The organism is Bradyrhizobium sp. UNPF46 (genome assembly GCF_006658625.1).
Classification (GTDB): domain Bacteria; phylum Pseudomonadota; class Alphaproteobacteria; order Rhizobiales; family Xanthobacteraceae; genus Bradyrhizobium; species Bradyrhizobium nitroreducens.
Window position 1 is genome coordinate 1 of sequence record NZ_LFJB01000071.1, and the last position, 49516, is coordinate 49516.

Genomic DNA, 49516 nt, shown 5'->3' on the forward strand with positions numbered 1-49516 from the left:
ACACCGGTTCGCGTGAAGAAAACGCGTCAAAACAAGAATCTAGAGCTTCGGTTCTGATTCAATCAGAACCGAAAATGCTCTAGGCGGCCTGCGCCGCCGCGCCATGGGCGTGCTTGTCGATGGCGCCGATGATCTCCGGCCAGAAGCGCATCGGCAGCGCATGGCCCATGCCTTCGATCATCAACAGTCTTGCGTTCGGAATTGAAGCCGCCGTGTCCTTACCGCCTTCGGGGCGGACCAGCGGATCGACGGTGCCGTGGATGACCAGTGTGGGAGCCTTCACGGCGTGCAGCCGCTCCTTGCGGCTGCCGGAGGCCAGCACGGCGCGAAGCTGGCGGCCGACGCCGGCCGGATTGAGCCCACGCGCGAACACGCGCTCGGCGCGCTCAGGATCGAGCGCTTCCTCTTCCGGGAAATGTCCGGCGCGCAACACTTTCCAGGTCTGGCCGTAACGTAGGATGAACTCTTCCTTGCTGCGCGGCGGCGGTGCCATCAGCATCGCCGCGGCCTCGCGGCTCGGCGGCGGCACGCGCGGATTACCCGTCGTCGACATGATCGATGTCAGCGAGCGGACACGATGCGGAAACGACAGCGTCACCTCCTGCGCGATCATGCCGCCCATGGACGCCCCGACCAGATGCGCCGATCTGATGCCGAGCGCATCCATCAGCCCGACCGTATCTTTCGCCATGTCGATCAGTTTGTAAGTTGCGGCGACAGGAATTCTGAGGAAGCGCAGTTTCAGCAGTTCGAGCGGCGTCAGGCGCTTGCCGCCGGTGAGATGACTGGACTTGCCGATGTCGCGGTTGTCGAAGCGGATCACGCGGAAGCCGCGTGCGGCAAGCTGCTCGCAGAACGCATCGTCCCAGTGGATCATCTGCGCCCCGAGCCCCATGATCAGCAGCAGCGGCTCGGCGTTGTCGTTGCCAAAGATCTCGTAGCAGATGTCGATGCCGTTGGCGCGGACGGTCTGGGGCGACTGATGGGTGGTCACGGGCATTCCCTTCGCTCTTGATCAGTCGTGTATCGCACGGTTTCACGCCGCAAAGAAGCCATGTGCGCCGCACTGGCCGACCTGCCGGTTGACCGGCACCGCGCAACGGTGTGGTATGGCGAAAAAGAAGGGCATCGCAGCTCTCGATTTCAGGAGGACGCCGATGACCGACAAGACCAATGACCCCGTTGCCATGTGGCAGAAGATGGTCGGCGAGATGGAGAAGGGGTTCAACTCTTTCGCCAACCAGGCTATGTCGTCGCCCGAGTTTTCACAGGCGGTGAACCGCGCGGGCGGAGTTGCTGCAGGTGCTCAGAAGCAGCTCGGCGAGCTCATGGAGAAATATCTCGTCTCGATGAACCTGCCGAGCCGGGAGCAGGTCACGGGTCTTGCCGAGCGGCTCCAGTCCGTCGAAGCCCAGATCGGCGAGATCAAGTCGATGCTGAGCCAGATGGCGGCGAATTCCGGCATCTCGCAAGGCTCCGACGGGCCGCCGCGGCCGCCGCGGACCAAGCGTCCGCCGTCCGAGGGCGGAGACCAGGCATGAACGCGCCGCCAGGACTCGATTTCGCATCCATCCCCGAGCGCATCCAGTCCGAGGTGCAGCGCGCCATCCAGCGCAGCATCAAGGGCGTCGAGTATTTCTCGACCTCCGGCCCTTCGCTTGGATCGACGCCGAAGGACGTGCTGCATACGCGTGGCACCATGAATCTCTATCACTACCGGCCGATGTCGGACGAGATCTACCGCGTGCCGGTGCTGATCGTGATGGCGACCACCAATCGCGGCTACATTCTCGATCTCGTCCCCGGCCAGAGCTTCATCGAGTTCCTGCTCAAGCGCGGCTATGACGTCTACATGCTCGACTGGAGCGCGCCGCGGCCGGAGGAAAAGAGCCTGCGGATGGAGGACTACGTCCTCGACTTCATCCCGGATTGCGTTCGCCGCGTACAGGCCGATTCCGGCGAGCAGGATGTCTCCGTGATCGGTTATTGCTTCGGCGGCGTGCTGTCGCTGCTCTATGGCTCGATCCACGCGGACGGGCCGATGAAGAACCTGATCTGCTTCACCACGCCGATCGACTTCCGCGAGATGAAGCTGTTCTCGAACTTCTCCGACCGTCGCTATTTCGACGTCGACCATCTCGTCGACAGCGTCGGCAACGTGCCGCCGGAGATGATCCTGTCCTCGTTCGAGATGTTACGCCCGGCCTCGCGCACGGTGAGCCAGATCCAGCTCTGGGAAAACATCTGGAACGACGAGTTCGTGAAGTCCTACCGCATGTTCGACCGCTGGGCGACCGATACGCTGCCGCTCGCGGGCGAGTATTTCCGCACCATCACCAAGGACCTGATGTGGGACAACAAGCTGTTCAACGACACCATGTCGGTGGGCGGCCGGGCGGCGAAGCTCGAGAACATCAAGGTGCCGATCCTGCACGCCGTCGCCGAGCACGACCACATCGTGCCGTATGAGGCCGCCAAGCACCTGATCGCGAAGATCGGATCTGCGGACAAGGAAGAGGTGATGCTGAAAGGCGGTCACGTCTCGCTCGTCGCGGGCGCCAATGCCGTGAAGCGGCTGTGGCCGAAACTGGATTCCTGGCTGGGGAAGAGATCGACATGAGCGAGCAGCGTTCCTATCCGCGTCACGTCAAGACCGAGGCCGGCGATATCGAGATTCGTCTGATGGCACCTGCGGACGAGGCCGCGGTGCTCGCGTTCGGCAAGGGGCTGCCGACCCACGACCTCTTGTTCCTGCCGCGCAATATCAGCGAGCCGAAGGTGCTGTCAGCCTGGGTCAAGGAGATCGAGCGCGGCGCGATCACGAGCCTGCTCGCGGTCAGGGACGGCAAGGTCGTCGGCTGCGGCACTCTGGTGCGTGATCCCCACTCCTGGTCGCCCCATGTCGGTGAGATCCGCATGGTGGTCTCGCTCGATGTCCGCGGGAAGGGGGTGGGGCGGGCGTTGTCACAGGAAACCTTCGCGCTCGCGCTCGGCGCCGGCCTCGAGAAGCTTTCGGTGCAGATGACGGTCGACCAGCAGTCGGCGATCGCCCTGTTCGAGAGCCTCGGTTTCAAGGCCGAGGCGCTGCTGCGGGACCACGTCCGGGACGTCGACGGCAAGACCCATGACATCGTCGTGCTCGGTCATAACATCGCACAGGTCCAGGCCCAGATGGAGGCTTATGGGCTGCCGGGCGCCGTCCAGCACTAAAAAATCGAATTCAACCCCATGCACAGTAGGCAAGGGGCCAGAAAGGCAGCAGATTGCCTCTCATTAAGGCTATTCACGAATTCGTGATACCGCAGTGCAATACGAATGTTGCATCGCACCATTAACTATGCCATATAGGTCGTGCCCCGGGCCAACGAGGACGGGGTGAGCCCATAGCTCAACCTAATGAGGATGGAGAGAACCCCATGACCACCGAAACCAACACCGCTTTCGAGGGCTTCAAAGACGCTTTCAAGAACATCCAGAATCTGGAAGTTCCCGAGGCCGCCCGCGAATTCGTCAAGAAGTCTGCCAACACCGCCAAGGACCGTGCTGCCGAGGTGTTCGCTGGCTCCGAGCGCGTGACCGCCGCCGTCGAGAACGCGGTGACCGAGTCCGTCACCGAAGCCGGCAAGATCAGCCGCAACATCCAGCAGGCGATCTATGAAGACGCCGAGGCGTTCTTCTCGGGCATCGACAAGCTCGCGTCCGCTAAGTCGTTCAGCGAAGCCGTTGAGATCCAGTCGGGTCTGCTCCGTGCCCGCGGCGAGGCGTTCGTCTCGCGCGCCAAGGCGACCACCGACTATCTCGGCAAGCTCGCCGCCAACGGTGCGAAGTCCGCTCAGGACAACTTTGCCAAGGTCTACAACAAGACCGCCTGATCCGGCGGCCTGAGCACAAACTGAATTTGAGGCCCGCTTCGGCGGGCCTTTTGTTTTTGCGCCACGCCGCCTCGGCCGTCATTCCGAGGCGATGCGAAGCATCGAACCCGGAATCTCGAGATTCCGGGTTCGGTCCTGCGGACCGCCCCGGAATGACGTACTCTGAGATCGTCATGACTCCCCTCGCCACCTTCTCCTTCGACACCCCCGGCGACGCCGAACGCGCGGCCGAGCTGCGCCGCGTGAAGGCGCTGGCGACGCTGGTGCTGGCGTCCACGCTTGCGCTCTTCATCGTCGCAAAGTGGCTGCTGCCGATCCATCCCGTGTTCGGCTTCGTCGCGGCCTTCGCGGAGGCCGCGACCATCGGCGGCCTCGCCGACTGGTATGCCGTGGTCGCGCTGTTCAAGCGGCCGCTCGGCCTGCCGATCCCGCACACCGCGATCATCCAGAGCAACCAGGCCCGCATCGCCGACAAGCTCGGCGAGTTCATCCAGGTGCATTTCCTCGAGGCCGGTCCTGTCGAGGCCAAGCTGAACGAGATCGATTTCGGCTCCTTCGTCGCCGACTGGCTGCGCGACCGCAAGCGCAGCGACGATCTCGCTCGCTTCGCGCTGCGCCTGCTGCCGGAGGCAGTCTCGGCGACGGAGAGCTCGGGCTTGATGACCTTCATCATCCGCCGCATGTCCTCGCAGCTTCAGGCGATCGACCTGGCGCCGCTCGCGGCCGGCACGCTGCGCGGCTTCGTGGCGGAGGGGCGTCACCAGATCCTGTTCGACGATCTCCTGCGCGTGATGCACGAGACGCTGAACCAGACGGAGACGATGGTGATGATCCGCGAGAAGGTGCGCGCGGAGTTGCCGACCCTGCTCAGGCTCTACCGCGCCGATAAGTTCCTGGTGAACAAGATCGTCGCCTCCGCCACCGCTTTCTTCAACGAGGTGCGCAGCGATCCCAAGCACCCGTTCCGCGGCGAGTTCGATCGCATGGTGCTGAGCTTCGTTGACCGGCTCGGCACCGACCAGGCCTATATCGATCGCATCGACGGCTTGAAGCGCGATCTCTTGGCCCGGCCCGAGCTTGCCGATCTCGCCCGCACGGTTTGGGCCAACACCCGCTCCTTCATCGAGCGCAGCGCTGCCGGCGAGACGCAGGTGCTGCAGCATCATCTCGCCGGCATGTTCGTCTCTGCGGGTGACGCGCTCGCCGGCGATGCCGAGTTGCGCGGCGAGATCAACAAGGGCCTGGTGACCGTGCTGCGCAGCTTTGTCGCCGACCAGAAGAGCGGCGTCTCGACCTTCATCTCCGACCAGGTCAAGGCGTGGGATATGGCGCAGCTGATTTCGCTGATCGAAATCAACATCGGCCGCGACCTGCAATACATCCGTTTCAACGGCTCGCTGATCGGCGGGCTCGCCGGGCTTGCGCTCTACTCCGTAGAATCCCTGCTCCGATTGTTGTGACTTTTGCGTCACGGCCGTTAGCATTAACACGTGGGCCTATTGTGGCCCCGCGCCTGTCCGGCTTGAATGTCGGGAACCGGCCGCCTAGCTGATTCATGTTGCGCTGCGGAACGTTCAAGAAGCCGGCGTATTGGAATTCATGCCCATTTGCCGGCATCGCAGCCGGCGCCTCCCAAGGGATCCATTGATGACCGCTACTGCCCAGACGCTGCGTCCGCCGTCCCGTACCCTGATGTTTCTGGAAGGGCGCGCGATCCACGAGTTCGGCGCATTCCTCGGCGCGCTGCCGCTGCTGAGCCTGGCGCCGCGCGGCGATGGGCATCCGGTGCTGGTGCTGCCCGGCCTTGTGGCCTCGGACGCGTCCACGCGGGCGCTGCGCAGCTTCCTGTCCGGCAAGGGCTACGCGGTGAGCGGCTGGCGCCAGGGCCGTAACTACGGCCTGCGTCCGGGTGTGCAGCATGCGATGGTCGATCTGGTCCAGGAGCTTAGCGACACGCACGGCCGCAAGATCAGCCTGGTTGGCTGGAGCCTCGGCGGCCTCTACGCGCGCCAGCTCGCCAAGATGATGCCCGAGCGCGTGCGTCAGGTGATCACCCTCGGCAGCCCCTTTGCCGGCGACCCGCGCTCCACCAATGCCTGGCGCGTCTATGAATGGGCGAGCGGGCAGAAGGCCGATCAGGTCGATCCGCGCTTCGGCGGCGAGCTCGCCGTGCCGCCTCCGGTGCCGACCACCGCCATCTTCAGCCGCACCGACGGCGTCTGCGCCTGGCAGGGCTGCGTGGAGAAGAGCGGCGCGCAGACCGAGAGCGTCGAGATCGAGAGCAGCCATTGCGGCATGGGCCATCACCCCGCCGCGGTCTATGCCGTGGCCGACCGGCTTGCGCAGAAGGAGGGCCAGTGGAAGCCCTTCGACCGCAGCGGCTGGCGTAGCCTTGCCTATCCCGATCCGCACCGGTGATTTCTTTCTTCGCCTCTCCCCGCACGCGGGGAGAGGCCGACACGCGAAGCGTGGCGGGTGAGGGGGACTCTCCGCGAGTCCATCTGTCACTGAGCTTGCGGATACAGCCCCTCACCCCAACCCTCTCCCCGTAAGAACGGGGAGAGGGAGCAGCAAGAGCGTCGCTTCCATCCATTGTCGCGCCCGCACCAAACGCGCTATGCCTCGCACATGGCGCATCCGCTCTCCCGCATCATCGACCAGCTCAAGCGCGAACCCTCGCGTACCGGCTCCATCGTCATCACCGTGTTCGGCGACGCCATCGTGCCGCGCGGCGGTGTGGTGTGGCTCGGCACGCTGCTGGAGTTCTTCGAGAGTCTGGACATCGACAGCGGCGTCGTTCGCACCGCGATGTCGCGTCTTGCCGCCGATGGCTGGCTGACGCGCGAGAAGGTCGGCCGCAACAGCTTCTATCGGCTGGCCGACAAGGGGCGCCAAACCTTCGAGGCCGCGACGCGCCACATCTACGATCCGCCGCCGTCGGACTGGACCGGGCGCTTCGAGCTGCTCCTGATCGGCAATGGCGAGGACCGCGATGCCTCGCGCGAGGCGCTGCGCAATGCCGGCTTCGGCAGTCCGCTGCCGGGCGTCTGGGTCGCGCCATCAGGCGTGCCGGTGCCGGATGAAGCTGCGGGTGCGATCCGTCTCGAAGTCTCCGCCGAGGACGACAGCGGCCGTCGCCTGCTCAGCGCGAGTTGGCCGCTGCAGCGCACTGCGGATGCCTATCTCAAGTTCATGAAGACGTTCGAGCCGCTGCGCGCCGCGATTGGGCGCGGCAGGGATCTGTCCGAGGCCGACGCCTTCACCGCGCGCATCCTCCTGATCCACCACTACCGTCGCGTCGTGCTGCGCGATCCGCTGCTGCCTGAAAGCCTGTTGCCGGCGGACTGGCCGGGCAGGGCGGCCCGTGAGCTCTGCGGCGAAATCTATCGCGCGCTGCTCGCTCCATCCGAGCAATGGCTCGACGATCATGCAAGCAACGAAAAGGGGCCGTTGCCGCCCGCGCGAAAGCTGCTGGAACGGAGGTTCGGCGCCTGATCTTTATGTTACAGAAATATCTTGCATGAAGTCATTTTTGTTATATATTGCCTCCCAACAAATCGGGAGGATGCGCATGTATACCCAGGCGCTGAACACGGCCGAGACCGACGACCGCGGTCTGGAGGACGCCGCCAAGGCTGCGCAGTTCCAGGCGCGTATCGATGCCGAGGAGCGCATCGAGCCGAACGAGTGGATGCCGGCGGCCTATCGCAAGACGCTGACCCGACAGATCTCCCAGCATGCCCATTCCGAGATCGTCGGCATGCTGCCCGAAGGCAACTGGATCACGCGCGCGCCGACCTTGCGCCGCAAGGCCGCGTTGCTCGCCAAGGTGCAGGACGAGTGCGGCCACGGGCTCTATCTGTATGCCGCCGCCGAAACGCTCGGCAGCTCTCGCGAAGAGCTGGTCGACGCCATGCTTGCCGGCAAGGCCAAATATTCCTCGATCTTCAACTATCCGACGCTGACCTGGGCCGACATCGGCACGATCGGCTGGCTGGTCGATGGCGCGGCGATCATGAACCAGATCCCGCTGTGCCGTTGCTCCTATGGTCCCTATGCGCGCGCGATGATCCGGGTCTGCAAGGAGGAGTCGTTCCACCAGCGCCAGGGCTATGAGATCATGCTGACGCTGTGCCGCGGCTCGGACGAGCAGAAGGCGATGGCGCAGGATGCGCTAGATCGATGGTGGTGGCCGGTGCTGATGATGTTCGGCCCGCCCGATGCCACCAGCCAGCACAGCGACACCTCCACGAAATGGAAGATCAAGCGCTTCTCCAATGACGAGCTGCGCCAGAAGTTCGTCGATGCCACTGTGCCGCAGGCGCAATATCTCGGCCTCACCATTCCCGATCCGGGCATGACACAGGATGCCGACGGGCATTGGCGCTACAGCGAAATCGACTGGACCGAATTCAAGCAGGTGCTCGCCGGCAACGGCCCGTGCAACCGCGATCGCATGGCGGCGCGCCGCAAGGCGCACGCGGAGGGCGCCTGGGTGCGCGAGGCGGCGGCTGCCTATGCCGCCAAGCGCGCGCAACGTCGGACCGCGCAAGCCGCCGAATAGGGGAGATCGTTATGTCCACGCCGAACACGCCGCTGTGGGAAGTCTTCATTCGCAGCCGCAACGGGCTCGCGCACAAGCACGTGGGATCCCTGCATGCGAGCGACGCCACCATGGCGTTGCAAGCCGCCCGCGACATCTACACCCGCCGCGGCGAGGGCCTGTCGATCTGGGTGGTGCCGTCGAGCGCGATCACCGCAAGCGATCCCGCCGAGAAGGGCATGATGTTCGAGCCGGCGGAATCGAAGATCTACCGGCATCCGACGTTCTACGAGGTGCCCGAGGAAGTGGGGCACATGTGATGGCGACCGCCAACATCGAGGTCTCCGAAACACCGCTGGTGCTCTACACAATGCGCCGTGCCGACGATGCGCTGATCCTCGGCCACCGGCTGTCGGAATGGTGCGGGCATGCCCCGATGCTGGAAGAGGACATGGCGCTCTCCAACATCGCGCTCGACCTGATCGGTCAGGCTCGCGAGCTCTATGGCTATGCCGCCAAGGCCGAGGGCCGGGATAACGACGAGGACAAGCTCGCTTATCTGCGCGACGTCAGGCAGTACCGCAATCTGCTGCTGGTCGAACAGCCCAATGGCGACTTTGCGCAGACGCTGGTGCGGCAGTTCTTCTATTCCGCCTTCGCCGACATCTACTGGCGCGCGATGATGGCTTCGCGCGACACGACGCTGGCCGCGATTGCCGCCAAGTCGGAGAAGGAGAGCGCCTATCATCTGCGCCACGCCTCGGAATGGCTCATCCGGCTCGGCGACGGCACCGATGAGAGTCATGCCCGTGCGCAAGCGGCGATCGATCACCTCTGGGCCTTCACCGGCGAGATGTTTGCCGTCGATGACGGCGAGCGCGCGCTGATCCATGCCGGCATCGCCGTCGATCCCGGGCCCTTGCGCGGTCGCTGGCTGCAGACGTTGTCCAATGTTGCACACGAGGCCACGCTGATCCTGCCGCAAAACGACTGGATGCAGCAGGGCGGCCGCGCGGGTCGACACAGCGAGCATCTCGGCCATCTTCTGTCCGAGCTGCAATCGATGCAGCGCACCTTCCCGGGGCTGACATGGTGACGGTGCTCGATCGCGACAACGAACTGCGTCAGCGCGCCTGGGATGCCGCGGCGAGCGTGGTCGACCCTGAGATTCCGGTCTTGACCATCGCCGATCTCGGCGTGCTCCGTGACGTTGCCGTGGCCGGCGACCATGTCGAGGTCGCGATCACGCCGACATATTCCGGCTGCCCGGCAATGAACATGATCGCGCTCGAGATCGAGCTGGCGCTGGAGCGCGCCGGCTTTACCCGTCCAAGAATCCGCACCGTGCTGTCGCCGGCCTGGACCACCGACTGGATGAGCGAGGAGGGCCGCCAAAAGCTGCGCGCCTACGGCATCGCGCCGCCGCAGGCGTCAAGCTCCCGCCGCGCGCTGTTCGGCGAACAAGCCGTGGCGTGCCCGCAATGCGGCTCTGAAGACACCGAGCTTCTCTCCGAATTCGGCTCGACCTCCTGCAAGGCGCTGTGGCGCTGCAAGTCCTGCCGCGAACCCTTCGATTATTTCAAGTGTCATTGACCATGTCAGCAGCCGCACCCCGCTTCCATCGCCTGGCCGTCAACGATCTTCGCCGCGAGGCGGCCGACGCCGTCTCGATGACCTTCGCCATTCCCGGCGAACTCGCGCGCGACTACGCCTTCACGCCCGGCCAATATCTCACGCTCCGCACGACGCTGGACGGAGAGGAGGTGCGCCGCTCCTATTCGATCTGTTCCGGCCCTGACGACGGCGAGATCCGCATCGCCGTGAAGAAGGTCGATGGCGGCGCGTTTTCGAGCTGGGCCGCCGAAGACCTCAAATGCGGCGACGAGCTCGACGTGATGACGCCGACCGGCCGCTTCGGCGCGGTTCCGCCAGCCGATCGCGCGCGCGTTCATGTCGGCTTTGCTGCGGGCTCCGGCATCACCCCGATCCTGTCGATCGTGAAGGGCGTGCTCGCGCGCGAGCCGGACAGCCGCTTCTTCCTGTTCTACGGCAACCGCACCACCGACAACATCATGTTCCTCGAAGCGCTCGAGGAGCTCAAGGACCGCTTCATCGATCGCCTCTCGATCTTCCACGTCATCTCCGGCGAGGACCAGGACATCCCGATCCTGCATGGCCGGCTCGACGGCGACAAGGTGGGGGTGCTGCTGCGCTCGCTGGTGCCGGCGGGAAGCGTCGATCATGTCTACATCTGTGGTCCCCTCGGCATGAGCGAGGACATCGAGACGACCTGCCGCAGGCTCGGCATCGCGGAAGACCGCATCCATGTCGAGCGCTTCGTCTCCGAATTTGGCGGCAAGCCGCGGCTTAGGAAGGCCGTTGCACCCGACGCGCCGCCGAAAGCGATCGCCTCGCTGATCATCGACGGCAAGCGCCGTGACGTGCCCGTGGCCGAGGACGAGGCGATCCTCGATGCCGCGCTGCGCGCCGGCGTCGATCTGCCGTTCGCCTGCAAGGGCGGCATGTGCTCGACCTGCCGCGCCAAGCTGGTCGAAGGCGAGGCGCCGATGGACATCAACTATTCGCTGGAGCCGTGGGAGCTGAAGGCGGGCTTCGTCCTGACCTGCCAGGCCAAGCCGTCCTCGGAGCGCGTCGTGGTCGATTATGACCATGTCTGATCGGGCGTATCAGGGCCTGACGATGCAAATGCGTCGCATTATTTGACAGTTTTGGCCAACCAGCAGAACATCATGGGTAAACAATTGGCCGGGAGAAGCGCGTGAACGTCAAAGCCGCCCTGTCGCCTGAGGACATCGCCCGCGCCTGCGCCGACGCAATGTGGGCCGAGGATGATGCCTCCAAGGGCCTCGGCATGGAGATCATCGAGATTGGCCCCGGCTACGCGACGCTGGCGATGACAGTGCGGCCGGACATGGTCAACGGCCAGCGCATAGCCCATGGCGGCTTCATCTTCACGCTCGCCGATTCAGCCTTCGCCTTTGCGTGCAACTCGCACAACGAGCGCGTGGTCGCAGCGCAAGGGCAGGTCACCTTCATCAAGCCCGGCAGGCTCGGCGATCGACTCGTTGCGGCGGCGCGGGAGATCACCCGCGGCGGCCGCTCCGGCATCTACGACGTGCGTGTCACTTCGGGCGACACCGTCATCGCGGAGTTCCGCGGACACTCGCGCGTCATTCCCGGCACGTGGCTGCCGGCGCAAGATCAATAAGACCAAATAAAAAGAACGAACCAATGTGGGGAAACGAGCATGGCTCTGACAAGGCTCAAGGAAGGCGGCCGCACTTATAGCGCCGAGATGGACTTGCATGAGTGCGCCTCGCGCGACGAGATCATGGCGCTGCAGAAGCAGCGGCTGGCCTGGTCGCTGAAGCACGCCTATGACAATGTCGCGCATTATCGCAAAGCGTTCGACAAGGCCGGTGTGCATCCGTCCGATTTTCGCGACTTGCCTGATCTTGCGAAATTTCCGTTCACGGTGAAGACGGACCTGCGCGACAACTATCCCTTCAACATGTTCGCCGTGCCGCGCGAAAAGCTGGTGCGCGTGCATGCCTCCTCCGGCACGACCGGAAAGCCGATTGTGGTCGGCTACACGCAGCGCGACATCGACACCTGGTCCGATGTGATGGCCCGCTCGATCCGCGCCGCCGGCGGCCGCACCGGCATGATCATCCACAACGCCTATGGCTATGGTCTCTTCACCGGCGGACTTGGCGTGCATTACGGCGCCGAAAAGCTCGGCTGCACCGTGGTGCCGATCTCGGGCGGCATGACCGAGCGGCAAGTCCAGCTCATCAACGACTTCCGGCCCGACATCATCACGGTGACGCCGAGCTACATGCTGGCGATCCTCGACGAGTTCAAGCGCCAGCGGCTCGACCCACGCCAGTGCTCGCTCAAGGTCGGCATCTTCGGCGCCGAGCCCTGGACCAATGCGATGCGCGGCGAAATCGAGGACGCCTTCGACATGGACGCGACCGACGTCTACGGCCTGTCGGAGGTGATCGGTCCCGGCGTCGCCCAGGAATGCATCGAGACCAAGGACGGCCTGCACATCTGGGAAGATCACTTCTACCCCGAGGTGATTGACCCCGAGACCGGCGCGGTGCTGCCTGATGGTGAGAAGGGCGAGCTGGTCTTCACCTCGCTGACGAAGGAAGCCTTTCCGGTGATCCGCTATCGCACCCGCGACCTGACGCGGCTCCTCCCCGGGACGGCACGCCCCGGTATGCGGCGCATGGAAAAGGTGACCGGTCGCTCTGACGACATGATCATCCTGCGCGGCGTCAACCTGTTCCCGACCCAGATCGAGGAAGTATTGCTCGCGACCGACTGGTGCGGCGGCCACTTCATCCTGGAGCTGACCCGGGAAGGCCGCATGGACGAGCTGACCATCATCGCCGAGGCACGGTCGGAAAGCTGGGACGGGAGAGGCCTCGTCGACCACGCCGACCGGATCTCGACCCACATCAAGAACACCATCGGGATCAGCTCGAAGGTTCAGATCGTGCCCCCTGACACGCTGGAACGCTCGCTCGGCAAGGCCAGGCGGCTCTACGACAAGCGGCCCAAGGACTGAGTTGACGGATTGACTTGACCGGCCCCAGAGGCGACAAGGCCCGCGAGAAATCGCGGGTCTTTCATGTCGCCAGCTGATGCCAAATCCGTCGAAGCGCGCTGCGTACGCCTCAATGCCAAGGCCGAGAACGCCGCCGCGCTTGCGCCGGTGGTCGAGCGCCACACGCTGACACGCAGTCCGAACGATCTCCTGATCGAGGTGAAGGCTGCGGCCGTCAACCCTTCCGACGTGAAGGCCGCGACCGGGCTGATGCCCTATGCCGTGTTCCCCCGCACCCCGGGCCGCGATTATGCCGGCGTTGTCATCGACGGACCGGCCGGCACGTTTGGCCGCGAGGTGTTCGGCTCCTCCGGCGATCTCGGCATCCGCCGCGACGGCACCCATGCCAGCCATCTCGTGGTCGAGGCCGATGCTGTGGTGGAGAAGCCGAAGACGGTGTCGTGGGAGGAGGCTGCCGGGATCGGCGTGCCCTTCGTCACCGCGATGGAAGGCTTTCGCCGTGCAGGCTTGCCGAAGACCGGCGACACCGTGCTGGTGTTCGGCGTCAACGGCAAGGTCGGCCAGGCCGCGGTGCAGATCGCGACATGGCAGGGCGCAAGCGTCATCGGCGTGGTGCGCAAAGCGGAGGCCTACGAAGGCCACAGCAACGCGCCGATCGAGGTGATCGACGCCTCCGCGACGGACGTTGCCGCGCGCGTGCGCGAAGTGACCGGCGGCAAGGGCGCCGACATCGTCTTCAACACGGTCGGCGATCCCTATTTCCAAGCCGCGCACAAGTCGCTCGCCTTGCGTGGCCGCCAGATCCTGATTGCCGCGATCGACCGTATCGTGCAGTTCAACATCCTCGAATTCTACCGGGGACAGCACACCTATGTCGGGATCGATACGCTCGGCCTGTCCTCGACCGCAACAGGCGCGGTGCTGCGCGACCTCGGTCCGGGCTTTGCGAGCGGCCAGCTGAAGCCGTTCCCGATCAAGGCGAATGCCGTTTATCCGCTCGAGAGTGCCAAGGCGGCCTATGTCGCTGTCGCCGGCTCTTCGCGGGATCGCGTGATCCTCAAGCCATAATCATGGAATCGTCCGTACAATTCGTCATCCTGGCAGGCCTCGTCATTGGCTTGATCTATGGCGCCGTCGGCCTGCTCAGCGGCTTCTGCCTGATGAGCAGCATGCGCGGCTGGCTGGTCGAGGGAGACGGGCGGCTGGTGCGGACCTATGCGCTGGCGATCGCGATTGCGATCGCCGCGAGCCAATTTCTCGCCGGCAGCGGCATGGTCGACCTCGGCAAGACGATCTATCTGCAGCCGTCATTCTCGGTGCCGGTGCTGTTCCTCGGCGGCCTGCTGTTCGGTTACGGCATGGTGCTGTCGAACGGTTGCGGCTCGCGCGCGCTGGTGCTGCTCGGCCGCGGCAATCTCCGCTCCTTCGTCGTCGTGACCGTGCTCGCCATCGCCGCGCAGATGACGCTCAAGGGCCTGATCGCGCCGGCGCGCATCGCGTTGGTCCAGGCTTCGCAAACGACGGTCAAGGCGAACTCGCTGCCGTCATTGCTGGCGACGCTCGGTCTCGCCGAACCTCTCGCGCGCGCGCTGGCGGCGGCCATCATCGTCGTCGCGTTGACCCTGTTCGCCTTTGCCCACCCGGTGTTCCGTCGCTCGCCGGGCCAAATCGCGGCGGGAATCATCGTCGGCCTCCTCGTCGCTGCCGGCTGGTTCGTCACCGGTTATCTCGGCGCCGACGACTTCAATCCGGTTCCGGTGACCTCGCTCACCTTCATCGCGCCGATCGCGGATGCCCTGCAATACGCCATGCTCTCGACCGGCCTGACGCTGAACTTCGGCATCGCGACGGTTGCCGGCGTCTTCGCCGGCAGCCTGCTCACCGCACTCGCCACGGGCCGCTTCAAGCTCGAAGGCTATTCCTCGCCGCGCCACATGCTGCGCTCGGGCGGCGGTGCCGCGCTGATGGGGATCGGCGGCGTGATGGCATTCGGCTGCTCGATCGGGCAGGGCCTCACGGGCATGTCGACACTCGCGCTGGGCTCGTTCGTCGCGCTTGCCGGCATTCTGCTCGGCACGACGGCAGGCCTGCGCGGTGCACTACGGGTTCAGCCTCTCGCTGTGGCCTGACTTCGCAGGAGCCGGTCGCCCAAGGTCGCAAGACCGATGCCGCTGACGATCAGTCCGGCCGCGACGGCGAGACTCACCTCGATGGGCTCACCGAGCAGGATCGCCGCGCTGGCAATGCCGACGAGCGGCGTTCCCGTGGTGCCGAGCGCCGTCGTCAGGGCCGAGATGCTCTTGTTGACCATCGACATCGCCCAATAGGCCAGCGCCGTCCCGATCAGGCCGGAATACAGGAGCAGCAGGACGAGCTTCCACGACCATTCCGCATGGGGGACGCCGTCCGTAACCACCGCCGACCCCGTCAGCACGACCGTCGCAACGAGCACCTGCCAGATCAGAAGCTGCAGCGGCGAGGCGATCCAGCGATGCGCGCGGATATAGATGATGTTCGCCGCCCAGGAGATCGCGGCCAGAATGACCATGCCGGCGCCAAGCACGACGTTGGTGTTGGTCCAATCGATCGAGGTGGGGTTCAGGATCACGGCAAGCCCGACCAGCCCGAGCAGGGCGCCGGCAAGCTTTGGTGCGGTCAGCGTCTCCTTCCCGACCAGCGGCGCGGCGATCGCGACCCAGAGCGGCGTGGTGTAGCCGAGCACGATGGCCTTGCTCGCGGGCAGGAAGCGCACGCCGGCCGCGACCAGGACCGAGAATATCGTCATGTGCAGCAGCGCGACGCTCAGCACCACGGGTATGTCGCGCCGCTCGGGAATGACCAGATTGTTGCTGAGGCCGAGGATCACGAACAGGCCGCCCAGCGCGATCCAGCTCCGGATCGCCGAGGTCCAGAGCGGGGGAAGGAATTGCACGAGCTGCTTCGTCACCGACCAATTTACCCCCCAGGCCAGCACGACGATCAGGAACAGGCCGATGGCCGCGCGAGGGGAGAGGGCGTTCATCGCAAAATCCTTGAAGCAGTCCAGGCCGCCGGATAGCATCCCGACTGGTACTTGAAAAAGTGCCAGATTTGAAAGGAATATAGTGCCAGTTTCGGATAGCATGATCTCGGCCCTGATCGAGCTGAAGCGGGCCGACGACGCCGGGCTGGTAGCGCAGTTGACTGGCCAGCTCCGAAACCTGATCGCGACCGGCCGCCTCGGCAAAGGCCGCGCACTGCCGTCGAGCCGCCGGCTCGCGGACGATCTCGGCGTCTCGCGCAACACCGTCACCTATGCCTTCGAGCAGCTCGCGGCCGAGGGGTATCTCGCGGCATCGCACGGCCGCCGCCCGGTGGTGACGGCCGACGGCGGCGCGCCCGGTGACGGCGTGGGAGCGGACGTATCCGGCGCGCGTCCTGCAAAGCCGCATCTCTCACCCTGGGCCTCGAAGCTCAAGCAGACTGACTGGCCGATGTCGTATCAGGCGCCGCTCAAGCCGCTGCGTCCGGGGCATGGCGATGCAAGGGAGTTTCCGAATGAAATCTGGGCGCGCTGCCTGCGTCGCAGCGCGGTGCATGCGGCCAGGCGCGAGCTCGGTCCGGTCAACCGCACGCGCCTCTGCGAGGTGCTGGCGCACTATCTCGCAACCAGCCGCGGCGTTCGTGCCACGGAGGGGCAGATCCTGATCCTGCCCAGCGCACAGGCCGCGCTGACCTTGATCGCGGCCGTGCTCATCACGCCCGGCGACGACGTTTGGGTTGAGGACCCCGGCTATCCCGGCGCGGCGGCCGCGTTCCGTGCGTCCGGCGCGCGCGTGACGGGCATGAGGCTGGACGAGCAGGGGATGCAGCGGATGCCCGGACTGACCGCGCCAAAACTCATCTTCATGACGCCGTCGCATCAGCACCCGACCGGGCGGTTGATGTCGCTGGCGCGCCGCACCGAGTTTCTCCGGGCAAGCCGGCCAGGCAAGACCTGGATCGTCGAGGACGACTACGACGGCGAGTTTCACTATGACAGCCGGCCGGTGCCGGCCTTGCAGGGCTTGGACGCCCATGGCCGCGTGTTCTATGTCGGGACGTTCTCGAAGGCGATGACGTCAGATATCCGGCTCGGTTATCTCGTCGTGCCGCCGGCGCTGGTCAACACGTTTGAGATCGCACAGCGGCATATCGGGCTGATCGCATCAAGTCATGTTCAGGAAGCGCTGGCCGAGTTCATTGCCGATGGCCATTTCCTGGCTCATTTGCGCCGGATGCGGCGGCTCTATCACGCGCGCCGCGATCATCTCGTCGGGGAATTGGAGCGCCTTCTCGGCGAGATATTCTCGGTGGAGGTTCCCTCGGGAGGCATCCAGCTCGTCGCGCGCCTCAAGCGCGGTCGTGGTGATCAGGCGGCGGTCAGGCGGCTGGCCGAGGCAGGCGTCGTGACGCGAGCCGTGTCCAGCCTGTCGCTCGGAAAGCCGCGCGATCACGGTCTGCTGCTCGGCTTTGCGGCGTGGCGCGAGAGCGAGATCAGCGCGGCATTGCGGACGATGGCGTCGTGCTTATAGCTCGGTCTCGCTACTCCACGGCCCTGGTTGCGATGCGGATCTCGGACGTGAGTGTCCGGTGCACCGGGCACTTGTCGGCGATCTCCATCAGCTTCCTGCGCTGCTCGGCATCGAGTGCGCCTTCGATCGAGATGTCGCGTTCGATCTGGTCGAGCATGCCCTCGCGCGTCTCGCATTCCGCGCAGTCCTTGGCGTAGATCTTGGAGTGCTTCAGCGTGACGGTGACGCGGTCGAGCGGCAGCGACTTGCGGTCGGCATAGAGGCGCATGGTCATGGAGGTGCAGGCCCCGAGGCCGGCGAGCAGGAAATCGTAGGGCCCGGGGCCGGCGTCCTCGCCACCGGCAGCGATCGGCTCGTCCGCGACGAGCCGATGCGGGCCGACGGTGATCATCTGGTTGAACTTGCTCTTGCGGGTCTCCTGCACCACCACCTGCCGCGGCGCCTCGGGAAGGTCCATCGACTTCGCAGGTTTGGCGGTGTCGATGTAGCGGCTCGCCCAGGCCGCGATCAGGTCGGCCGTGTAGAGCGCATCGGCCGGCTTGGTCAGCAGATGATCGGCATGATCGAGCGAGACGAAGCTCTTGGGGTGCTTGGCGGCTACGAAGATCTTCGTCGCATTGTCGATGCCGACGGTGTCGTCGACAGGCGAGTGCATCACCAGCAGCGCCTTGTGCAGGCCGGAGATGTCAGCCATCAGCTCGTGCTCGGCGATGTCCTCGATGAATTCGCGCTTGATCCGGAAGGGCCGTCCCGCAAGCGAGACCTCGACCTCGCCCTGCGTGCGGATATTGTCGAGGTGCTCCTTGAAGAGGCCGGTGACGTGAGCGGGATCGGAGGGCGCGGCGATGGTGACGACGGCTCGGGCTTCCGGGATCTTTCCCGCGGCGGCAAGGATCGCGGCGCCGCCGAGGCTGTGCCCGATCAGGATCGACGGCGCCTTGCGGACGCTGCGCAGATGATCGGCAGCGCGCACGAGATCGGCGACGTTGGAGGAGAATGTCGAATTGGCAAAATCGCCCTCGCTGGAGCCGAGGCCGGTGAAGTCGAAGCGCAGCACCGCGATGCCCTTGGCGGCAAGCGCAACCGCAATGCGCTTGGCCGCCAGCGTGTCCTTGCCACAGGTGAAGCAGTGCGCGAACAGCGCGTAGGCCGCGGGCTCGCCGTCCGGCATTTCCAGCGCGGCCGCAAGCTGATGGCCGCCTTCGCCGGTGAACTGAAAGCGCTCCGTTGGCATGGGCTTCCCCCGTTTCCTGCTTGAATTCTAATCGCTTGAATAACGTTGCTCGGCCCAGGGATCGCCGCGGTTATGGTAACCGCGAACTTCCCAGAAGCCGGGCGCATCCGCGGTCAGGAATTCGATGGCCTGGAGCCATTTGGCGCTCTTCCAGAAATAAAGATGTGGCACGACCAAGCGCACCGGGCCGCCGTGCTCTTCCGTCAGCGGCTGGCCGGACCAGCTGTGGGCGAGCAGCGCATCCTCGGCGGCAAAGTCCTCCAGCGCGAGGTTGGTGGTGTAGCCGTCATAGGAATGCAGCGTGACGAAGCGCGCATCCTCGCGCGGCTGGCAGGCCGCCAGCAGCTCGCGCGTGGCGAGCCCTTCCCATTCGTTGTCGTAACGCGACCAGGTCGTCACGCAGTGGATGTCGGAGGTGAAGCGGGCCTGCTTCTGCGCGGTGAATTCGGCAAAGGTCCAGAACACCGGGGTCTCGACCGCGCCGTAGACGTCGAGCCGCCAGCGCTCGCGCGAGATCGGCGGCACGACCCCGAGATCGAGCACAGGCCAGTCCTTGGTGAGGTGCTGGCCGGGCGGAAGCCGTTGGTCTTCCGGCCGCGTGATCTTGCCGGTGAGAAAACGGCCCTCGCGTGCCCATTTCTCCTTGGTGCGGGTCAGCTTGCTGTCGGGCGGCTCTTTGTCGTCGGACATGGGCTACTCGTGGCGGTGCATGGCGGAGGCGTGCTTGGTGTCGCGCATGGTGGAATAGATGATCAGCGACAGACAGATGATACCGCTAAGATAGAAGTAGAACCAGTCTTCGTGCCCGATGCTCTTGAAATAGAGCGCGATCGCCGGCGCCGTGCCACCGAAGATCGAGACCGTGATCGCATAGGGCAGGCCGACGCCGAGCGCGCGGACATTGGTCGGGAACAGCTCCGCCTTCACCACCGCGTTGATCGACGTGTAGCCGGCGACGAACAGCCAGGCGGCACAGATGAGGATGAAGGCGATGAAGGGCGATTTGGTCTCTTTCAGCGTCATCAACAGCGGCACGGTCGCGAGCGTGCCGGCGACGCCGAAGAAGATCAGAAGCGGCTTGCGTCCGATCTTGTCGGAGATGGCGCCATAGATCGGCTGCAGGATGGTCGCGAAGATCAAGGTGCCGAAGATCACCAGGGTGGTCTGGTCCTCGGTCAAGCCGACCGAAAGCTTGACGAAGGTCTGCATGTAGGTGGTGAAGGTGTAGAACGCCGCGGTGCCGCCCGCGGTGAGGCCGACCACCAGCAGTAGCTCACGCGGATAGCGCAGCAGATTGGTGATCGAGCCGGTGGGCTTCACCACCTTCTTGGCTTCCTCGAACGCTTCTGTCTCGTGCAAGCCACGCCGCATCACTGCAGCCACGATCGCGAGCATCGCACCGATTGCGAACGGGATGCGCCACCCCCAGGCTTTCAGCTCTTCCGGGGTGAGGAAGACCTTTTGCAGGAGCAGCAGCACGATGATCGCGGTGAGCTGGCCGCCGATCAAGGTGACGTATTGGAAGCTGGAATAGAAGCCACGATGCTTGGGATCGGCGACCTCGCTGAGATAGGTGGCGCTGGCGCCATATTCGCCGCCAAGGCTGAGGCCCTCGATGATGCGGGCGAGCGCCAGGATCACCGGCGCGGCGAATCCGATCGTGGCATAGGTCGGCGTCAGCGCGATGATCAGCGAGCCGAAGCACATGAAGACGACCGACAGGGTCAGCGAGATGCGTCGGCCGAAATGGTCGGCGAGATAGCCGAAGAACCAGCCGCCCAGGGGCCGCATCAGGAAGGTCGCCGCGAACACGACGGCGACGTTCAGTTGCTGGACGACGGGGTCGTTGCCGGGGAAGAAGGCGGGGGCGAAATAGAGCGCGAAGGCCGTGTAGGCGTAGAAGTCGTACCACTCGACGAGATTGCCGACCGATCCGATGAAGATCGCCTTGATCCGCCGCTTGGCGTCCGCGAGGTCTATGTGATCAGAGGCCGGATGGGTTGCTTGCTCTGTCACGTCCGGCCTCTCCGCTGTCTGGAGAGGCCTACATCGCCTTTCCGAGCACAATTGGCAACTGGCGGGGGCCCCGCACTGTGCCCTGCGACCAGGTCACCGTGCTTGCCGGATCCAGGCGGAAATCAGGGATCCGCTTCAGCCATTCCTCCAGCGCAACCTGCATCTCCATGCGGGCCAGATTGGAACCGACGCAGCGGTGAATGCCGAGGCCGAAGGCGGCGTGGCGATTTTCGCGGCGGTCGATCACGACTTTGTCAGCATCCGGAAACATCTTGGGATCGCGATTGGCGGCCGGGAAGGACAACAGCACCATGTTGCCCGCCTTGACCGGGCAGCCCGAGACCGAGGTGTCCTTGACCACCTCGCGGGCCATGGTCACCGGCGAATAGGCGCGCAGCAGTTCCTCCACCGCTGTCGGCATCAGGGCCGGCTCGGCGATCAGCCGTTCACGGTCGGCCGGCGTTTTCGCGAGATGCCAGAGCGAGGAGCCGATCGCGCTCCAGGTGGTGTCGATGCCGGCGATCAGGAGCAGGCGCAGCGAGCCCAGCACGTGGGACTCTTCCAGCGGCTGGCCTTCCTTGTCTCTGGCATTCATCAGATAGGAGATCAGATCGTCGGTCGGCTTCGATTTGCGCTCCTCGATATGCGTCCTGAAATAGGCGCTCATCTCCTGCACGGCCTGGAGCAGCTTGCTCTCGTCCTTGATGCCGAGTTCCAGGATCATGTGGATCCAATTGATGAAGAGATCGCTGTCGCTCTCGGGGATGCCGAGCATGTGAGCGATGGCCCGAACCGGAATATACTTGGCGTAGCGTGCGGCAGCGTCGACCTTGCCGTCGGCAATGAAGCCGTCGATCAGCTCGTTGCAGATCGCGCGCATCCGCGGCTCCAGCTTCTTCATCGCGTCCGGAGTGAACGGCGGCAACAGGAGCTGCTTGGCCGGCTTGTGCTCGGGCGGGTCGGAGGTGATCGGCGGCGCGGCGTTCCTCGCCAGCTCGGGCCGCACGTCGCGCACGATGATGCGGCGCGAGGAGAAATGCTCGGTGTCGTTCGCGATCTCGCGCACCGCTTCGTATGTCGTCGGCATGTAGCAGCCGAGGAAGCGCTCGGTGTGCACGACCGGGCTTGCGGCGCGCAGCTCATCCCAGATCGGGAACGGGTCTTCCGTCCACTGCGGATCGGTGTGATCGAAATCGTTGACCCAGTCGGTGACGGGCGGATGGGCGACAGGCTGGCTGACGTCGGACATGTCAGGGAATCCCTTGGCTCGTGTTCGCTGATAGGACGGGGAGCGGCGGAGGCCGCGCTACTCCTCGATCACATCGATTGCGATTTCCGGGCAGTTGGATTTGGCAAGCCAGGCCTTGTCTTCGAGCCCGGGCGGGACCGTGCCGTCGCCGGCCTCGTGCGCGTTGCCAAACTCGTCGAGCTCGAAAAGCTCCGGCGCGAGCGCTTTGCAGCGCGCGTGGCCCTGGCATTTGTCGGGATCGACGTGAACCCTCAGTCGCTCGGTCATGGCGGCATCCTCGGTCGTGTGCGCGCAGAGCCCACGGGGCGGCGCGTTCCTCATGTCAATTTTATCTGCGGCATTTGCCACAGGTCTTAAGTTATATGCTATTACATTCGCGCCGGCCTTCCCCTGTCAAGGGCAAACTTGTAGGCTCGACCGCAACATGCGCTCACAACTCGCCCGCAAGCCCGCGAACACCTACCATCATGGCGATCTTCGCGATGCTCTGATCAAGGCCGCATTGCGGGAGGCGGAGCAGGGCGGCGCCGAGGCGATCAGCATCAAGGCGCTGGCGAAGCAGCTCGGCGTGTCGCAGCCGGCGCCTTACCGGCATTTCGCCGACCGTGAGGCATTGCTCGCGGCGGTGACGGCCGAGGCATTCCGGCAGCTCAGCGCGATCTTTCGGGAGGCGATGGCGAAACCGTCAAAGCAATCGAAACTGTCGCTTCTGGCGCAGGCCATGCTCGAATTCGGATTGCGCCGGAACGGCATCTACCGCCTGATGTTCGCGTCCCGCACCGTGTCATGCGCCACCAAGGGCAGCGAGCTGCATGAGGCTACGCGCGAGACATTTGCGCTCGTGATCGAGGCGCTGGAGGTGCCTGCGGTCGGCTATTTGCGCGAACGGCAAGCGCTCAAGATCTGGGCGGCGCTGCATGGCGTCGTGATGCTGGCCGAGCAGGGCCTGTTCACCGGCGAGGCCGCCCATACCACGCGCGAAGATCTGGTCGAGGATTTCGTCAGCGAAACGAAAGCCGCGCTCGCGAACGCGATCAAGGACGCGCGGCGACGAAAAGCGAAAGGTAGCTAAGCCTTCACTCCCAACAGCGTCATCAGCTTGTCGACGGCGCTGTCAGGCGTGGTCACGACGGGACGGCCGGTGGCCTCCGCGACCAGCGGTGCCGTCGCCGCGATGCTGAACTGCGCCAGCGCGATCACATCGCAATCGCGCAGGTCCTTTGACGCTTCGACGATCAGCCGGTCGTGCGTGGAGCGGTCGCCGCGGTCGAGCGCCGCCAGCGCGCCCTCGGCAAGCTTGGGCACGACCTGGACCGAGGCGGGAAACTCCGGCGGCATCGAAGCGAGCGTCGGCGGGAAGGTCGAGAGCAGGCCGATGCGCTTGCCCATCGTCACTGCGCGCTCGATCATGGCCTCGTTGGGCTTCAGCACCGGCATCGGCGCATGCGCGCGTGCGACCGCCTCGATACAGGGGCCGAAGGCCGAGCAGGTGAACAGAATTCCATCCGCGCCTGTCGCCGCAGCATAATCGCCGAGCGCCAGGAAGCGCTCGGTCATGGCGTCGTTGAGCGCGCCGTCGCGGGCGAGATCCGCCGAGAGGCTGTCGTCGAGCAGGTTCATCAGCCGCGCGTGGGGCCAGGCGTTCGCAAACGCCGCCTCGATCGGAGCGATGGAATGCTTGAGGGCGTGGATCAGGGCGATGCGAGGGGGCGTCGTCATTGAAACTGACTACCTGACAGGTCTCGTGCCCCGGACGCAGCGCAATGCGAAGTATTGCGCTGCAGAGCCGGGGCCCATTGTGGCTGCTGGGTCCCGGCTCTGCGCAGCAGCGTTGCACGCTGCCGCGCGTCCGGGACACAGAAGACGTTTACTTGAACGGCACGGCGTACATCAAGCCGCCCTTGCTCCAGAGGCCGTTGAGGCCGCGATCGAGCTTGAGCGGGCTCGCCTTGCCGACATTGCGCTCGTAGATCTCGCCGTAATTGCCGGTGGCCTTGATCGCAGTCACCAGCCATTTGTTGTCGAGCCCGAGCCGCGAGCCGAGGTCGCCGGAGGTCCCTAACAGGCGTTGGATCGCGGGCGTCTGCGACTTCGTCATCTCCTCAACATTGCCTTGCGTGACGCCGAGCTCCTCGGCCTCGATCAGGCCGTAATGCAGCCAGGTGATGATGTCGCTCCAGACCTCGTCGCCATTGCGGGTGAAGGGCCCGAGCGGCTCCTTGCTGATGGTCTGCGGCAGCACGACATAGTCGGCCGGGTTCGGTGCCGCGGTGGTCACGGCGCCGGCGAGCGCGGAGGCGTCCTGGGTCATGGCATCGCAGCGGCCGCCGAAGAAGGTCTGGTACATGGTGTCGACGCGGTCGAACACCAGCGGCTTCCAGTCGATGCCGTTGGCGCGGCCGTAATCACCGAGCGTAACTTCGTGTGTCGTGCCCTGCGCGACGCAGACAGTGGCGCCCTTGAGATCCTTGATCTCCTTCACGCCGAGGTCCTTCTTCACGACAAAACCCTGGCCGTCGTAGAAGTTGATCGGACCCTGGCGCAGACCGAGCGTCACGCCGCGCAGATACGTCTGCGTCGAGTTGCGGTAGAGCACGTCGATCTCGCCCGATTGCAGGGCCGTGAAGCGGTTCTGCGCGGTCAAAGAGACGTAACGTACCTTGCTGGCATCGCCCAGCACGCCGGCCGCGAGCGCGCGGCAATAATCGACGTCGAGGCCCTTGTAGTTGCCTTGCGAGTCCGGTGCGGAGAAGCCGGCAAAGCCGGCGCTGACGCCGCACACCAGCGTGCCGCGGCTCTTCACCGTGTCGAGCGTCGCGGCGGATGCGACGACCGTCGATGCAGCAAGCACACTCGCCGCGATAACCACTTTCCTCATCATGCTACTCTCCCCTCAGTGATTGACACTACGCAACACGTTGTCAACGGCCGTGCGGAGCCTGTCGACGATCAGGTCGATCTCGTCGGCGGAGGCGATATAGGGCGGCGCCAGCAAGACGTGGTCGCCGCGCACGCCATCTACGGTGCCGCCGCCGGGATAGCAGCCGAGGCCATGGGCGAAGGCCTCCGCCTTGATCTTCTGGTTGAGCTTGAGCGCCGGATCGAACGAGGTGCGGCTGGCGCGATCGGCGACCAGCTCGATCGCCCAGAACAGGCCGCGGCCTCTGATATCACCGACGTGGCGGTGATTGCCGAAGCGCTCGGTCAGCCGCTGCTCGAGCTGCCGGCCGCGCTCCTTGACCTGCGTGAGCAGGCCGTCCTCGCGAATGACGTCCTGCACTGCGAGCGCGGCCGCGCAGGCGAGGGGATGTGCGAGATAAGTGTGGCCATGCTGAAAGGCGCCTGTGCCGGCGCGGATGGTGTCGATGATCTTGCCGCTCGCGAGCATCGCGCCAATCGGCTGGTAGCCGCCGCCGAGCCCCTTTGCGATGGCCTGGATGTCGGGCGCGATGCCTTCCTGCTCCCAGGCGTGCGTGGTGCCGGTGCGGCCCATGCCACACATCACCTCGTCGAGGATCAGCAGCGCGCCGTGGCGGTCGCAGATCTCGCGCACCGCCTTGAAGTAGCCATCGGGGGCCGTCACCGCGCCCGCGGTGGCGCCGACGACGGGCTCGGCCAGGAACGCCGCCACAGTATCGGGACCAAGCCGCTGAAACTCGGCTTCGAGCTCGGCCGCCAGCCGTGCCACGAATTGAGCATCGGATTCGCCGTCGTGCTTCTCGTGATAGGCGAAGGCCGGTGTCACGTGACTGAAGGCGCCGGAGAGCAGCGGCGCGTAGGGCGCGCGCCGCCAGGCGTTGCCGCCGGCGGCGAGGGCACCTAGCGTGTTGCCGTGATAGCTCTGCCGCCGCGCGATGAAATGCTGCCGCTGTGGCTCGTCGCGCTCGATGAAATACTGCCGCGAGAGCTTGATGCTGGCTTCGATCGCCTCGGACCCGCCGCTGACAAAATACGCATAAGCGAGCCCGCCGGGCTCGTGACCGACCAGCGTCTCGGCAAGGGCTTCGGCGGGCTCGGACGAGAAGAACGCGGTGTGCGCATAGGCGAGCGTCGAGGCTTGCTTCGCCATCGCGGCGATCACGCGGGGGTGCTGGTGGCCGAGACACGAGACGGCCGCGCCGCCGGAGGCGTCGAGCACACGGCGTCCATCTTCGGCAAAGAGATAGACGCCTTCGCCGCCGATAGCCTTGGGCGGCGTCTCGCGCAACGAGCGGTGCAGCACGCGGCTGGTGCGGGCGGCCATGGGTCAACCTTTCTCCGAGACGTAGATGGAGGCAGCAGTGAGCTGCGCCTCGGTATTCTCCAGGCGCTTCTTCGCGGTGGCGCCGCCGAGCGAGAACGTCACTGCAGCCAGCGACTGCGCGATTGCGATCGCGCCGGTGAGGCTCGGGAAGAAGCCGGGAGAGGAGGCCGCTTCGAACAGCAGCACGTGGTCGGCGCCCTCGGCCATCGGTGCAGACGGGCTGTCCGCGATCGCGATCAGGGTCGCGCCGGCGCGGTAGGCGGCCTGTGCGACGCCGACGCTCGCATGGGTATAGGGCAGGAAGCCAATGACGATGACGGCTTCGCCGGGCCTGATAGCGCCGAGGTCGAGATCGTCGGGACCGGACGTTCCGACGATCTGCACCTGTTCGGGACGGAACAGCCGCAGCTCATAGTTCAAGAGCTCCGCAACGCTGCGGCAACTCCGATAACCCGCGATCCAGATCCGCTTGGCCTGATGCAGCGCCCGCGCCGCCTCCGCGATCGGCTGAGCCGGGATCCGTGGAAGGCCGGCGGCCTCGGCCTCGAGCTTGTCGGTGACGAGCGTGACATCGGCGTTCGGGCCGGCCCTGCGGCTTCTGGCGCGGCCGGAGAACGGCGAGGTCTGTGACGGACGCCGCGCCTCGGTCAGGGCCGCGCGCAATTCGTCCCAGCCTGAATAGCCGATCGCCTTGGCGAGGCGCGTGAACGCGGCGGGATCTGCGCCGGCTTCCGCCGCGAGGTCGCGCATCGAACGGGTGGTGGCGTCGTAGTCGTTGGCGGCGACGAAGCGACCAACTTCCTGCAGCCGCATCGGGAGCGATGGCAAGGCAATGCGCAGTTCGCTCAGCGGCGAGGATTTCGCGGGCTCGACCATGAAACATTTGTTGCATGAATTTTAGATCGGTGCAACAGTTGACGTGCGCCGCCGGAAATCGTTGCCGTTGAGAAGGATTTTTGTGCTGTGACCACGGACACCCCGAGACCGCCGCCGCGCCGCCGCCTGTTCGGCGCATGGGGCCCCCGCGAGCTGCAAGGCCTGTTCTGGCAGGTGCTGGTGGTCGGGATCGCGGTCGCGGTCATCGGCTTCCTCTGGTCCAACACCGTCACCAACCTCTCGGCCCGACGCATCACCACCGGCTTTGCCTTTCTCGGCCGCGAGGCCGGCATGCCCATCGCCGACAGCCTGCTCGCCTATAATCCGAGAGACAGCTACCTCTGGGCCTTCGTCGTCGGTGTCGGCAACACCTTGCGCGTCGCCGTCATCGGCATCGTGCTCGCGACGGTCCTGGGCACGCTGATCGGCATCTCGCGCCTGTCCGCGAACTGGCTGCTGTCGCGCCTCGCCGCGGTCTATGTCGAGACGCTCCGCGACATCCCGCTGCTGCTTCAACTCCTGTTCTGGTACGTGCTGATGCAGGCGCTGCCCGCCGCGCGCGCGGCGTGGCGGCCGGTCGAGGGCGTATTCCTGTCCAATCGCGGCCTGATCCTGCCGGCAATTCCGATTGGCCCGTTGCAGCTTTGGGTGCTCGGCACCGCCGTGCTCGGATGTGCCCTGTTCTATCTCGTCAGGAGACGACTCGTGGTGCAGCAGATGCGCGACGGCAAGCCGCGACCGGCTTGGCCGTTTGCGCTCGGGCTCATCCTCGTGCTGCCGGCGGCCCTTTCGTTGGTGCTCCGTGTGCCCTGGACGATCGAATGGCCGGCGTTGCGCGGCTTCAATTTCGTCGGCGGGTTGACGCTCGCCCCGGAATATTTCGCGCTGCTGATCGCGCTCGTCACCTACACGTCGGCCTTCATCGCCGAGATCGTGCGCAGTGGCATCCAGTCGGTGCCGCGCGGGCAGTGGGACGCCGCCAATGCGCTGGGTCTCCGCCGCAGCTTCATGCTGCGGCAGATCATCCTGCCGCAGGCGCTGCGTGTCATCGTGCCGCCGATGACGAGCCAGTATCTCAACCTGACCAAGAACTCTTCGCTTGCGGTCGCGATCGGCTACCAGGACGTAGTGTCGATCGCCAACACCACGCTGAATCAGACCGGGCAGGCAATCGAGGCGATCGCGTTGATCATGGCGGTGTTCCTGACCATCAGCCTGTCCATCAGCTTCTTCATGAACTGGTACAACGCACGCATCGCGCTGGTGGAGCGCTGAGCATGACTGTGATCGCCGACATCCCCGATGCGCCGCGCGCTGCTCGCCGCCCGCAAACGGGCAATCCGGTGTTGCGCTGGCTGCGCACCAATTTGTTCTCGTCGATCCCGAACGGCGTTCTTTCGATCATGCTGCTCGCGATCCTCGCGAAGGCCGTCTTCAGCTTCGTCCAATGGGGCATCGCCAACGCCGTCTGGCTGACGCCGGCAAACGACTCCAGCGCCTGCCGCGCGGTCCGCGGCGTCGGTGCCTGCTGGGCGATCATCCCCGAGAAGTACCGCTTCATCCTGTTCGGCACCTATCCGTTCGACGAGCAGTGGCGGCCTGCGCTGTCGGTCGTGCTGTTCATCGCGTTGTTCTATCTCTCGACCCGCCGCGCGTTGTGGCGGCGCGAGCTCGTCTTGCTCTGGATCGGCGCGCTCGCGCTGATCAGCGTGCTGATGTGGGGCGGCGTGCTCGGCTTGTCGTTCGTCTCGCAGGACCGTTGGGGCGGCCTGCCGGTGACGCTGATCCTGGCGACGTTCGGGCTCGCCTTCGGCTTCCCGCTCGGCATCCTCGTCGCGCTCGGCCGGCGCTCGAAGCTGCCGGCGATCCGCTCGCTCAGCGTGCTTTATGTCGAGCTGATCCGCGGCGTGCCGTTGGTGAGCCTGCTGTTCATGGCGAGCGTGATGTTCCCGCTGTTCATGCCCAGCGGATTCAACATCGACAAACTGCTGCGTGCGCAGATCGCGATCATCCTGTTCGCGGGCGCCTATCTTGCGGAAATCGTCCGCGGCGGCCTCCAGGCCGTGCCGCGCGGGCAGTATGAAGCCGCCGATGCCCTCGGGCTGTCCTACTGGCGCAAGCATCGTCTGATCATCCTGCCGCAGGCGATCCGCCACGTCATCCCGCCGCTGGTCAACACCTTCATCGCCTTCTTCAAGGACACCAGCCTCGTCCTCATCATCGGTATCTTCGACCTCTTGACGACGGCAAAGACCGCGATCATCGATCCGGCCTGGCAGCAATTCTCGGTCGAAGTCTACATCTTCGTCGCTGCGATCTATTTCGTGTTCTGCTTCGCGATGTCGCGCTACAGCCGCAGCCTGGAGGGGGCGAGCGGGAGGTGAAGCGAGCTTCCTTCTCCCTTGTGGGAGAAGGTGTCGCGAAGCGCCGAATGAGGGGGTCTATCCTCATATTCCCTGCGAGAGATTCACTCGCGGAGCGATACCCCTCACCCGTCTCGCCGCCACGCGGCGAGCCACCCTCTCCCACAAGGGGAGAGGGGAACGACAGAGCACGTGCTGTAGCTCGCGTTACGTCTTCACCTTCGGATCGATCGGCGTCGTGCCGCGCAAGCCGAGAATGTCCTCCAGCACCTTCGCCCCCGCGATCACCTGCGCGTCCGCGCGCGGGGCGCCGACCACCTGCACGCCGACAGGCAGCCCCGATGCGGTGAAGCCGCACGGCAGCGACAGCGAGGGGCAGCAGGCGAGCGTGATGGCGTAGACGATGCCGAGCCATTCGACGTAGTTCTCGAATTTCTTGCCGGCACATTCGGCGACATAGCGGTGTTCGATCGGGAAGGGCGGCACGATCGTGGTCGGCGTCAACAGCAGGTCGTAGGTCTTGAAGAACTCGACCGCGCGCGCGGTCATGCCGACGCGCTGCGCCTCGGCGCGTTCGAGCTGCTCCACCGTAAGCTTGAGGCCTTCCTCGATGTTCCAGATCACCTCGGGCTTGAGCAGGTCGCGCTTGGTCCTCAGCAGATTGGCCTTGCTGATCGCGAAATCGAAGGCGCGCAGCACGTGGAAGCACTCATGTGCCTCGCGCCAGTCGGGATGCGCCTCCTCGACGATGGCGCCGGCCTCGGCAAAGCGCTCCGCGGCCTTGCGCGTGATCGCCTTCACCTCGGGATCGACAGGGGTGATGCCGAGATCGGGCGAATAAGCGATGCGCTTCGGCTTCCTGCCGGCCTGTGCCGCCGACAGGAACGAGGTCACGGGTGCCGGCAGCGACAAGGGATCGTCGGCATAGTCGCCGCTCATGGCATCGAGCAGCAGCGCGAGATCCTCGACGTTGCGTGCCATCGGACCGACAACGCCGAGATTGCGATCGATGCCGGATTTTGGGGTATGTGCGACGCGGCCGATGCTCGGGCGCATGCCGACGACGCCGCAGAAGGCCGCGGGGCTGCGCAGACTGCCGCCCATGTCGGAGCCCTGCGCCAGCCATGCCATGCCGGTGGCCAGCGCTACCGCGGCGCCACCGGAAGAGCCCGCCGCGGATTTAGAAGTATCCCAGGGATTGAGCGTCGCACCGAACACCTCATTGAAGGTGTTGGCGCCGGCGCCGAACTCCGGCGTGTTGGATTTGGCGTAGACCACCGCGCCGTTGGCCTCAAGGTTCTCGACCATAAGGTCGGACTTGGCGGAAATATTGTCCTTGAAGATCGGCGAGCCCTGCGTGTTGAGGACGCCCGCAACGTCGGTCAAATCCTTGATCGGCAGCGGCAGGCCGGCGAGCAGTCCCCGCGCGCCGGCGGGTTCGCGCATCAACGCCTTGGCGCTGTCCCGCGCGCGGTCGAAACAGAGTGTCGGCAGCGCATTGACCTTGCCATCGACCTCACTGATGCGCTTCTCCAGCACATCGAGCAGCTCGAGCGGCGAGACGTCGCCTGAGCGCAACTTGTCGACGACGGCGCAAGCAGTTTCGCGGATCAGGTCTTGAGACAATTGTTTTACTCCTACCTCTTGATTGTCATTCCGGGGCGCCCGAAGGGCGAACCCGGAATCTCGAGGTTCCGGGTACGATGCTTCGCATCGCCCCGGAACGACGGTGCTTCAGAGATTCCTGGACAACTAGCCCCAGCCGGCGCTGATGCCGCCGTCGACCGTGTAGATCACGCCCGACGTATACCCGGCGCGATCCGAGGCCAGGAATGCCATGAGGTCGCCGATCTCGCGCGCATGCGCAGGCCGCCCGAGCGGCAGGCTCTTCTGGAATTCCTTGTAGCGGCTCTCGTCGCCGAACTGGTGCTTGGCGCGCGTCTTCAGCAGCGTGACGTGGCGGTCGGTGCCGACCGGGCCGGGATTGATGCCGACCACGCGGATGTTGTCGGCAAGGCTTTTCCCCCCGAGCGCGCGGGTGAAAGCCATCAGCGCGGCATTGCCGGCGCTGCCGCAGATGTAGTTGGCGTCGAACTTCTCGCCGGCTGCGCCGATGTCGTTGACGATGACGCCGCCACCCTTCGCTTTCATCTGCGCGTAGATGTACCGCGTGAGGTTGATATAGCCGAACACCTTCAATTCCCAGGCGTGCCGCCAGGCCGCTTCGTCGATCTTGTCGATGGAGCCGCCGGGGATGTCGCCGGCATTGTTGACGAGCACGTCGATGTCGGCGGCTTCCTTTGCAAGCCGCGCCACGTCCTCAGGCTTGCGCAGATCGACGATGCTCGTTGCAGCATCGATCTGGTGCGCGCCGCGCAAGCGGTCGGCCAGCGCCTTGAGCTGGTCGCCGTTGCGAGCGGCGAGCAGCAGGTTCGCGCCTTCCTCGGCAAACGCCTCGGCGGCGGCCGCGCCAATGCCCTTGGACGCGCCCGTGATCAGGACGCGCTTGCCACGCAGATGCAGATCCATGAGGGGTACTCGCAGGACAGGAACAGGATAAAATCAGTAGGCGCTCGGCCGCGCCATCGTCAACATTGCAGTGCAGCGTTGCATGACCGAAGCGTTTGGTCCATTGCAGTGCGGTCAAAAAAAGACGGCGGCTGCCGGACCAACCAAGGACGTTCTCGATGAGCAAGAAGCAATACCGGATCGCGGTCATTCCCGGCGATGGCATCGGCAAGGAAGTGATGCCCGAGGGCCTGCGCGTCCTGGAGGCTGCGGCGAAGAAGCACGGGGTCTCCCTTCATTTCGACCATTTCGACTTCTCGTCCTGGGACTATTACGAGAAGCACGGTCAGATGATGCCAGACGACTGGAAGGAGAAGATCGGCAAGCACGACGCGATCTATTTCGGCGCCGTCGGCTGGCCAGCCAAGATTCCCGACCACGTCTCGCTGTGGGGCTCGCTGATCAAGTTTCGTCGCGAGTTCGACCAGTACGTGAACCTCCGTCCGGTCCGGCTGATGCCCGGCGTGCCGTGCCCGCTGGCCAACCGCAAGCCTGGCGACATCGATTTCTGGGTGGTGCGCGAAAACACCGAAGGCGAGTATTCTTCGGTCGGCGGCCGCATGTTCCCCGACACCGAACGCGAATTCGTCACGCAGCAGACGGTGATGACCCGCACCGGCGTCGACCGCATCCTGAAATTCGCCTTCGAGCTCGCCCAGTCGCGGCCGAAGAAGCACCTGACATCGGCGACCAAGTCGAACGGCATCTCCATCACCATGCCCTATTGGGACGAGCGCGTGGAGGCGATGGCCAAGAAGTTTCCGGGCGTGAAGTGGGACAAGTACCACATCGACATCCTGACCGCGAATTTCGTGCTGCACCCGGACTGGTTCGACGTCGTGGTCGGCTCGAACCTGTTCGGCGACATCCTCTCCGACCTCGGCCCGGCCTGCACCGGCACCATCGGCATCGCGCCGTCGGGCAACATCAATCCCGAGGGCGATTTTCCGTCGGTGTTCGAGCCGGTGCATGGCTCGGCACCTGACATCGCGGGGCAGGGCATTGCCAATCCGATCGGCGCGATCTGGTCGGGGGCGATGATGCTCGATCATCTCGGCGAGAAGGTTGCCGGCAAGTCGATCGTCGATGCGATCGAGCGCACGCTCGCCGAACGTACGCTGCGCACCAAGGACCTGGGCGGCAATGCCGATACCACGGCTTGCGGCAAGGCGGTCGCGGATATGGTGGATTAGCGGGCTGCCTTTCCCTCTCCCCTTGTGGGAGAGGGTGGCTTCGATGCGAAGCATCGAAGCCGGGTGAGGGGTTCTCTCCGCGGAGACAGACCTCTCAGTCGCGGAATTGCTCTTCGCGGATAGAACCCCTCATCCGGCGCTTCGCGCCACCTTCTCCCACAAGGGGAGAAGGTGGGGCGCACCTACACATACGACTTCCGCGCCGGATCGAAGGTCGGCGGATAGTCATTCTCATCGAGCAGATCGAGAAACGGATCGAGCCCTCTGCGCTTGATGAGCGCGAGCTCCTGATGCGAGATCAGGTTCACGGTCAGGATCTCCACGGGATCGCCCGCGACCTCCAGCGTCTCGGCGATGCACTTGTCGGGGCCGATGATCGGGGTGAGAAACAGGAACGTCTGGAAGTCCGTTCCGGCAACCGGCGGCCTCGGCAGTGCGACGCGGTGACCGAAGCCGAACCAGGTTGTGTCGATGAACGGCAGATTGGCGAGCCAGCGCAGATTGGCGCAGATCTCATCGGTCGGCTCGCGGACGTACCACATCAGCTCGGCACGCGGCTTGGCATCCCCATGCACCCCCGGCATTCGCTGTTCGCTCATGCCGTTGGTCAGTAGGACGTAGCCCTCGTCAGACCCTTCCTGGCATGCGGGCACGAAATCGCGGCCAAAGGCATGGATGTCAATGCGGCGCTCGGCGCTGTCGGTGAAGCTGTGCTCGGGTTCGCCAAGCTCTCTCTCATAGATCGCGAGCCGTCGCTGGTAGAGGTCAGCTGCGAGTGACGGCTCGGTCGAGCCGGACATAAGCTTTGCAAGGGAGAACACGTGAACCTCGGGGGCGGATGTTGGATCGGGATATCCGCATTGTCGCGAGACGACGCAGGCCGGTTCAAATCCGTTCCAGGAGCTTCGCATTAGCCCATACCGTCCTGCGTGATTGTGCAGGAGGCCTGGATGATACCGAGCGATGTGCCTCGTTCTGGCTCACCCCGCAATCTTCTCGATCGCCGCCTGATCCAGCCCGAACGTCTTCCCGGCCTCGATGATCTCCTGCCAGGTGGTCGGATCGACCGGAATGCCTTCAGCGAGGCGCTTCTTTTTGGTCGCTCGTTCGGGCTCGCCGGCGATCTTGATCTTGTCGACGCCGGGCGCCGGCGGCGAGCCGGTGTGCCAGGCGACAAAGCTCTCGACCTCGCTCGCGAGGTTTTCGCCGGTGCCGAGCTTGCCGGGGTCGATGACGATCGAGAGCATGCCGTTGAGGACGTTGTACTTGCCGTCGGACGGGCCCTTGACCACCTGTCCGCCGGAGAGCGCGCCGCCGAGGATCTCGCATACCAGCGCGAGCCCCGAACCCTTGTGCTCGCCGAACGGCAGGATGGCGCCGTACGGCGGGATCACGGTGTAGCGCGGGTTGGTCGTCGGCTTGCCTTCATTGTCGATGATGGTGCCGGGCTCGAGCTCTACGCCCTTGTTGTGGGCGACGCGTGTCTTGCCTTGCGCGATCCGGCTGGTGGCGAAGTCGAGCACGATCGGCTCTTTGCCCCTGCGCGGGATGCCGACGCAGAACGGGTTGGTGCCATGGCGCGGATCGCTGCCGCCCCAGGGCGCCACGATCGGGCGCGAGATCACGTTGACGAAGTGGATCGAGACCAGCCCGTGGTCGATGCACTGCTCGGCCCAATGGCCGATGCGGCCGATATGATGCGAATTGGAGAGGCCGACGAGACACACGCCGTTTTTCTTGGCGCGCTCGGCCGCCAGCTCCATCGCTTCATGGCCGATCACCTGGCCGTAGCCGGTGAGGCCGTCCAGGGTGAGGAGCGGACCGGTGTCGAGCACGATCTTGACATGCGCGTTCACGGCAAGGCCGCCATTGGCGACGCTCTGGACATAGCGGGGGATCATGCCGACGCCGTGGGAGTCGTGGCCCTTGAGATTGGCCTCGACGAGATTGATGGAGACGAGCTCGGCCTCGCGGTCCGAGGAACCGCCGGCCTTGACGATGGCGCGGATGGCGTTGGTGAGCGGCTCTGCCTTGATGATGCGATAGTCGGCCATTGTTGTTGCTCTTATCCCTTCACGATCCGGCGGCAGTGGACCCATGCCGCTTCAATCAGGTTCTCACTCGCCTCCGGCGTCCGGAACGCCGAATGCGCCGACAGCGTCACGTTCGGAATCCTGGTCAGCGGATGATCCGCAGGCAGCGGCTCGATGTTGAAGACGTCGAGGCCGGCATGGCGGATATGGCCCGACTTCAGCGCCTCGATCATGGCGGCTTCGTCGACGATCGCGGCGCGGGCGGTGTTGACGAGAATGACGCCGCGCTTCATCGCAAAGATCCTGTCGCGCGTGATCATGCCGCGCGTCTCGTCGTTGAGCAGCAGATGCAGCGACACCACGTCGCTCCTCGCCAGCACCGTGTCGAGATCGGTGAACTCGACGCCCGGATGGCTCTTCGGCGAGCGGTTCCAGGCGATCACCTTCATGCCGCTGCCGGACGCGATACGCGCGACCTCGGCTGCGATGCCGCCGAAGCCGATCAGGCCGAGCGTCTTGCCGGTGAGCTGCATACCGTCTTCGCGCAGCCAGTTGCCCCCGCGCATCTCGCGGTCCATCATCGCGATGACGCGGGCCGAGGCCCACATCAGCGCGATCGCGGATTCCGCCACGGCCGTGTCGCCATAACCCTTGATCAGGTGCACGGAGATGCCGAGTTCGGCCAGCTCCTCCGGATTCATGTAGCTGCGCGCGCCGGTGCCGAGGAACACGACGTGCTTCAGGCCTGCGCACTTCTTCGCGACTTCGGTCGGAAGAGCCGTGTGATCGACGATCGCGATCTCCGCGCCGCCGAGGATTTCAGGGTATTGCTCGGGCTTGATGTCGGGATCCCGGTGGATGCGAACCTCGGGATCGCCGGGTTTCGTGAGCCGCTCCATGATCACGGCGAGGGGTTCGTTGGCGTCGACGAAAACTCCGCGCATGGCTCTCTCCGGTCAGGACGCGACGCCGGCGATCGCCAGCACGGTATGCATGAGGACGTTGGTGCCTGCGGCGCAGTCGGGTTGCGTCGCGTCCTCCAGCTCATTGTGGCTGATGCCGTCCTTGCACGGCACGAACACCATTGCCGCCGGCATCTTGGTGTTGAGGTTGCAGGCGTCATGGCCGGCGCCGGAGGTGATGCGGCGCGAGGAATAGCCGAGCGTCTTGGCCGCGTTCTCGACCGCCGCAATGAGCTTGGGATCGAAATGCGTCGGCGGCTTGCGCCAGACCAGATCGAGCTTCACCTCGACCTTGCGGCGCGCGGCGATCTCGGCAGTCGCGGCGCGCAGGTCGCGGTCGAGCGCGTCCATGATCGCGCCGTCGGCGCTGCGGCAATCCACGGTGAAGGCGATCTCGCCGGGAATGACGTTGCGCGAGGGATTTGCGATTACGGCCTCGCCGATGGTGCCGACGGCTTTCGGCCCGTGCTTCTTCGCGATCGCTTCCATCGCCAGCACGATCTCAGAGAGCGTCGCCAGCGCATCGCGCCGCAGCGGCATCGGCGTCGAGCCCGCATGGCTCTCGAAGCCGGAAATCTTGCCGTCGTACCAGAGCACGCCCTGGCCGGAATCGACCACGCCAATGGTCTTGCCCTCGGCCTCCAGGATCGGGCCCTGCTCGATGTGCAGCTCGACGAAGCAGCCGAGCTTCTGGAAGCCGACCGGCTTGTCGCCGCGATAGCCGATGCTGTCGAGCGCCTGGCCGACGGTGGTGCCGTCGATGTCCTTGCGCGACAAAATGTCGTCGGTGGTGAAATCGCCGACATAGGCAGCGGAGGCCATCATCGCAGGCGCGAAGCGCGAGCCTTCCTCGTTGGTCCAGTTGACGACGCAGATCGGCGCGTCGGTCTCGATGCCGGCGTCGTTCAGCGTGCGGATCACTTCCAGCGCGCCGAGCGTGCCCAGGATGCCGTCATACTTGCCGCCGGTCGGCTGGGTGTCGAGATGCGAGCCGATGCCGACCGGCAGCTTCGACATGTCGCGCCCCTTGCGCAGGCCGAACTGCGAGCCGAGCGCGTCGGTATGCACCTCGAGGCCGGCGTCCTCGCAGGCTTTGCGGAACCAGTCGCGCACCTGCTTGTCCTCGGCACTCAGCGTCAGCCGCCGCACGCCGCCCTTGGCCGTCGCGCCGAATTGCGCGGTCTCGTGGATGGAGCCCCAGAGGCGGGCGGAATCGATTTGCAGGTTGGTGACGGCTCGGCTCATGCGTCTCTTCCATTGATCGCTGTCATTCCGGGGCGCCCGCAGGGCGAACCCGGAATCTCGAGATTCCGGGCTCGATGCTGTCGCATCGCCCCGGAATGACGTTGAAGGTTGTCCGGCGCCTTTTCAATGACCCGCCAGCGCGGGCGCGTCAACCGCGAGGCTGCTCTGCGCAATCTGCCGTGCCAGCTCGGCGACGCGCTCCACGGCGACGACGTCGGGCGAGGCGAGCCAGCTCGCGGTGAAGGTCAGCGGCGCGATGGCGAGATCGGTGTCGAGCAGCTGCAGCCGCCCGTCCGCAAGCTCGTTCTCGACGATGGCGTCGGGGATCACGGCGACGCCGAGCCCCTCGACCGCCATGTGGATGACGGTCGCCAGCGAGGCGGAGGCATGCAGGCGGATCGGCGGCAGCTCGGGCCGGTCGAACACCTCGCGCACGACCTCGTAGGGCTTGGTCTTGCGCGGGAAGGTGATGATCGGAAATCGCGCAAGCTCCGCCGGCGTCACCGGGCCCTTGCCGAGGCCGAGCGAGGGACTTGCGAGAAACCCGATCGGATAATCGGCGAGCACGCGGTTGTGGACGCCGGAGGCGGACAGCGGTCCGACGACGAACGCAAGCTCGATCTCCTGCGCGAGCAGGCGCGCGGTCAGGTTCGGCGTGATGTCGACTTCGATCTCCAGCGACAGGTTCGGATAGACCTGGTTGACGCTCTTCACGAGGCGCGGCAGCCAGGTGTGCACGATGGTCTCGGCGACGCCGAGCCGCATCACGCCGCGCATCGCGGAGGCATCGCTGATCTCCGCCATCATCTGCGCACGCAGGCCGATCAGCTTCTCCGCATAGACCATCATCTGCCGGCCACTCGGGGTCGGCGAGGCCACGCGATGATCGCGATTGAGGAGCTTCACGCCCATCTCGCGCTCGAGCTGCGCGATGCGTTGGGAGATCGCCGGCTGGGTGGTGTTCAGCCGTTGCGCGGCGCCGCGAAAGCTGCCGAGCTTCACAACCCAGAGGAACGTCTCGATCGACCTGAAGTCCAGCATTGGAAGGATTTTCCCAGTCGATAAATCAGATTTATCGAGATTGATTAGAAACGACGATTAGACTTTATAGCACGCTTGGTGTTGGCTTGTCTTTGTCGAGTTTATAGGCAGGTCGATCACATGACTGTTTTGGTGGCAGCGCAGCAAACTGAAACGCCCGACACGCTCCCGAGCCGTACGGCCCGGCTCGCCTATCGCGAGGGGCTGGTCGCTTCCACCGCCGGGGCCGCCCCCGGCTTCGTCCAGGGCAATCTGGCGATACTGCCGGCCGAATATGCCGGCGCCTTTCACCGCTTCTGCCAGCTCAATCCAAAACCGTGCCCGATCATCGGCATGTCCGACGTCGGCAGTCCTTTCATCCCTTCGCTCGGCGCCGATCTCGACATCCGCACCGACGTGCCGCGCTATCGCGTCTGGCGCGACGGCGAGGTCGTCGACGAGCCGACCGATGTGAAACGCTACTGGCGCGACGATCTCGTGACCTTCGTGCTGGGCTGCTCGTTCTCGTTCGAAGAGGCTTTGCTCGACGAGGGCATGCCGATCCGCCACATCGAGCACAATGTGCGCGTGCCGATGTACCGCACCAACTTCGCCTGCGGCGAGGCCGGTCCGTTCGCCGGTCCCATGGTGGTGTCGATGCGCCCATTCAAGCCGGCGGACGCGATCCGCGCGGTGCAGATCACCTCGCGCTATCCCGCCGTGCACGGTGCGCCCGTGCATCTCGGTCATCCGCACCTGATCGGCATCAAGGACATCGCCAAGCCCGACTACGGCGATCCGGTGCCCGTCGCCGACGACGAGATTCCGGTATTCTGGGCCTGCGGTGTCACGCCGCAATCGGTCATCAATGCCGCCAAGCTCCCGTTCGCCATCACGCATTCGCCCGGCCTGATGCTGGTGACCGATCTCAAGAACAGGACCATGGCCGTGATTTAGTGGGCAGCGTTTGCTGCTTCTTCGAGCTTTACCGCATCCATCAATCGCTTCATTCGATCAGCTGAAATTCAGTCAAAGAGGACTCCGCCATGACGATCACTCGCCGCGACGTATTGTTGGGTGCCACCGCCACCGCTGCGCTGGTGCCGCTGGCTGCACGCGCACAGACTTCGGAAGTCGTGATCGGCGTGATCTATCCGTTCTCCGGCGGCAGCGCGCAGCAGGGCGTCGACGCGCAGAAGGCCTATGAGACCGCGCTCGAAGTCATCAACAAGGACACCGATTTCGACCTGCCGCTGGCCAAGGGCGAGGGCCTGCCGGGTCTCGGCGGCGCCAAGGTGCGCCTCGTGTTCGCCGACCACCAGGCCGATCCGCAGAAGGGCCGCGCCGAAGCCGAACGCCTGATCACGCAGGAGAAGGTTTCCGCCATCATCGGCACCTATCAGAGCGCGGTTGCCGTCACCGTCAGCCAGATCTGCGAGCGCTATCAGGTTCCGTTCGTCTCCGCCGACAATTCCTCGCCCAGCCTGCATCGCCGCGGCCTGAAATACTATTTCCGCGCCGCGCCGCATGACGAGATGTACTCGGCCGCCATGTTCGACTTCTTCGACGCCATGAAGAAGAAGGGCACCAAGATCGAGACGCTGTCGCTGTTCCACGAGGACACCATCTTCGGCACCGACTCCGGCAACGCCCAGGCCAAGATCGCCGGCGAGCGCGGCTACAAGATCGTCACCGACATCAAGTATCGCGCCAACTCGCCCTCGCTCTCGGCCGAGGTGCAGCAGCTCAAATCCGCGAACGCCGACGTGCTGATGCCCTCGAGCTACACCACCGACGGCATCCTCCTGGTCAAGACCATGGCCGAGCTCGGCTACAAGCCGAATGCGATCGTGGCGCAGGACGCCGGCTTCTCCGAGAAGGCGCTCTACGATGCCGTCGGCGACAAGCTCGAGGGCGTGATCTCGCGCGGCACCTTCTCACTCGACCTCGCGCAGAAGCGCCCGATGGTCGGCAAGATCAACGACATGTTCAAGGCGCGCTCGGGCAAGGACTTCAACGACCTCACCTCGCGCCAGTTCATGGGCCTGATCATCCTGGCCGATGCCATCAGCCGCGCCAAGTCGACCGACGGCGAGAAGATCCGCGATGCGCTGGCGGCGACCGACATCCCGGGCGAGCAGACCATCATGCCCTGGAAGCGCGTCAAGTTCGACGAGATGGGCCAGAACAACGATGCCGATCCGGTGCTGCTGCAATATATCGGCGGCAAGTTCGTCACCATCTTCCCGCCGCAGGCCGCGATTGCGGAAGCGGTCTGGCCGATGAAGTAAGACTTGCAACGCGGGAGCTCAGACGTAGCTCCCGCCCTCATCCTGAGGAGCGGGCGCAGCCCGCGTCTCGAAGGACGAGGGCTGGGCCATCCTTCGAGACGCGCGCTTGTGCGCGCTCCTCAGGATGAGGATCTATTTCGGGGGACAGACTTTTGACAGCCCAAGCCATTATCCAGAGTCTCGCGAGCGGCCTGCTCATGGGCCTGCTCTACGGATTGATCGCGGTCGGCCTCGCGCTGATTTTCGGCCTGATGGACGTCACGAACTTCGCCCATGGCGAGTTCCTGATGATCGCGATGTACCTGTCCTTCTTCCTGTTCGCGTTCTTTGCCATCGATCCCTTGCTGTCGGCGCCATTGGTCGCCGCTGCCCTGTTCGTGTTCGGAGCGGTCATCTACCTCTTGATCGTACGCTTCGCGATGCGGGCCAAGGCCAATGCCGGTATGGTGCAGATCTTCACCACGTTCGGCCTTGCCATTGTGATGCGCGGCCTCGCGCAATTCTTCTTTACGCCGGACTATCGCAGCATTCCGCAGTCCTGGCTCGGCGGCAAGACTGTCTCGATTGCCGGCATCTTCCTGCCCGAGCCGCAGCTGTTCGGCGCACTGGTCTCGATCCTCGCCTTCGCCGGTCTCTACTTCTTCATCCATCGCACCGATTTCGGCCGCGCGTTGGAAGCCACCCGCGAAGATCCCGGTGCGGTCGCGCTGGTCGGCATCGACAAGAACCGCGTGTTTGCGTTCGGCTGGGGCCTCGGTGCCGCGCTGGTCGGTCTCGCCGGCGCGATCATGGCGAGCTTCTTCTACATCTATCCCGACGTCGGGGCGTCCTTCGCCCTGATCGCTTATGTCACCGTGGCGCTCGGCGGCTTCGGCAGCGTGTTCGGCGCCTTCGCCGGCGGCATCATCGTCGGCCTCGTCGAAGCCACCACCGCGCTGGTGCTGCCGCCGTCGCTGAAGTCGGTCGGCATCTACGCCGTCTACCTGCTGGTCGTCTTCATCCGGCCGCGCGGCCTGTTCGGATCGATCTGATGGACAAGGAATTTGCAGCGCGGCGCCGCCGCGACCTCATCATCGCTGCGGTGCTCGCCGCGATTGCCGCAGCGACGCCATTGTTCGTGAAGGACGTCGTCGTCCAGAACATCCTGATCCTGACGCTGATGTATGCGGGATTGTCGCAGAGCTGGAACATCCTGTCCGGCTATTGCGGGCAGATCTCGCTGGGCCATGCGCTCTATTTCGGCCTCGGGGCCTACACCACCGAGCTGCTGTTCACCAAGTTCGGCGTGCTGCCCTGGTTCGGCATGCTGGCCGGCGGCGTGGTGTCGGCGCTGATCGCGATGGGGCTCGGCTATCCCTTCTTCCGCCTGCGTGGCCATTACTTCGTGATCGCCACCATCGTCATCGCCGAGATCGGGTTGCTGCTGTTCCACAATTGGGAATGGGCCGGCGCCGCCATGGGCATCACCATTCCGATCCGCGGCGACAGCTGGCTGAAATTCCAGTTCCTGCGCACCAAGCTGCCGTACTTCTATTTCGCGCTGGCGCTGTGCTGCCTCGCCTGGTTCGTCACCTGGTGGCTGGAGAACTCCAAATGGGGATTCTGGTGGCGTGCAGTGAAGGACAATCCGGACGCGGCCGAGAGCCTCGGTGTCGACGTGTTCAACTCCAAGATGGGCGCGGCCGCGGTCTCTGCCTTCCTGGTCGCGGTCGGCGGCAGCTTCTACGCCCAGTTCGTCTCCTACATCGATCCCGAAAGCGTCATGGGCTTCCAGTTTTCGCTGCTGATGGCGCTGCCCGCCGTGCTCGGTGGTATCGGCACCCTGTGGGGGCCGGTGTTAGGGGCCGCCATCCTGATCCCATTGACCGAGCTGACGCGCTTCAAGTTCGGCGGTTCGGGGCGCGGTGTCGACCTCATCGTCTACGGCACGCTGATCGTCCTGATCTCGCTGGCCTTGCCGCGGGGACTGCTCAGCCTGTTCTCGCGCCCGAAGAAGACGGGAGCTGCCCGATGACCGCGCTTCTCGAAACCCGTGGCGTCTGGCAGCGGTTCGGCGGCCTCGTTGCCAACAGCGACGTCTCGATCTCGGTCGGCCGCGGCGAGATCGTCGGCCTGATCGGCCCCAACGGCGCCGGCAAGTCGACGCTGTTCAATCTCATCGCCGGCGTCTTGCCGCCGACGCAAGGCTCGATCCTATTCGACGGCGAGGACGTCACCCACATGCCGGCGGCCGCGCGCTGCCAGCGCGGGGTGGGGCGCACCTTCCAGGTGGTCAAGAGCTTCGAGACCATGACCGTCATCGACAACGTCATCGTCGGTGCCCTCGTGCGCAACACCGTGATGCGCGAGGCACGTCGCAAGGCGCATGAGGTGCTCGAGTTCACCGGCCTTGCCGCGCGCGCGGACGTGCTCGCGAGCGACCTCGTGCCGGCCGAGAAGCGCCGCCTCGAAGTCGCCCGTGCGCTCGCGACCGAGCCGAAGCTGCTGCTGCTCGACGAAGTCCTCACCGGCCTCACGCCGACCGAGGCGCAGACCGGCGTTGCCCTGGTGCGCAAGGTGCGCGATGCCGGCATCACCGTGTTGATGGTCGAGCACGTCATGGAGATCGTGATGCCGCTGGTCGACCGCGCCATCGTGCTCGACCTCGGCAAGGTCCTGGTCGAGGGCAAGCCCGCTGAAGTGGTCCGCGATCCCAAGGTGATCAAGGCATATCTGGGAGATCGTCATGCTGTCGGTGCGTGAAGTCACGACCGCCTATCAGGGTCTGGTCGCGATCTCCGCGGTCAGTATCGAGGTCACCAAGGGTGAGATCGTCTGCGTTGCCGGTGCCAACGGTGCCGGCAAGTCGACTTTGCTGAAGTCGATCGCCGGTGCCGAGCGTCCGCGCTCGGGCAGCGTGACCTTCGACGGCAAGCAGATCAACGGCATGGCGCAGCATCACATCACGGCGGCCGGCATCGCCTATGTGCCGGAGAACCGCCGCCTGTTTCCGCGCCTGTCGGTGCGCGACAATCTGCGCCTCGGCAGCTATCTCTATCGCGGCGAGGCCGACCGCGAGGCGCCGCTCGATCTCGTCTTCAAGCTGTTTCCGCGCCTTCAGGAACGTTTGGAGCAGCGCGCCGAGACGCTCTCCGGCGGCGAGCAGCAGATGCTCGCCATCGGCCGCGCGCTGATGACGCGCCCGCGGCTTCTGATGCTCGACGAGCCCTCGCAGGGCATCATGCCGAAGCTGGTCGACGAGATCTTCCAGGCGGTGAAGCTGATCCGCGACAGCGGCATGACCGTCCTGATCGTCGAGCAGCGCATGGCCGAGTGCCTCGAGATCGCCGACCGCGCCTACATCCTGCAAACCGGCCGCGTGCTGATGCAGGGCCCCGCCGCGGAGATCAGGGGCAATCCGGATGTCAGGAAGGCGTATCTGGGGCTTTAGCTTTCTGGCGCGGCAAATTCAGCCGTCATCCTGAGGTGCGCGCCCTTGCGCGCCTCGAAGGATGAGCCGCGAGCACCCGTAGCCCATCCTTCGAGGCGCCCGGCGCGATGCAAAGCATCGCGCCGGGCGCACCTCAGGATGACGTCGGTGTGTTTGGTTCGTGCCCATGCTCCGGCAGCGTCACCCCGAACACCTTCACCAGATCGTTCACCTGCTCCGGCGACAGATAGCGCGGGTTCAGCCCGCGCAGCAGCAGATACAGCTTCGCCGTTTCCTCCAGCTCTTCCGTCGCGAACACCGCCGCCTCCAGCGTGTCGCCGGCGACGACCGGGCCGTGATTGGCGAGCAGCACCGATGAATATTTCCCCGCCAGGCCCTTGATCGCATCGGCGACCGCGGGATCGCCGGGGCGGTAGTAAGGCACGAGCGCGGTGGCGCCGCATTTCATCAAATAATAGGCCGTCATCGGCGGCAGCGCGGCGCGCGGGTCGATCTCCGGCAGCATCGAGAGCGCGACCGAATGAGTGGAATGCAGATGCACGATCGCACGCGCAGTGCCGCGCGTGTCGTAGAGCGCGGTGTGCAGCGGAACTTCCTTGGTCGGGGCATCCCCCGAAACCAGCTTACCCTCCGCGTCCAGCCGTGACAGCTTTGCCGGATCGAGGAAGCCGAGCGAGGCATTGGTCGGCGTCACCAGCCAGCCGCCGCCGGCGAGGCGGACGCTGATATTGCCGGAGGATCCCGGCGTCAGCCCGCGCTCGAACAGGGACCGTCCGAAGCGGCAGATGTCCTCGCGCAGCCTCGTCTCGTCGCTGGTTTCAGTTCTCATGGCCGTCATGTCCGCTTGTCTCACGCTTTGGCAGCGCGGCCAAGCCGTGTTATCGGTTCGCCGAGCCGCCGCAAAGGACGGCCGTCCAGGAAACGTTCGCAAGGGTCAGTTGCATATGTCCGCCTCCACGTCTCAAAAACAGCGCATCGCCGTCATCGGGCTCGGCTCGATGGGGTATGGCATGGCGACCTCGCTGAAGCGCGCCGGCCACGCAGTTACCGGCTGTGACGTTTCGGCTGACGCAGTGGCGCGCTTCGTGAAGGACGGCGGGGCGGGCGCAAAGACGCCGGCCGAGGCTGCCAAGGACGCCGACATCGTCGTCAGCGTCGTGGTCAACGCCGCCCAGACCGAGGCGATCCTGTTCGGCAAGGACGGGGCCGCCGAGACCATGCCGAAGGGCAGCGTCTTCATCTCCTCCGCCACCATGGATCCCGAAGTGGCGCGGCGCCTCGCCAAGCAGCTGGAGGCAACCGGCCGGCTTTATCTGGATGCGCCGATCTCCGGCGGCGCGCAGCGCGCCGCGCAAGGCGAGCTGACGATCCTGGCCTCCGGCAGCTCCGCCGCGTTCGCAAAGGCCCGGCCGGCGCTCGATGCCATGGCTGCGAAACTCTACGAGCTCGGCGATGCCGCTGGTCAGGGCGCCGCCTTCAAGATGATCAACCAGTTGCTGGCCGGCGTGCACATCGCGGCCGCATCGGAAGCGATGGCCTTCGCGGCCAAGCAGGGCCTCGACATCCGCAAGGTCTATGAGGTGATCACCGCCTCCGCCGGCAATTCCTGGATGTTCGAGAACCGCATGCCGCACGTGCTCGACGGCGATTACACGCCGCGCAGCGCCGTCGAGATCTTCGTCAAGGACCTCGGCATCATCCAGGACATGGCGCGCAGCGCCCGATTCCCCGTGCCGGTCTCCGCTGCCGCTCTCCAGATGTTCTTGATGACGGCTGCCGCCGGCATGGGCCGCGATGACGACGCCTCGGTCGCGCGCATGTATGCGCAGGTCACCGGCGTGAAGCTGCCCGGCGACAAGTAACGAAGAGGACTCCCATGCCCCGTTTTGCCGCCAATCTCTCGATGATGTTCACCGAGGTGCCGTTCCTCGATCGTTTCGATGCCGCTGCGCAAGCCGGCTTCACCGCGGTCGAGTTTCTCTTTCCGTACGAGCATCCCGCCGAAGCGGTCGGCGAGCGTCTCAAGCGCAACGGCCTGACCCAGGCGCTGTTCAACCTGCCGCCGGGCGATTGGAATGCCGGCGAGAAGGGCTTCGCGGCGCTCCCCTCGCGGTTCAATGATCTCAAGGCAAGCCTGGAGACGGCGCTGCCTTACGCCAAGGCGACCGGTGTCAAGCGCCTGCACCTGATGGCCGGCATCGCCAACCGCGGCGAACGCGTCGCGATCGAGGCCTTCTACAAATCGGTGGCATGGGCCGCGGAGTTCTTCGCACCGCACGGCATCGACGTCGTGATCGAGCCGATCAACGCGCGCAACGTGCCCGGCTACTTCCTCAACGATTTCGGCTTCGCCCGCGACCTGATCCAGGAGCTGAGGCTTGCGAACCTCAAGCTTCAATTCGACATCTATCACTGCCAGATCATCCACGGCGATGTCACCATGCGGCTGCGCGAGATGATGCCGATCATCGGCCACGTCCAGATCGCCAGCATCCCCTCGCGCAACGAGCCCGACGGCGAGGAGCTGAACTATCCGTTCCTGTTCCAAGAGCTCGACCGTCTCGGCTATGCCGGCTTCGTCGGCTGCGAATACAATCCGCGTGGCAAGACCACCGAGGGCCTCGCCTGGTTCAAGCCTTACGCGGGAGTGAAGCCGTGACCCTTGCGTTGGGCTGCATCGCCGACGATTATACCGGCGCCTCCGATCTCGCCAACACGCTGACGCGCGCGGGCCTGCGCACCGTGCAGACCATCGGCATCCCCGCCGACGATCTCGCGCTGCCCGAGGTCGACGCTGTCGTGGTGTCTCTGAAGAGCCGCTCGATCGAGGCGGGACTTGCCGTGTCGCGCTCGCGCGCGGCTGACAAATGGCTGCGCAGCCGCGGTGCGAGCCATGTGCTGTTCAAGATCTGCTCGACCTTCGATTCCACCGACGCCGGCAATATCGGCCCCGTCATGGACGCGTTGCGCGCCGATTGCAGCGAGGGAGCCGTGCTGGTGACGCCGGCCTTCCCGGAGACCGGTCGCACGGTCTACCAGGGCAACCTCTTCGTCGGCGCCGTGCCGCTGAACGAGAGCCCGCTGAAGGACCATCCGCTCAATCCGATGCATGATTCCAATCTGGTGCGCGTGCTCGCGCGTCAGAGCGGGACGAAGATCGGCCTCGTCGACCTCGCCACCGTCGCGCGTGGTACGGACGCCGTGCGGGCGCGGCTGGCCGAGCTTGCGGCCCAAGGCATCGGTGCCGCCATCATCGATGCCGTCTTCGACCGCGACCTCGAAACCATTGGCCTCGTCGCCGGCGAACATCGCCTGTCGGTCGGGGCCTCCGGCATCGGCCTTGGACTGGCGCGGGCGCTGGTGTCGACGGGCAAGGTCAAGCCCGCGGCGGCGAGCAGCGCGGCCGAAGCGGCCGTCGGCGGAACGGCGGCATGCCTTGCCGGAAGCTGCTCGCAGGCGACGCTGAAGCAGATCGCCAGCGCCGAAAAAGTCATGCCGGTGCTCCATCTCGATCCGGACCGTATTCTTACGGGACCGGGCGAGGCGCAGCGTGCGCTGGACTGGGCGAGGCCCCGGTTGGCCGAAGGTCCGGTGCTGATCGCCTCGAGCTCGACGCCGGATCAGGTCGCGGCCCTGCAGGCCCGCCACGGCCGCGACGCGGCCGGTCACGCCATCGAGCAGACGATGGCCGACATTGCGGAAAACTTAGTAAAATCAGGTGTTCGGCGGCTGATCGTGGCCGGCGGCGAGACCTCCGGTGCGGTCGTCGACCGCCTCGAGATTCCCGGATTCCTCGTCGGCGCGGAGATCGCCGCGGGCGTTCCGGTGTTGCGCGCCGTCGGTGCTGAAGCAGGCGACATGCTGCTCGCGTTGAAGTCTGGAAACTTCGGTGGTCCCGACTTCTTCTCGGATGCGCTTAGGCTCATGCGCTGAGCGCAGGGCGTCCTTAGGCGCCTGTTCATTTCTTTCGCTTTCCGTACTCGTACGGAGTCGTAGTTAACATCTCAGCAGATGGTCTGCTGTCTGATATCGGCGCTGCTCCTTTTGGTTGATTCTTAGAGCTTCCGACGCGCGCTCGCGCCAGCACAACGAGACCCGATTATGTTTGCCAAGCTTTCCATCCGCGCCAAGATCATCAGCGTCGTGGCGTTCCTGCTGGTCGCGATGACCGGCATGGGCCTGCTCGCCGTGATGAAGATGCGGTCGATGAATGCCAACACCACCGACATCACCGCGAACTGGATGCCCAGCGTGCGGGTGATCGGCGACCTGCGGGCCAGCGTCATCACGTATCGCAACGTGGTTCGTCAGCACATGCTGGCCGAAGCTCTGGACGACAAGCTCGCGACGGAGAAGACCGCCGCCACGGTGAGCGAGGCGCTCGCCAAGGTGCGCGCCAAGTACGAGCCCATGATCAGCTCCCCGGAAGAGCGGGCGCTCTACAGCCAGTGGTCCAAGCTCTGGGACGAATACAAGAAGGGCACTGAGGAGGTGATGGCCTTGTCGCGCAAGGAGGCCGGCAAGATCCCGCGCGAGGCGCAGGAGCTCAACTCCAAGACGGTCAACAAGATCGGCCTTCAGGCGGATGAGGTCCTGAACAAGGACATCGAGCTCAACACCAAGGGCGGTGAACAGGCCGCTCAGGAAGCCGCCGACAGCTATTCCTACGCTTTCATGCTGGTTTCGGTCATTCTCGGCGCCGCCGTCCTGATCGGCATTGCTCTCAGCGTCTATCTCGTCCGCGACGTCTCCAGCGGGATCGCTTCCATCACCGAGCCGATGCAGGCCCTGGGCAAGGGCGATCTCTCCGCCGACGTCCCGCATCGCGGCGAGAAGACGGAGATCGGCGCGATGGCCGACGTGCTCCAGATCTTCAAGGAGGCGCTGATCGCCAAGAAGGCCGCCGACGAGGCTGCGGCCGCCGATGCCGAAGCCAAGATCGAGCGCGGCCGCCGCGTCGACAACATCACCCGCGAATTCGAAACCATGATCGGCGAGATCGTCCAGACCGTGTCGTCGGCCTCGACCCAGCTGGAGGCCTCGGCGTCGACGCTGACGTCGACCGCCGACCGGTCCCAGAGGCTGGCGACCACCGTTGCCAGCGCCTCGGAAGAAGCCTCGACCAACGTGCAGTCGGTGGCCTCGGCGACCGAGGAGATGGCCTCGTCGGTCGGCGAGATCAGCCGTCAGGTGCAGGAATCGGCGCGGATGGCGGGCGATGCCGT

50 protein-coding genes are annotated in these 49516 nt (G+C 65.1%); 31 read left to right on the top strand and 19 right to left on the bottom strand.

Translation table 11 applies throughout. From position 1 onward, the window contains the following. Positions 1–79: 79 nt before the first annotated feature. On the bottom strand, positions 80–1000 hold the full coding sequence (locus tag UNPF46_RS26140; RefSeq protein ID WP_181770114.1) for an alpha/beta fold hydrolase: 921 nt from the start codon (positions 998–1000) through the stop codon (positions 80–82). A 157-nt stretch (positions 1001–1157) separates the two neighbouring features. Between UNPF46_RS26140 and UNPF46_RS26145 the strand changes: the two genes are divergently transcribed. The 16 genes from UNPF46_RS26145 to UNPF46_RS26220 all read left to right on the top strand — a co-directional run bounded on the left by UNPF46_RS26145 (position 1158) and on the right by UNPF46_RS26220 (position 15144). Then, positions 1158–1541: a hypothetical protein gene (locus UNPF46_RS26145; protein ID WP_142251920.1), complete on the top strand. Its 384-nt coding sequence runs from the start codon at positions 1158–1160 to the stop codon at positions 1539–1541. Next, positions 1538–2620, top strand: a complete 1083-nt coding sequence (locus UNPF46_RS26150; RefSeq protein ID WP_142251921.1) for a PHA/PHB synthase family protein — start codon at positions 1538–1540, stop codon at positions 2618–2620. The genes UNPF46_RS26145 and UNPF46_RS26150 overlap by 4 nt, the downstream gene beginning before the upstream one ends. Next, positions 2617–3210: a GNAT family N-acetyltransferase gene (locus UNPF46_RS26155; RefSeq protein ID WP_174719096.1), complete on the top strand. Its 594-nt coding sequence runs from the start codon at positions 2617–2619 to the stop codon at positions 3208–3210. Before UNPF46_RS26150 ends, UNPF46_RS26155 begins: the two co-directional genes overlap by 4 nt. A gap of 206 nt (positions 3211–3416) precedes the next feature. Beyond that, positions 3417–3872: a phasin gene (locus UNPF46_RS26160; protein WP_100179008.1), complete on the top strand. Its 456-nt coding sequence runs from the start codon at positions 3417–3419 to the stop codon at positions 3870–3872. A 173-nt stretch (positions 3873–4045) separates the two neighbouring features. Continuing rightward, on the top strand, positions 4046–5332 hold the full coding sequence (locus tag UNPF46_RS26165) for a DUF445 domain-containing protein (RefSeq protein WP_142251922.1): 1287 nt from the start codon (positions 4046–4048) through the stop codon (positions 5330–5332). A gap of 187 nt (positions 5333–5519) precedes the next feature. Then, complete coding sequence (locus UNPF46_RS26170) at positions 5520–6290, top strand: esterase/lipase family protein (RefSeq protein WP_100181357.1); 771 nt, start codon at positions 5520–5522, stop codon at positions 6288–6290. Between the two features lie 210 nt (positions 6291–6500). After that, positions 6501–7367, top strand: a complete 867-nt coding sequence (gene paaX, locus UNPF46_RS26175) for a phenylacetic acid degradation operon negative regulatory protein PaaX (RefSeq protein ID WP_100179006.1) — start codon at positions 6501–6503, stop codon at positions 7365–7367. A 76-nt stretch (positions 7368–7443) separates the two neighbouring features. After that, on the top strand, positions 7444–8436 hold the full coding sequence (gene paaA / locus UNPF46_RS26180) for a 1,2-phenylacetyl-CoA epoxidase subunit PaaA (protein WP_181770115.1): 993 nt from the start codon (positions 7444–7446) through the stop codon (positions 8434–8436). 11 nt (positions 8437–8447) lie between these two features. Then, on the top strand, positions 8448–8735 hold the full coding sequence (gene paaB / locus UNPF46_RS26185) for a 1,2-phenylacetyl-CoA epoxidase subunit PaaB (protein ID WP_100179004.1): 288 nt from the start codon (positions 8448–8450) through the stop codon (positions 8733–8735). Further along, positions 8735–9511 (top strand): 1,2-phenylacetyl-CoA epoxidase subunit PaaC, encoded by a 777-nt coding sequence (gene paaC / locus UNPF46_RS26190; protein WP_181770116.1) that lies wholly within the window; start codon positions 8735–8737, stop codon positions 9509–9511. Before paaB ends, paaC begins: the two co-directional genes overlap by 1 nt. Then, positions 9505–10008 (top strand): 1,2-phenylacetyl-CoA epoxidase subunit PaaD, encoded by a 504-nt coding sequence (gene paaD / locus UNPF46_RS26195; RefSeq protein WP_142251925.1) that lies wholly within the window; start codon positions 9505–9507, stop codon positions 10006–10008. Before paaC ends, paaD begins: the two co-directional genes overlap by 7 nt. Positions 10009–10010: 2 nt before the next feature. After that, entirely contained in the window at positions 10011–11093 is a 1083-nt protein-coding gene (gene paaE, locus UNPF46_RS26200) for a 1,2-phenylacetyl-CoA epoxidase subunit PaaE (protein ID WP_181770117.1), read from the top strand. A gap of 101 nt (positions 11094–11194) precedes the next feature. Next, positions 11195–11644: a hydroxyphenylacetyl-CoA thioesterase PaaI gene (gene paaI, locus UNPF46_RS26205; protein ID WP_100179000.1), complete on the top strand. Its 450-nt coding sequence runs from the start codon at positions 11195–11197 to the stop codon at positions 11642–11644. A gap of 39 nt (positions 11645–11683) precedes the next feature. Then, positions 11684–13015: a phenylacetate--CoA ligase PaaK gene (gene paaK / locus UNPF46_RS26210; RefSeq protein WP_142251927.1), complete on the top strand. Its 1332-nt coding sequence runs from the start codon at positions 11684–11686 to the stop codon at positions 13013–13015. A gap of 63 nt (positions 13016–13078) precedes the next feature. After that, positions 13079–14083 (top strand): quinone oxidoreductase family protein, encoded by a 1005-nt coding sequence (locus UNPF46_RS26215; RefSeq protein ID WP_142251928.1) that lies wholly within the window; start codon positions 13079–13081, stop codon positions 14081–14083. A 2-nt stretch (positions 14084–14085) separates the two neighbouring features. Continuing rightward, positions 14086–15144 carry a YeeE/YedE family protein gene (locus tag UNPF46_RS26220; protein ID WP_181770118.1) on the top strand — a complete coding sequence of 353 codons (1059 nt, stop codon included), beginning with the start codon at positions 14086–14088 and terminating at the stop codon, positions 15142–15144. Here UNPF46_RS26220 and UNPF46_RS26225 read toward each other — a convergent pair. Continuing rightward, positions 15123–16037 (bottom strand): DMT family transporter, encoded by a 915-nt coding sequence (locus UNPF46_RS26225; RefSeq protein ID WP_142251929.1) that lies wholly within the window; start codon positions 16035–16037, stop codon positions 15123–15125. The two genes, UNPF46_RS26220 and UNPF46_RS26225, sit on opposite strands and share 22 nt — an antisense overlap. 100 nt (positions 16038–16137) lie before the next feature. On the opposite strand from UNPF46_RS26225, the gene pdxR reads away from it, so the two are divergent. Continuing rightward, positions 16138–17568 (top strand): MocR-like pyridoxine biosynthesis transcription factor PdxR, encoded by a 1431-nt coding sequence (gene pdxR / locus UNPF46_RS26230; protein ID WP_181770120.1) that lies wholly within the window; start codon positions 16138–16140, stop codon positions 17566–17568. Between the two features lie 10 nt (positions 17569–17578). Here the strand turns inward: pdxR and UNPF46_RS26235 are convergent, their stop codons facing one another. Genes UNPF46_RS26235 through UNPF46_RS26255 form a run of 5 tightly spaced genes read right to left on the bottom strand, consistent with a single transcriptional unit; the run spans position 17579 to position 22334 of the window. Next, positions 17579–18802 carry a bifunctional alpha/beta hydrolase/OsmC family protein gene (locus UNPF46_RS26235; protein ID WP_142251931.1) on the bottom strand — a complete coding sequence of 408 codons (1224 nt, stop codon included), beginning with the start codon at positions 18800–18802 and terminating at the stop codon, positions 17579–17581. Between the two features lie 27 nt (positions 18803–18829). Further along, the gene (locus UNPF46_RS26240) at positions 18830–19492 is read right to left on the bottom strand and encodes a sulfite oxidase-like oxidoreductase (RefSeq protein ID WP_142251932.1); all 663 of its coding nucleotides are present in this window, start codon (positions 19490–19492) and stop codon (positions 18830–18832) included. A gap of 3 nt (positions 19493–19495) precedes the next feature. Next, the gene (locus UNPF46_RS26245) at positions 19496–20818 is read right to left on the bottom strand and encodes an MFS transporter (protein ID WP_100178994.1); all 1323 of its coding nucleotides are present in this window, start codon (positions 20816–20818) and stop codon (positions 19496–19498) included. A 28-nt stretch (positions 20819–20846) separates the two neighbouring features. Further along, a complete protein-coding gene (locus UNPF46_RS26250; protein ID WP_142251933.1) occupies positions 20847–22067 on the bottom strand; it encodes a cytochrome P450 in 1221 nt (406 codons plus the stop codon). 57 nt (positions 22068–22124) lie between these two features. After that, positions 22125–22334 (bottom strand): ferredoxin, encoded by a 210-nt coding sequence (locus UNPF46_RS26255; RefSeq protein ID WP_100181354.1) that lies wholly within the window; start codon positions 22332–22334, stop codon positions 22125–22127. Between the two features lie 157 nt (positions 22335–22491). On the opposite strand from UNPF46_RS26255, the gene UNPF46_RS26260 reads away from it, so the two are divergent. After that, entirely contained in the window at positions 22492–23139 is a 648-nt protein-coding gene (locus UNPF46_RS26260; RefSeq protein ID WP_142251952.1) for a TetR/AcrR family transcriptional regulator, read from the top strand. On the opposite strand, the gene UNPF46_RS26265 is transcribed toward UNPF46_RS26260, so the two are convergent. The 4 genes from UNPF46_RS26265 to UNPF46_RS26280 form a co-directional block, all read right to left on the bottom strand. Further along, positions 23136–23786 (bottom strand): aspartate/glutamate racemase family protein, encoded by a 651-nt coding sequence (locus UNPF46_RS26265; protein WP_142251934.1) that lies wholly within the window; start codon positions 23784–23786, stop codon positions 23136–23138. The genes UNPF46_RS26260 and UNPF46_RS26265 overlap by 4 nt on opposite strands. A gap of 148 nt (positions 23787–23934) precedes the next feature. Beyond that, on the bottom strand, positions 23935–24948 hold the full coding sequence (locus UNPF46_RS26270) for an amino acid ABC transporter substrate-binding protein (RefSeq protein ID WP_142251935.1): 1014 nt from the start codon (positions 24946–24948) through the stop codon (positions 23935–23937). Positions 24949–24960: 12 nt separating this feature from the next. Next, on the bottom strand, positions 24961–26310 hold the full coding sequence (locus UNPF46_RS26275; protein ID WP_142251936.1) for an aspartate aminotransferase family protein: 1350 nt from the start codon (positions 26308–26310) through the stop codon (positions 24961–24963). Between the two features lie 3 nt (positions 26311–26313). Continuing rightward, positions 26314–27186 carry a MurR/RpiR family transcriptional regulator gene (locus tag UNPF46_RS26280; protein ID WP_100178988.1) on the bottom strand — a complete coding sequence of 291 codons (873 nt, stop codon included), beginning with the start codon at positions 27184–27186 and terminating at the stop codon, positions 26314–26316. 87 nt (positions 27187–27273) lie between these two features. Here UNPF46_RS26280 and UNPF46_RS26285 point away from each other — a divergent pair, with 87 nt between their 5' ends. Both UNPF46_RS26285 and UNPF46_RS26290 read left to right on the top strand, forming a co-directional pair. Next, positions 27274–28461 (top strand): amino acid ABC transporter permease, encoded by a 1188-nt coding sequence (locus tag UNPF46_RS26285; RefSeq protein WP_100178987.1) that lies wholly within the window; start codon positions 27274–27276, stop codon positions 28459–28461. A 2-nt stretch (positions 28462–28463) separates the two neighbouring features. Continuing rightward, positions 28464–29570 carry an amino acid ABC transporter permease gene (locus tag UNPF46_RS26290; RefSeq protein ID WP_142251937.1) on the top strand — a complete coding sequence of 369 codons (1107 nt, stop codon included), beginning with the start codon at positions 28464–28466 and terminating at the stop codon, positions 29568–29570. Between the two features lie 186 nt (positions 29571–29756). On the opposite strand, the gene UNPF46_RS26295 is transcribed toward UNPF46_RS26290, so the two are convergent. Both UNPF46_RS26295 and UNPF46_RS26300 read right to left on the bottom strand, forming a co-directional pair. Next, a complete protein-coding gene (locus UNPF46_RS26295) occupies positions 29757–31175 on the bottom strand; it encodes an amidase (protein ID WP_142251938.1) in 1419 nt (472 codons plus the stop codon). 126 nt (positions 31176–31301) lie between these two features. Beyond that, on the bottom strand, positions 31302–32078 hold the full coding sequence (locus tag UNPF46_RS26300; RefSeq protein ID WP_100178984.1) for an SDR family oxidoreductase: 777 nt from the start codon (positions 32076–32078) through the stop codon (positions 31302–31304). A gap of 158 nt (positions 32079–32236) precedes the next feature. On the opposite strand from UNPF46_RS26300, the gene UNPF46_RS26305 reads away from it, so the two are divergent. Continuing rightward, positions 32237–33310, top strand: coding sequence for a tartrate dehydrogenase (locus UNPF46_RS26305; RefSeq protein WP_142251939.1), 1074 nt, complete (start codon positions 32237–32239; stop codon positions 33308–33310). A 182-nt stretch (positions 33311–33492) separates the two neighbouring features. Here UNPF46_RS26305 and UNPF46_RS26310 read toward each other — a convergent pair whose 3' ends face one another. The 5 genes from UNPF46_RS26310 to UNPF46_RS26330 all read right to left on the bottom strand — a co-directional run bounded on the left by UNPF46_RS26310 (position 33493) and on the right by UNPF46_RS26330 (position 38591). Further along, entirely contained in the window at positions 33493–34131 is a 639-nt protein-coding gene (locus UNPF46_RS26310; protein ID WP_142251940.1) for a suppressor of fused domain protein, read from the bottom strand. Between the two features lie 159 nt (positions 34132–34290). Further along, the gene (locus UNPF46_RS26315) at positions 34291–35364 is read right to left on the bottom strand and encodes a malate/lactate/ureidoglycolate dehydrogenase (RefSeq protein ID WP_142251941.1); all 1074 of its coding nucleotides are present in this window, start codon (positions 35362–35364) and stop codon (positions 34291–34293) included. Between the two features lie 11 nt (positions 35365–35375). Then, positions 35376–36287, bottom strand: coding sequence for an NAD(P)-dependent oxidoreductase (locus tag UNPF46_RS26320; RefSeq protein WP_142251942.1), 912 nt, complete (start codon positions 36285–36287; stop codon positions 35376–35378). A gap of 12 nt (positions 36288–36299) precedes the next feature. Next, positions 36300–37550: a Zn-dependent hydrolase gene (locus tag UNPF46_RS26325; RefSeq protein ID WP_100178979.1), complete on the bottom strand. Its 1251-nt coding sequence runs from the start codon at positions 37548–37550 to the stop codon at positions 36300–36302. A 123-nt stretch (positions 37551–37673) separates the two neighbouring features. Beyond that, entirely contained in the window at positions 37674–38591 is a 918-nt protein-coding gene (locus tag UNPF46_RS26330) for a LysR family transcriptional regulator (protein ID WP_100178978.1), read from the bottom strand. A 120-nt stretch (positions 38592–38711) separates the two neighbouring features. Here UNPF46_RS26330 and UNPF46_RS26335 point away from each other — a divergent pair, with 120 nt between their 5' ends. The 6 genes from UNPF46_RS26335 to UNPF46_RS26360 all read left to right on the top strand — a co-directional run bounded on the left by UNPF46_RS26335 (position 38712) and on the right by UNPF46_RS26360 (position 44291). Beyond that, positions 38712–39527 carry a putative hydro-lyase gene (locus tag UNPF46_RS26335; RefSeq protein WP_142251943.1) on the top strand — a complete coding sequence of 272 codons (816 nt, stop codon included), beginning with the start codon at positions 38712–38714 and terminating at the stop codon, positions 39525–39527. Positions 39528–39616: 89 nt separating this feature from the next. Beyond that, entirely contained in the window at positions 39617–40861 is a 1245-nt protein-coding gene (locus UNPF46_RS26340; protein WP_100178976.1) for an ABC transporter substrate-binding protein, read from the top strand. Positions 40862–41058: 197 nt separating this feature from the next. Continuing rightward, the gene (locus tag UNPF46_RS26345) at positions 41059–41892 is read left to right on the top strand and encodes a branched-chain amino acid ABC transporter permease (RefSeq protein WP_245448587.1); all 834 of its coding nucleotides are present in this window, start codon (positions 41059–41061) and stop codon (positions 41890–41892) included. After that, entirely contained in the window at positions 41892–42875 is a 984-nt protein-coding gene (locus UNPF46_RS26350; RefSeq protein WP_142251944.1) for a branched-chain amino acid ABC transporter permease, read from the top strand. Before UNPF46_RS26345 ends, UNPF46_RS26350 begins: the two co-directional genes overlap by 1 nt. Beyond that, entirely contained in the window at positions 42872–43603 is a 732-nt protein-coding gene (locus tag UNPF46_RS26355) for an ABC transporter ATP-binding protein (protein WP_100178973.1), read from the top strand. The genes UNPF46_RS26350 and UNPF46_RS26355 overlap by 4 nt, the downstream gene beginning before the upstream one ends. Continuing rightward, a complete protein-coding gene (locus UNPF46_RS26360; protein WP_142251945.1) occupies positions 43587–44291 on the top strand; it encodes an ABC transporter ATP-binding protein in 705 nt (234 codons plus the stop codon). The genes UNPF46_RS26355 and UNPF46_RS26360 overlap by 17 nt, the downstream gene beginning before the upstream one ends. Positions 44292–44424: 133 nt before the next feature. Here the strand turns inward: UNPF46_RS26360 and otnC are convergent, their stop codons facing one another. Further along, positions 44425–45129: a 3-oxo-tetronate 4-phosphate decarboxylase gene (otnC, locus tag UNPF46_RS26365; RefSeq protein ID WP_181770119.1), complete on the bottom strand. Its 705-nt coding sequence runs from the start codon at positions 45127–45129 to the stop codon at positions 44425–44427. Here otnC and ltnD point away from each other — a divergent pair. The 4 genes from ltnD to UNPF46_RS26385 all read left to right on the top strand — a co-directional run. Beyond that, positions 45128–46153, top strand: coding sequence for an L-threonate dehydrogenase (gene ltnD, locus UNPF46_RS26370; RefSeq protein WP_283811680.1), 1026 nt, complete (start codon positions 45128–45130; stop codon positions 46151–46153). The two genes, otnC and ltnD, sit on opposite strands and share 2 nt — an antisense overlap. A gap of 14 nt (positions 46154–46167) precedes the next feature. After that, complete coding sequence (otnI, locus tag UNPF46_RS26375) at positions 46168–46950, top strand: 2-oxo-tetronate isomerase (protein WP_142251947.1); 783 nt, start codon at positions 46168–46170, stop codon at positions 46948–46950. After that, complete coding sequence (otnK, locus tag UNPF46_RS26380; RefSeq protein WP_142251948.1) at positions 46947–48224, top strand: 3-oxo-tetronate kinase; 1278 nt, start codon at positions 46947–46949, stop codon at positions 48222–48224. Before otnI ends, otnK begins: the two co-directional genes overlap by 4 nt. A gap of 168 nt (positions 48225–48392) precedes the next feature. Beyond that, positions 48393–49516 (top strand): MCP four helix bundle domain-containing protein (locus UNPF46_RS26385; RefSeq protein WP_142251949.1); only part of this gene is annotated, 1124 nt, incomplete at its 3' end.

Bases quoted from the DNA above. Each gene is read 5' to 3' on its own strand.
- paaD (WP_142251925.1), top strand. From the start codon at position 9,505: ATGGTGACGGTGCTCGATCGCGACAACGAACTGCGTCAGCGCGCCTGG.
- UNPF46_RS26360 (WP_142251945.1), top strand. From the start codon at position 43,587: ATGCTGTCGGTGCGTGAAGTCACGACCGCCTATCAGGGTCTGGTCGCG.
- UNPF46_RS26300 (WP_100178984.1), bottom strand. From the start codon at position 32,078: ATGGATCTGCATCTGCGTGGCAAGCGCGTCCTGATCACGGGCGCGTCC.
- paaE (WP_181770117.1), top strand. From the start codon at position 10,011: ATGTCAGCAGCCGCACCCCGCTTCCATCGCCTGGCCGTCAACGATCTT.
- UNPF46_RS26250 (WP_142251933.1), bottom strand. From the start codon at position 22,067: ATGTCCGACGTCAGCCAGCCTGTCGCCCATCCGCCCGTCACCGACTGG.
- paaX (WP_100179006.1), top strand. From the start codon at position 6,501: ATGGCGCATCCGCTCTCCCGCATCATCGACCAGCTCAAGCGCGAACCC.
- UNPF46_RS26325 (WP_100178979.1), bottom strand. From the start codon at position 37,550: ATGAGCCGAGCCGTCACCAACCTGCAAATCGATTCCGCCCGCCTCTGG.
- UNPF46_RS26145 (WP_142251920.1), top strand. From the start codon at position 1,158: ATGACCGACAAGACCAATGACCCCGTTGCCATGTGGCAGAAGATGGTC.
- UNPF46_RS26355 (WP_100178973.1), top strand. From the start codon at position 42,872: ATGACCGCGCTTCTCGAAACCCGTGGCGTCTGGCAGCGGTTCGGCGGC.
- UNPF46_RS26305 (WP_142251939.1), top strand. From the start codon at position 32,237: ATGAGCAAGAAGCAATACCGGATCGCGGTCATTCCCGGCGATGGCATC.
- UNPF46_RS26215 (WP_142251928.1), top strand. From the start codon at position 13,079: ATGTCGCCAGCTGATGCCAAATCCGTCGAAGCGCGCTGCGTACGCCTC.
- UNPF46_RS26345 (WP_245448587.1), top strand. From the start codon at position 41,059: ATGGGCCTGCTCTACGGATTGATCGCGGTCGGCCTCGCGCTGATTTTC.
- UNPF46_RS26275 (WP_142251936.1), bottom strand. From the start codon at position 26,310: ATGGCCGCCCGCACCAGCCGCGTGCTGCACCGCTCGTTGCGCGAGACG.
- UNPF46_RS26225 (WP_142251929.1), bottom strand. From the start codon at position 16,037: ATGAACGCCCTCTCCCCTCGCGCGGCCATCGGCCTGTTCCTGATCGTC.
- UNPF46_RS26350 (WP_142251944.1), top strand. From the start codon at position 41,892: ATGGACAAGGAATTTGCAGCGCGGCGCCGCCGCGACCTCATCATCGCT.
- UNPF46_RS26330 (WP_100178978.1), bottom strand. From the start codon at position 38,591: ATGCTGGACTTCAGGTCGATCGAGACGTTCCTCTGGGTTGTGAAGCTC.
- UNPF46_RS26280 (WP_100178988.1), bottom strand. From the start codon at position 27,186: ATGGTCGAGCCCGCGAAATCCTCGCCGCTGAGCGAACTGCGCATTGCC.
- UNPF46_RS26165 (WP_142251922.1), top strand. From the start codon at position 4,046: ATGACTCCCCTCGCCACCTTCTCCTTCGACACCCCCGGCGACGCCGAA.
- UNPF46_RS26320 (WP_142251942.1), bottom strand. From the start codon at position 36,287: ATGCGCGGAGTTTTCGTCGACGCCAACGAACCCCTCGCCGTGATCATG.
- UNPF46_RS26260 (WP_142251952.1), top strand. From the start codon at position 22,492: ATGCGCTCACAACTCGCCCGCAAGCCCGCGAACACCTACCATCATGGC.
- UNPF46_RS26160 (WP_100179008.1), top strand. From the start codon at position 3,417: ATGACCACCGAAACCAACACCGCTTTCGAGGGCTTCAAAGACGCTTTC.
- UNPF46_RS26290 (WP_142251937.1), top strand. From the start codon at position 28,464: ATGACTGTGATCGCCGACATCCCCGATGCGCCGCGCGCTGCTCGCCGC.
- UNPF46_RS26235 (WP_142251931.1), bottom strand. From the start codon at position 18,802: ATGCCAACGGAGCGCTTTCAGTTCACCGGCGAAGGCGGCCATCAGCTT.
- paaB (WP_100179004.1), top strand. From the start codon at position 8,448: ATGTCCACGCCGAACACGCCGCTGTGGGAAGTCTTCATTCGCAGCCGC.
- UNPF46_RS26140 (WP_181770114.1), bottom strand. From the start codon at position 1,000: ATGCCCGTGACCACCCATCAGTCGCCCCAGACCGTCCGCGCCAACGGC.
- UNPF46_RS26265 (WP_142251934.1), bottom strand. From the start codon at position 23,786: ATGACGACGCCCCCTCGCATCGCCCTGATCCACGCCCTCAAGCATTCC.
- UNPF46_RS26240 (WP_142251932.1), bottom strand. From the start codon at position 19,492: ATGTCCGACGACAAAGAGCCGCCCGACAGCAAGCTGACCCGCACCAAG.
- UNPF46_RS26270 (WP_142251935.1), bottom strand. From the start codon at position 24,948: ATGATGAGGAAAGTGGTTATCGCGGCGAGTGTGCTTGCTGCATCGACG.
- UNPF46_RS26150 (WP_142251921.1), top strand. From the start codon at position 1,538: ATGAACGCGCCGCCAGGACTCGATTTCGCATCCATCCCCGAGCGCATC.
- UNPF46_RS26155 (WP_174719096.1), top strand. From the start codon at position 2,617: ATGAGCGAGCAGCGTTCCTATCCGCGTCACGTCAAGACCGAGGCCGGC.
- paaK (WP_142251927.1), top strand. From the start codon at position 11,684: ATGGCTCTGACAAGGCTCAAGGAAGGCGGCCGCACTTATAGCGCCGAG.
- paaC (WP_181770116.1), top strand. From the start codon at position 8,735: ATGGCGACCGCCAACATCGAGGTCTCCGAAACACCGCTGGTGCTCTAC.
- ltnD (WP_283811680.1), top strand. From the start codon at position 45,128: ATGTCCGCTTGTCTCACGCTTTGGCAGCGCGGCCAAGCCGTGTTATCG.
- UNPF46_RS26255 (WP_100181354.1), bottom strand. From the start codon at position 22,334: ATGACCGAGCGACTGAGGGTTCACGTCGATCCCGACAAATGCCAGGGC.
- UNPF46_RS26335 (WP_142251943.1), top strand. From the start codon at position 38,712: ATGACTGTTTTGGTGGCAGCGCAGCAAACTGAAACGCCCGACACGCTC.
- otnI (WP_142251947.1), top strand. From the start codon at position 46,168: ATGCCCCGTTTTGCCGCCAATCTCTCGATGATGTTCACCGAGGTGCCG.
- UNPF46_RS26220 (WP_181770118.1), top strand. From the start codon at position 14,086: ATGGAATCGTCCGTACAATTCGTCATCCTGGCAGGCCTCGTCATTGGC.
- pdxR (WP_181770120.1), top strand. From the start codon at position 16,138: ATGATCTCGGCCCTGATCGAGCTGAAGCGGGCCGACGACGCCGGGCTG.
- otnC (WP_181770119.1), bottom strand. From the start codon at position 45,129: ATGACGGCCATGAGAACTGAAACCAGCGACGAGACGAGGCTGCGCGAG.
- UNPF46_RS26315 (WP_142251941.1), bottom strand. From the start codon at position 35,364: ATGGCCGACTATCGCATCATCAAGGCAGAGCCGCTCACCAACGCCATC.
- paaA (WP_181770115.1), top strand. From the start codon at position 7,444: ATGTATACCCAGGCGCTGAACACGGCCGAGACCGACGACCGCGGTCTG.
- UNPF46_RS26340 (WP_100178976.1), top strand. From the start codon at position 39,617: ATGACGATCACTCGCCGCGACGTATTGTTGGGTGCCACCGCCACCGCT.
- UNPF46_RS26170 (WP_100181357.1), top strand. From the start codon at position 5,520: ATGACCGCTACTGCCCAGACGCTGCGTCCGCCGTCCCGTACCCTGATG.